This is a genomic window from Clostridium sp. CX1 (genome assembly GCF_025398335.1).
Taxonomy (GTDB): Bacteria; Bacillota; Clostridia; order Clostridiales; family Clostridiaceae; genus Clostridium_AM; species Clostridium_AM tanneri.
Map to the genome: position 1 here is coordinate 57,672 of NZ_JAODOO010000014.1, position 56,453 is coordinate 114,124.

General features: G+C 33.1%; 50 protein-coding genes, 2 other RNA genes and 1 pseudogene. 45 read left to right on the forward strand and 8 right to left on the reverse strand.

The features are described 5' to 3' along the window. The first annotated feature begins 558 nt into the window (after positions 1–558). The 11 genes and pseudogenes from N4T77_RS14945 to N4T77_RS14995 all read left to right on the forward strand — a co-directional run bounded on the left by N4T77_RS14945 (position 559) and on the right by N4T77_RS14995 (position 11,637). Positions 559–2,925: a Sau3AI family type II restriction endonuclease gene (locus N4T77_RS14945; RefSeq protein ID WP_261672632.1), complete on the forward strand. Its 2,367-nt coding sequence runs from the start codon at positions 559–561 to the stop codon at positions 2,923–2,925. Positions 2,926–3,059: 134 nt separating this feature from the next. Beyond that, positions 3,060–4,292, forward strand: a complete 1,233-nt coding sequence (gene dcm, locus N4T77_RS14950; RefSeq protein WP_261672633.1) for a DNA (cytosine-5-)-methyltransferase — start codon at positions 3,060–3,062, stop codon at positions 4,290–4,292. A gap of 175 nt (positions 4,293–4,467) precedes the next feature. After that, on the forward strand, positions 4,468–4,827 hold the full coding sequence (locus N4T77_RS14955) for a hypothetical protein (protein WP_261672634.1): 360 nt from the start codon (positions 4,468–4,470) through the stop codon (positions 4,825–4,827). A 48-nt stretch (positions 4,828–4,875) separates the two neighbouring features. After that, complete coding sequence (locus tag N4T77_RS14960) at positions 4,876–5,640, forward strand: hypothetical protein (protein ID WP_261672635.1); 765 nt, start codon at positions 4,876–4,878, stop codon at positions 5,638–5,640. 412 nt (positions 5,641–6,052) lie between these two features. Beyond that, positions 6,053–6,613, forward strand: a pseudogene (locus tag N4T77_RS14965) (DUF3578 domain-containing protein); the annotation flags it as partial. A 39-nt stretch (positions 6,614–6,652) separates the two neighbouring features. After that, on the forward strand, positions 6,653–7,675 hold the full coding sequence (locus N4T77_RS14970; RefSeq protein WP_261672678.1) for an McrB family protein: 1,023 nt from the start codon (positions 6,653–6,655) through the stop codon (positions 7,673–7,675). Positions 7,676–7,754: 79 nt separating this feature from the next. Further along, a complete protein-coding gene (locus N4T77_RS14975) occupies positions 7,755–10,142 on the forward strand; it encodes a restriction endonuclease-like protein (RefSeq protein WP_261672636.1) in 2,388 nt (795 codons plus the stop codon). A gap of 256 nt (positions 10,143–10,398) precedes the next feature. Further along, complete coding sequence (locus tag N4T77_RS14980) at positions 10,399–10,641, forward strand: Ada metal-binding domain-containing protein (protein WP_261672679.1); 243 nt, start codon at positions 10,399–10,401, stop codon at positions 10,639–10,641. A gap of 79 nt (positions 10,642–10,720) precedes the next feature. Continuing rightward, positions 10,721–10,945 (forward strand): DUF1659 domain-containing protein, encoded by a 225-nt coding sequence (locus N4T77_RS14985; protein WP_261672637.1) that lies wholly within the window; start codon positions 10,721–10,723, stop codon positions 10,943–10,945. 162 nt (positions 10,946–11,107) lie between these two features. Further along, positions 11,108–11,326 carry a DUF2922 domain-containing protein gene (locus N4T77_RS14990; RefSeq protein ID WP_261672638.1) on the forward strand — a complete coding sequence of 73 codons (219 nt, stop codon included), beginning with the start codon at positions 11,108–11,110 and terminating at the stop codon, positions 11,324–11,326. 167 nt (positions 11,327–11,493) lie between these two features. Then, positions 11,494–11,637, forward strand: coding sequence for a YvrJ family protein (locus N4T77_RS14995; RefSeq protein ID WP_261672639.1), 144 nt, complete (start codon positions 11,494–11,496; stop codon positions 11,635–11,637). A gap of 50 nt (positions 11,638–11,687) precedes the next feature. Here N4T77_RS14995 and N4T77_RS15000 read toward each other — a convergent pair whose 3' ends face one another. Next, the gene (locus N4T77_RS15000) at positions 11,688–12,329 is read right to left on the reverse strand and encodes a helix-turn-helix domain-containing protein (RefSeq protein WP_261672640.1); all 642 of its coding nucleotides are present in this window, start codon (positions 12,327–12,329) and stop codon (positions 11,688–11,690) included. Between the two features lie 352 nt (positions 12,330–12,681). On the opposite strand from N4T77_RS15000, the gene N4T77_RS15005 reads away from it, so the two are divergent. The 7 genes from N4T77_RS15005 to N4T77_RS15035 all read left to right on the forward strand — a co-directional run bounded on the left by N4T77_RS15005 (position 12,682) and on the right by N4T77_RS15035 (position 16,991). Then, positions 12,682–13,152, forward strand: coding sequence for a hypothetical protein (locus N4T77_RS15005; protein ID WP_261672641.1), 471 nt, complete (start codon positions 12,682–12,684; stop codon positions 13,150–13,152). A 333-nt stretch (positions 13,153–13,485) separates the two neighbouring features. Beyond that, positions 13,486–14,070, forward strand: coding sequence for a sigma-70 family RNA polymerase sigma factor (locus N4T77_RS15010; RefSeq protein ID WP_261672642.1), 585 nt, complete (start codon positions 13,486–13,488; stop codon positions 14,068–14,070). A 67-nt stretch (positions 14,071–14,137) separates the two neighbouring features. Continuing rightward, the gene (locus tag N4T77_RS15015; RefSeq protein ID WP_261672643.1) at positions 14,138–15,091 is read left to right on the forward strand and encodes a DnaD domain-containing protein; all 954 of its coding nucleotides are present in this window, start codon (positions 14,138–14,140) and stop codon (positions 15,089–15,091) included. After that, positions 14,973–15,797 carry an ATP-binding protein gene (locus N4T77_RS15020; RefSeq protein WP_261672680.1) on the forward strand — a complete coding sequence of 275 codons (825 nt, stop codon included), beginning with the start codon at positions 14,973–14,975 and terminating at the stop codon, positions 15,795–15,797. The genes N4T77_RS15015 and N4T77_RS15020 overlap by 119 nt, the downstream gene beginning before the upstream one ends. A 27-nt stretch (positions 15,798–15,824) precedes the next feature. Next, positions 15,825–16,118, forward strand: coding sequence for a WYL domain-containing protein (locus tag N4T77_RS15025; RefSeq protein ID WP_261672644.1), 294 nt, complete (start codon positions 15,825–15,827; stop codon positions 16,116–16,118). Between the two features lie 70 nt (positions 16,119–16,188). Then, a complete protein-coding gene (locus N4T77_RS15030) occupies positions 16,189–16,347 on the forward strand; it encodes a hypothetical protein (RefSeq protein ID WP_261672645.1) in 159 nt (52 codons plus the stop codon). A gap of 122 nt (positions 16,348–16,469) precedes the next feature. Continuing rightward, the gene (locus N4T77_RS15035) at positions 16,470–16,991 is read left to right on the forward strand and encodes a GNAT family N-acetyltransferase (RefSeq protein ID WP_261672646.1); all 522 of its coding nucleotides are present in this window, start codon (positions 16,470–16,472) and stop codon (positions 16,989–16,991) included. Between the two features lie 94 nt (positions 16,992–17,085). On the opposite strand, the gene ssrS is transcribed toward N4T77_RS15035, so the two are convergent. Continuing rightward, positions 17,086–17,277: non-coding RNA, 6S RNA (gene ssrS / locus N4T77_RS15040), on the reverse strand. A 13-nt stretch (positions 17,278–17,290) separates the two neighbouring features. Continuing rightward, an RNA gene (gene ffs, locus N4T77_RS15045) (signal recognition particle sRNA large type) lies at positions 17,291–17,556 on the reverse strand. A gap of 143 nt (positions 17,557–17,699) precedes the next feature. On the opposite strand from ffs, the gene N4T77_RS15050 reads away from it, so the two are divergent. The 4 genes from N4T77_RS15050 to N4T77_RS15065 all read left to right on the forward strand — a co-directional run bounded on the left by N4T77_RS15050 (position 17,700) and on the right by N4T77_RS15065 (position 22,039). Beyond that, positions 17,700–18,467: a DUF166 domain-containing protein gene (locus tag N4T77_RS15050; protein WP_261672647.1), complete on the forward strand. Its 768-nt coding sequence runs from the start codon at positions 17,700–17,702 to the stop codon at positions 18,465–18,467. Positions 18,468–18,587: 120 nt separating this feature from the next. Next, on the forward strand, positions 18,588–20,468 hold the full coding sequence (locus N4T77_RS15055; protein WP_261672648.1) for a nuclease-related domain-containing DEAD/DEAH box helicase: 1,881 nt from the start codon (positions 18,588–18,590) through the stop codon (positions 20,466–20,468). Positions 20,469–20,661: 193 nt separating this feature from the next. Next, positions 20,662–21,018, forward strand: coding sequence for a hypothetical protein (locus N4T77_RS15060; RefSeq protein WP_261672649.1), 357 nt, complete (start codon positions 20,662–20,664; stop codon positions 21,016–21,018). 16 nt (positions 21,019–21,034) lie between these two features. Continuing rightward, positions 21,035–22,039 carry a type II TA system antitoxin MqsA family protein gene (locus tag N4T77_RS15065; protein ID WP_261672650.1) on the forward strand — a complete coding sequence of 335 codons (1,005 nt, stop codon included), beginning with the start codon at positions 21,035–21,037 and terminating at the stop codon, positions 22,037–22,039. 75 nt (positions 22,040–22,114) lie between these two features. Here the strand turns inward: N4T77_RS15065 and N4T77_RS15070 are convergent, their stop codons facing one another. After that, positions 22,115–22,825, reverse strand: coding sequence for a carbonate dehydratase (locus N4T77_RS15070; RefSeq protein WP_261672651.1), 711 nt, complete (start codon positions 22,823–22,825; stop codon positions 22,115–22,117). A gap of 664 nt (positions 22,826–23,489) precedes the next feature. Here N4T77_RS15070 and N4T77_RS15075 point away from each other — a divergent pair. From N4T77_RS15075 to N4T77_RS15095, 5 genes are all read left to right on the forward strand, one after another. Then, positions 23,490–24,254 (forward strand): 5-oxoprolinase subunit PxpA, encoded by a 765-nt coding sequence (locus N4T77_RS15075; protein WP_261672652.1) that lies wholly within the window; start codon positions 23,490–23,492, stop codon positions 24,252–24,254. Positions 24,255–24,323: 69 nt separating this feature from the next. Then, on the forward strand, positions 24,324–25,034 hold the full coding sequence (locus N4T77_RS15080; RefSeq protein ID WP_261672653.1) for a DUF969 domain-containing protein: 711 nt from the start codon (positions 24,324–24,326) through the stop codon (positions 25,032–25,034). A gap of 1 nt (position 25,035) precedes the next feature. Further along, positions 25,036–25,989, forward strand: a complete 954-nt coding sequence (locus N4T77_RS15085) for a DUF979 domain-containing protein (protein WP_261672654.1) — start codon at positions 25,036–25,038, stop codon at positions 25,987–25,989. An 86-nt stretch (positions 25,990–26,075) separates the two neighbouring features. Further along, complete coding sequence (pxpB, locus tag N4T77_RS15090) at positions 26,076–26,813, forward strand: 5-oxoprolinase subunit PxpB (RefSeq protein ID WP_261672655.1); 738 nt, start codon at positions 26,076–26,078, stop codon at positions 26,811–26,813. Beyond that, positions 26,810–27,811: a biotin-dependent carboxyltransferase family protein gene (locus tag N4T77_RS15095; protein WP_315903173.1), complete on the forward strand. Its 1,002-nt coding sequence runs from the start codon at positions 26,810–26,812 to the stop codon at positions 27,809–27,811. Before pxpB ends, N4T77_RS15095 begins: the two co-directional genes overlap by 4 nt. A 153-nt stretch (positions 27,812–27,964) precedes the next feature. On the opposite strand, the gene N4T77_RS15100 is transcribed toward N4T77_RS15095, so the two are convergent. Continuing rightward, the gene (locus N4T77_RS15100) at positions 27,965–28,144 is read right to left on the reverse strand and encodes an H-type small acid-soluble spore protein (RefSeq protein ID WP_261672656.1); all 180 of its coding nucleotides are present in this window, start codon (positions 28,142–28,144) and stop codon (positions 27,965–27,967) included. A 72-nt stretch (positions 28,145–28,216) separates the two neighbouring features. Then, positions 28,217–28,756, reverse strand: coding sequence for a TetR/AcrR family transcriptional regulator (locus N4T77_RS15105; RefSeq protein ID WP_261672657.1), 540 nt, complete (start codon positions 28,754–28,756; stop codon positions 28,217–28,219). Positions 28,757–28,957: 201 nt separating this feature from the next. Between N4T77_RS15105 and ftsH the strand changes: the two genes are divergently transcribed. From ftsH to N4T77_RS15130, 5 genes are all read left to right on the forward strand, one after another. Continuing rightward, complete coding sequence (gene ftsH / locus N4T77_RS15110; protein ID WP_261672658.1) at positions 28,958–30,781, forward strand: ATP-dependent zinc metalloprotease FtsH; 1,824 nt, start codon at positions 28,958–28,960, stop codon at positions 30,779–30,781. Positions 30,782–30,929: 148 nt separating this feature from the next. Further along, positions 30,930–31,619, forward strand: a complete 690-nt coding sequence (locus N4T77_RS15115; RefSeq protein WP_261672659.1) for a LysM domain-containing protein — start codon at positions 30,930–30,932, stop codon at positions 31,617–31,619. 378 nt (positions 31,620–31,997) lie between these two features. Next, the gene (locus tag N4T77_RS15120; protein ID WP_261672660.1) at positions 31,998–32,606 is read left to right on the forward strand and encodes a TetR/AcrR family transcriptional regulator; all 609 of its coding nucleotides are present in this window, start codon (positions 31,998–32,000) and stop codon (positions 32,604–32,606) included. Between the two features lie 2 nt (positions 32,607–32,608). Then, positions 32,609–35,233 carry a phosphoenolpyruvate synthase gene (gene ppsA, locus N4T77_RS15125; protein WP_261672661.1) on the forward strand — a complete coding sequence of 875 codons (2,625 nt, stop codon included), beginning with the start codon at positions 32,609–32,611 and terminating at the stop codon, positions 35,231–35,233. A gap of 129 nt (positions 35,234–35,362) precedes the next feature. After that, positions 35,363–36,574, forward strand: a complete 1,212-nt coding sequence (locus tag N4T77_RS15130) for an MFS transporter (RefSeq protein WP_261672682.1) — start codon at positions 35,363–35,365, stop codon at positions 36,572–36,574. 29 nt (positions 36,575–36,603) lie between these two features. Here N4T77_RS15130 and N4T77_RS15135 read toward each other — a convergent pair whose 3' ends face one another. Continuing rightward, positions 36,604–37,317: a YjgB family protein gene (locus N4T77_RS15135; RefSeq protein ID WP_261672662.1), complete on the reverse strand. Its 714-nt coding sequence runs from the start codon at positions 37,315–37,317 to the stop codon at positions 36,604–36,606. A gap of 221 nt (positions 37,318–37,538) precedes the next feature. On the opposite strand from N4T77_RS15135, the gene N4T77_RS15140 reads away from it, so the two are divergent. The 6 genes from N4T77_RS15140 (at position 37,539) to rarD (ending at position 45,200) form a co-directional block, all read left to right on the forward strand. After that, the gene (locus N4T77_RS15140; protein ID WP_261672663.1) at positions 37,539–38,114 is read left to right on the forward strand and encodes a hypothetical protein; all 576 of its coding nucleotides are present in this window, start codon (positions 37,539–37,541) and stop codon (positions 38,112–38,114) included. A gap of 176 nt (positions 38,115–38,290) precedes the next feature. Continuing rightward, positions 38,291–40,762, forward strand: a complete 2,472-nt coding sequence (locus N4T77_RS15145) for a GxGYxYP domain-containing protein (RefSeq protein WP_396125141.1) — start codon at positions 38,291–38,293, stop codon at positions 40,760–40,762. A gap of 287 nt (positions 40,763–41,049) precedes the next feature. Then, a complete protein-coding gene (locus N4T77_RS15150; RefSeq protein WP_315903174.1) occupies positions 41,050–41,895 on the forward strand; it encodes a methyl-accepting chemotaxis protein in 846 nt (281 codons plus the stop codon). A gap of 406 nt (positions 41,896–42,301) precedes the next feature. Further along, entirely contained in the window at positions 42,302–43,402 is a 1,101-nt protein-coding gene (locus N4T77_RS15155) for a sorbosone dehydrogenase family protein (protein ID WP_261672664.1), read from the forward strand. 173 nt (positions 43,403–43,575) lie between these two features. Continuing rightward, positions 43,576–43,914 (forward strand): CGGC domain-containing protein, encoded by a 339-nt coding sequence (locus N4T77_RS15160; RefSeq protein ID WP_261672665.1) that lies wholly within the window; start codon positions 43,576–43,578, stop codon positions 43,912–43,914. A gap of 383 nt (positions 43,915–44,297) precedes the next feature. Further along, entirely contained in the window at positions 44,298–45,200 is a 903-nt protein-coding gene (gene rarD / locus N4T77_RS15165; RefSeq protein ID WP_261672666.1) for an EamA family transporter RarD, read from the forward strand. 114 nt (positions 45,201–45,314) lie between these two features. On the opposite strand, the gene N4T77_RS15170 is transcribed toward rarD, so the two are convergent. Further along, entirely contained in the window at positions 45,315–47,153 is a 1,839-nt protein-coding gene (locus N4T77_RS15170; protein WP_261672667.1) for a cell wall-binding repeat-containing protein, read from the reverse strand. 277 nt (positions 47,154–47,430) lie between these two features. Between N4T77_RS15170 and N4T77_RS15175 the strand changes: the two genes are divergently transcribed. From N4T77_RS15175 to mtnA, 7 genes are all read left to right on the forward strand, one after another. Further along, entirely contained in the window at positions 47,431–49,362 is a 1,932-nt protein-coding gene (locus tag N4T77_RS15175; protein ID WP_261672668.1) for a cell wall-binding repeat-containing protein, read from the forward strand. A gap of 58 nt (positions 49,363–49,420) precedes the next feature. Continuing rightward, positions 49,421–50,086 (forward strand): class II aldolase/adducin family protein, encoded by a 666-nt coding sequence (locus N4T77_RS15180; protein WP_315903175.1) that lies wholly within the window; start codon positions 49,421–49,423, stop codon positions 50,084–50,086. A gap of 178 nt (positions 50,087–50,264) precedes the next feature. Then, complete coding sequence (locus tag N4T77_RS15185) at positions 50,265–51,410, forward strand: sugar ABC transporter substrate-binding protein (protein ID WP_261672669.1); 1,146 nt, start codon at positions 50,265–50,267, stop codon at positions 51,408–51,410. A gap of 49 nt (positions 51,411–51,459) precedes the next feature. Next, the gene (locus N4T77_RS15190) at positions 51,460–52,995 is read left to right on the forward strand and encodes a sugar ABC transporter ATP-binding protein (protein ID WP_261672670.1); all 1,536 of its coding nucleotides are present in this window, start codon (positions 51,460–51,462) and stop codon (positions 52,993–52,995) included. Beyond that, entirely contained in the window at positions 52,976–53,992 is a 1,017-nt protein-coding gene (locus tag N4T77_RS15195; RefSeq protein WP_261672671.1) for an ABC transporter permease, read from the forward strand. The genes N4T77_RS15190 and N4T77_RS15195 overlap by 20 nt, the downstream gene beginning before the upstream one ends. A gap of 41 nt (positions 53,993–54,033) precedes the next feature. Beyond that, entirely contained in the window at positions 54,034–55,260 is a 1,227-nt protein-coding gene (mtnK, locus tag N4T77_RS15200; RefSeq protein ID WP_261672672.1) for an S-methyl-5-thioribose kinase, read from the forward strand. Between the two features lie 42 nt (positions 55,261–55,302). Continuing rightward, a complete protein-coding gene (gene mtnA / locus N4T77_RS15205) occupies positions 55,303–56,388 on the forward strand; it encodes an S-methyl-5-thioribose-1-phosphate isomerase (RefSeq protein WP_261672673.1) in 1,086 nt (361 codons plus the stop codon). Positions 56,389–56,453: the final 65 nt, after the last annotated feature.

Consider the following 56,453-nt stretch of genomic DNA (forward strand, 5'->3'; position numbering starts at 1 on the left):
CGTTAGGGGGATGTACAATTACGCAGAAACAAGGATATTTGCGTTAAAGTATAGGTTTTCCGTAATTATATATGTTGGTATATGAAAAGTTAAGGAAATACCGTGTAAGCACTTGATAAAGGGAAGAGCAAATATAACTATAAATTGCATATTGATAGAAAGAATTCATGTTCAAATAGTAGTAAGGTTAAAAAATAAATTCAGTTAATATAATGAAAATTAGGAATTTTTGTGCAAAGTTTTGTGTGTTAGCAAAATGCATAGTAAGGAAATAATGAAAGTGTTATAATTAATATGTATAATAAAGGGAATATATTTAATAAAGATTGCTAAGGTTACCTCCGTATTTTGTTACTAGAATAAATTCAACATAATTCTAAATATGCGAGAGTATGAGGTTACTGGTATTTGATATTTATAGAGATATCAATCTTTATTCTGAGTGATTGGCTAAAAGTTAGGTTGGCATATAGTATTTCATTATAATTTAAAAGTGGCTTTGAATTACTATTTACTTTAAGATAAAAATTTTACGTATGCTTGGAAAGTGGGATGTAAATGAAGTTTATAGATTTATTTTCAGGAATCGGAGGTTTTAGAATTGGTTTTGAAAAAGAAGGATTTGAATGCGTATTTTCATCAGAAATAGATGAAGAATGCAGGAAGGTATATGAAGCTAACTATGGCCATATTCCTTCTGGAGATATAAGAAATATTAATGTAAATGATATTCTGGAATTTGATATCTTATTGGCTTCCTTTGCTTGTGAAACTGTAACACCAATTGATTTTTGGGGAATTAAAAATATAGATGATAGAGTGATGGAAAAATTATTTGATATTATAAGCTTGAAAAGTCCTAAAATAGTGATTATAGAAAATACAGGAGCGTTAGGTATCTTTGATAACAACAAAATGATTAAGTCGATTTTAGAAAAGTTAAATGCAATAGACTATTATGTTGAATGGAAAGTTTTGAATGCAAGAGATTTTAAGTCTGCCGAAAATATAGAAAGATTATTCATAGTTGCTAAGAATAAGCACTATTATAAAGATACATTTAAATTAAATTTTCTGCAAGATATTCACTATAAAGCATGCTTAAGGGGATTTTTGGATAAAGGGTCAAATTTTAAGTATATTGATACGAAAGAATATGTTTTATTTGATGAAGAAATAAAATATGAATCTGGAGAAATATGCAAAGGGATTATGAAAAAATATCAAATTTGGGATAGCAAAGGGAAAATTTATTCTATTGATGGTATTTATCCATATATTTCATATAGGATGATAGATGGATATATATATATTCCGGAAGAGAATAGAGTAAGAGAATTAACCATTGATGAAATTTACAGAATTAAGGGATTTTCAGATAGCTTTAAAAAGAGTGAAAAACTTGGTGAAGCATATAATCAGATTATACAAGTGACGTGTATTCCTATAGCACAAGCTATTGCACGGAAGCTAAAAATAGAAGATGGGATTGAGGGGATTAAAATGGATTGTAATTATGATAGGAAAAATAAAAAATCAATAGAAGAATATGCACGAAGATTACTTAATAGCAGCTTAAATAAATTACATCTTGATACGGAAAATGGAAGGTTCAACAATGAAAAATCTAAAGGAAAATTTGGACAAACTATAGAAGAAGAGTACTTCGGATATAAAGTTAATAGTAGGCAAGAAGCTGACTTTGATGAAGTAGGAGTAGAGTTAAAAGTTTGTCCGCTTAGGACTATAAAACCAAAACCTACTTCCGATAGTTTAAGAGAAAAAATGGGATATTCAGCGAAGGAAAGAATAGTGCTTAGTATTATTGACTATTTTAAATTAAATGATGAAACCTGGGACAAGAATTCATTAATGAAGAAGTGTAAAGAGCTTCTTTTGATGTTTTATATGCATGAAAAAGATGTTGCTAAAGAAGATTTAATATTTAGGATTATCAGTTTATGGACTCCATCAGAGCAAGATTTAAATATTATTAAAAATGATTGGAATACAATTTCTACGAAAGTTAAGAATGGTAAAGCGCATGAAATTTCCGAAGGGGATACAATGTATTTGGGTGCGTGCACTAAAGGAAGTACTGCAGAAAAAAGCATGAGGAATCAACCTAATTCAAATCTTTTAGCACAACAGAGAGCTTTTTCATATAAGAGGTCATATGTAGATTATATAATAGAAGAATTACTGAGAAAAGAACTGTATAGACAATTTAAGCCAGCTAAGGTTTTAAGTAATAAAGATATGCTTTTTGATAAAAAAATTTATAATGTTTTTAATGTAATTTTAAATAAAAACCTTGAAGAAATTATAAATATGTATTCAATTAAGAGAGAGAGAAAAGCTAAGAATTTTATAAGACTTGTAATAGATGATGTTTGTAAAGTAGTTTTTGGAGATAAGCTTGATAACTTTGAAGAATTTAAAAAAGCTAACATTGAAATTAAGACCATTTTATTAAAACCTAATGGTATGCCAAAAGAATCTATGTCTTTTGAGCAAATAAATTATTGTGAAATAGTAAATGAAGACTGGGAAACATCAACTATAAAAGATAAGTTTGAAAATAAGAAACATTTATGGATAATATTTAAGAGCAAAATTAATTTTGAAAAGCAATCAGAGTTAAATTTAGATAATATCGTACTTTGTAAAGTTATGTTTTGGAACATGCCTATATTAGATTTAAATAATAGCATGTACAAGGTATGGGTTGACACCACAAATAAAATTAAAAATGGTGATTATAATAACTTTATAAAAATTAGTGATGGGGAAATTGCACACATAAGACCTAAGGGACAAGACGTAAATGACTTAGCACTTACACCACAAGGTACTATGGAAAGAAAAAAATGTTTTTGGTTGAATGCTAAGTATGTAAAAGAGCAAATTGAGAAAGAAATTTAGCCTGCTTTTTTATAATATAATAGTGAATTATGAATAAAAATTCTTTGAGAAATTTAATTTTTTTCAAATCGATCTTTCTTTTTTGGATAACATATAGTATAATCTATACGTTATGTATGAGGAGGTGAGATTAAATGGAATATACAATTTGTGAATTATTTGCTGGGGTTGGTGGGTTTAGAGTTGGTTTTGAAAAGAGTTATCCACATTGGAGAACGGTTTGGGCAAACCAGTGGGAACCTAGTAAAAAAGTTCAATATGCGTTTGAATGTTACAAGCACCATTTTCAAGCCTCTGGTGGAATAGATGACTTTAGCAATATAGATATTGCTAAAGTTCCGGCCAATCACATTCCAAATCACACAGTATTGGTTGGGGGATTCCCATGCCAAGATTATTCAGTAGCTAGTACTGGTGCTAAAGGAATACAAGGCAAAAAGGGTGTACTTTGGTGGGAGATTAAAAGGATTTTAGAAACTAAGAGACCGCCATTTGTGCTTTTAGAAAATGTTGATAGATTACTAAAATCACCTGCAGCACAGCGAGGACGTGATTTTGGAATCATAATAAACTGTCTTGGAAAATTAGGATACTCTGTTGAGTGGAGAGTTATAAATGCCGCAGAATATGGATTTCAGCAAAGAAGAAGACGTACATTCATTTTTGCAGTACATAATTCAACTAATTATTATGAAGAATTAGGAAGACAAGGTGTGTATGAAGAACTTCAATATTTAGGATTTTTCAGTTCTATATTTAATGTAGAAACTTTTCCACAAGAATCTATCAATAGTATAGATATAAAAGAAAAATATGATTTGGATACACTTAAGATTTCTAATAATTTCAAATTTGAATTTAAAAATTCTGGTATTTATAGAAATGGAGTAATATATACAATGGAAACTATTCCAAGAAATTTGTTAACAGAACATCAAATAACATTACAAGATATATTAGAAAAACATGTAGATAAAAAATACATTTTATCTGATGATGATTTAGAAAAATGGACTTATATGAAAGGGCCAAAAGCAATTGAAAGAACTTCTAAAGAAGGTCATAAATATATGTTCAGAGAAGGTGGGATAGCATTTCCGGATCCTATAGATAAACCAGCACGTACTATGTTGACAAGTGAGGCAAGCAAAAATAGAAGCACTCATGTTGTTTCTGACATTGCAACTGGAAAGTTAAGATTATTAACTCCGTTAGAATGTGAAAGAATAAATGGATTTCCAGATAATTGGACTGATACAGGAATGACAGAATCATTTAGGTATTTTTGCATGGGCAATGCATTAGTTGTAAATTTAATAGAGCATATGGGAAGAAAGTTGCAACAGATAGTAGAAGAGGAAGACTAAGAAAATAGTCTTTCTTTTTTCTATAATTAGAATTTATTTAAAGAACTATATTTCAATAATACCCGATTATAATTTAAAATATTCAGAACTATATAGACAAGCATTATTTATATGTTATAAAATTCAAATAGGATTATATTGGTATAATTATATGAGTTTTATAAGGAGAAAAGTAATGGCAGGATATATAATGAGTTTAAAAAAGCCTAAAAGCAAAAAAATATCTATAACGCAACCTTTAGAAGAGTGCATTAAGAAGGGGGTTTATTCTACTAAACTGAGTAAACCGGAAAATAATATATGGAAAATCCACCATGAAGCCACTATTGCTGATTATGCTACTATGAAAGAGGGGGACAATATATATTTTTTTATTAATAGAAAGATATATGGCATTGGAAGATTAAAGAATATTGAAAATGACTGCAAATTTAGTAATTATTTAGATTCATCTAAACCCATAAATAGTAGATATAAAGATATTAAAAATGAGTTATTAGTTGACTTTGGAGAGGAAAGTGTCGATAACAGATGAATTTGTATATTTGAACCTAATCCTTATTTTTTTATTCAAGGTGTAGACATGGATGATGTACTAGCTTATAATCCATTAAAATTTAAGATGCTGAGGGCATTTTCTAAATTATCTTTTATAAAAATAGACGATGAAGAGAATAAAGCTCTCAGAGATATTATATTAATGCATAATGAAAATTGTTTGAACATGCCTAATTCTAATGATATTTTTAGTTTTGACAATACTATTCATAATAAGATTATTAGTAAACTTAAGAAAAATAATTATAAATTAAATATGGTAGATATCCTTGATGCTTGTTCAAATTCTAATTTATTAGAGCATGAAATGGCTCTTGAATCAGGAACATTACACCAATTAGCAAATAATGATACTAATACTATAAATACATTTGGAGAATGGGATTATATAAGCCATCAAGTAATCGCATCACCATTTAAACCATTAGAATATGTGGATAAAATGGACATATTTGGCTATAAATATATACCAGGATTTCCAGGTACTATTTCTAAGTACTTACTTGTGGAATTAAAAAAAGGAGTAGCTTTAGTAGAGGATATAGAACAAGTTATGAAATATGTTGATTGGATTAACCAAGAATATTCTTTTGGAAATTATTCTATGATAAATGCATTTTTAGTTGCTAAAAGCATAAACAAATCGGTGATTGAAACTAGAGATTCGTTAGCTAGAAGAAATTACCTTATAGGAAGAAGACCAGCTAAGTCAGCTGTGTGGAGTAATCTAAAATTGGTAGAGTATAATTTTGATATAGCAACTAATTCGATAAAGTATACAATCATATAGAAATTAAAAGCATATAAATATATAAGTAAAGACGAAAAAGTTTTGTTATGAGTTAAAGAAGATTAATCTTATGATAATTTAGATTAGTTTCGTAACTATGGAAAAATAGGTAAGAAGATTTATTTTACAGTAAAAGAATTTAATGTATAAATAATTATAATACAAAATCAATAACCACCGATTCTATTGCATCGGTGGTTTCTATCATATCTTCCCTAAAAAATTAGCCTGTGGGACATAAGTAACATTTAATTTATATCCTCTACTATTTAATATCTATGCCTTTATCATTGCAAGTTCAGTATGTACACCAAGTACACTAGCTATATGATTAAATGAAAAAGATTTGAAGGAACTAAAGGAAATATTGGAAGAAAAATTAGAGCTGTACTATAAGGAGAGGATTTCTACTGTGGAGGATAACAAATTAAAAGAGCTTTTTCAATATATTATAAATAGCTATGTAAATGCTCGAAGAAGAGAAGAATTTAAAGGTCATAAATTAGGTGAGATAATAAGAAATCAAATTCCAACTTTCCTGAAAAAGTTAGATTTTATTGATAAAGATAAATATGAAATAAAAGGCTCCATCGGTTAAGGAAACTGGGCAAAGGTTCCTTGGATTGATATAATGAATAAATCCATCACTACCTCAACACAAAAAGGTGTATACGTTGTTTATTTATTTTCTGAGAATATGGATAAGGTATATTTGACATTAAATCAAGGTGTAACTGAGTACGTCAATAATTATAAAAGAGCAGCAAATGAGAAATTACAAGAAAATGCTGATAACATTAGGAAAATGATAGGTTTAGATAATAAAGATATAAAAAGGCCAATATCCTTAGGAGATGGAGATCTAGGAAAATCCTATGAAGCTGGATCTATTACAACAGTAGAATATGATGCAAATAATTTGTCAGATGATAGTATTTTGAAGGAAGATCTGTTATCAATAATGAGTTATTATGAATCGTATGTAAGTAGCATTAATACAGTGGATATAGATATGGAGAGAGAATTAAGTCATAGTGATATTATTAAGCACATACATAAATATATAATATCAAAAGGATACATCTTTAGCCCAGATTCAATCAAAAATTTCCACCTCTCCCTAAAAACAAAACCCTTCGTCATTCTAGCAGGTATCAGCGGTACAGGTAAATCAAAAATCGTAAGGCTATTTGCAGAAGCCATAGGAGCTACTACTAATAACGGCAGATTCAAAATGATTTCAGTGAAACCAGATTGGAATGACAGCACTGAGTTATTTGGCTACAAAAATATAAATGACGAATTTATTCCCGGGCAGCTTACAGAGATAATAAAAGAAGCTGCAGAAAATAATTCTATGCCTTATTTTGTCTGCATAGATGAAATGAACTTAGCTAGAGTTGAATACTACCTAAGTGAATACCTAAGCCTTATTGAAAGCAGAAGAGTGCAGGGAGGTAAGATTGTTACAGATAATATATTTAACAGCAACTTCATTAATAATGAGTATGGCAAATCATATATACCTGAAAACTTATATATAGTGGGAACAGTAAATATGGATGATACTACATTCCAATTCAGTAGAAAGGTACTAGACAGAGCTAATACCATAGAATTTTCAGAAGTGGATTTAAATCAGTTGTTTCTGGATAGCCAAGAAGTTGATGAAGTAACTGGTGAGAATGTGAATAACAGCTTCATCAAAACTAACTATTTAAACATAAATGATATAGAAGAAGAGTATAGAGAGTATGCAGTTTCCATCAATAATAATATAGTTAAAATAAATGATATACTTAAAAAGGCTAGAAAGCATTTTGCCTATAGGGTTAGAGACGAAATAATATTTTATATGGTAGAAAACAAGAAATTGGAACTTTTAAATGAAAATACGGCTTTTGACTGTCAAATAATGCAGAAGATACTGCCTGCCATAAGTGGAAGTGAAGTTATAATAAAAGATGTTTTAGTAGACTTATTTAACTTCTGTTTAGGAAAAGAAGCTGTATTATCAGATATTAATTATTTATAAGACGCTGAGAACTTCTTAAAAGATGCCATATATACTAAAAGTGCATCAAAAATATTAGACATGTTAAGAGGGTATAAATATGATGGCTTTGCAACGTACTGGTTCTAGTAAAACTCTTTTATATATTGAAACTACTGACTTTAAATTATATATAACAGGAAATTTATATAATAAAAAGTTTCAGTATATTAATGCAAATTTTAATTTAGAAGCTCATTTATTTGTAGATAGTGATATATATGATCCTCAGATCAAAACTTCCAATGATGAAGGGGAATTATTTGAAAATAGTGGAGCTGCCATGAGACCTTCCTTTTTTGAGGATGGCATATATCAGATTTTTATAGAAAACTATACAGAGGAAACTTTGGAACTGGACCATATAGATAAAGAAATTACAGAAGGTATAACATATATAGGAAACAATCTAATTGGAAGCTTCGGTTTCAATGGAGACATAGGCCATTCAACTTTTAAAGTCAAGAAGAATAATAAAGAGGTGCTAACTTTTACTATAGAGATATTTCCATCTAAGATGGATTACATGAAGGACTATAAGGAAATATTAAATGAAGTTAATGAAGAAATAGCCTCAATGGTATTTGATTTTTTAGGTAAAACCTTTCAAACTGCTGATTTAAAAGAAATTCCTAACCAAACTGGTATAGAATTCACAGGTATTCTTATGAAAATCTATGAACAGTTAGAAAAAGCTATAAAGAGAATTGAGAGCTACCCTAAGCACGGTGTTATAAATAGGGAAGAAACTAAAAGCGTAGATAGAGCTAAGAAGGTATCTAGAAATACCATAGATTATATAAGAAAACACAATAATAGTCTTATGAAATCTGCTAGGGGGATTATGGAAATTGAAGGAGAGAGGTATACTCCCACTAAGGTAGTTGAGATAAAAAAATCCACAACCTTTGATATATATGAGAATCAATATGTAAAGTTTATGCTTAAGAGCATTGTTATCAGGGTCAAACAGATAAAGAACAATATAGCTAATATGTACGGAGAAGAAAATGAGTATTTTAAAGCATTGACATTAGTTGAAAATAGGTTATTAAGACATCTTAATGGATTTTTTAAGAACATGTCAGATATCCAGGGTAGGAAAAGTATGTCTCTGGTATTTAAAATGTCTAGCGGTTATAAAGAGATCTACTATTATTATGTGATGCTGAAAAAAGGCCTAGACATAAGTGAAGGTCTTTATGAAATGACACCAAAGAAGCTGTGGAAGCTATACGAGATATGGTGTTATATGAAGCTTCACAGCATATTAAGTGAAATGGGCTTTGTAACTGTTAAAAATGGGATAATAGAAACAAAAGATAATGGCATAACATTATCTCTTACTCAAAATAAAGAAGCTAAGACCACATATATAAGCAGGAATGGAAGCAGTGTTGATTTATGGTACAACAAAGTTTATTCTAGGCTTCCAACCTCTACCCAGAGGCCAGATACTGTTCTTTGTCTTAGAAATAATCAAGATAAATCCAGGGTTTACATCTTTGATGCTAAATATAGGTTAAGCATAGATGATAAAAATATTATCGGACCAATGGAAGATGATATAAACGTAATGCATAGATATAGAGATGCCATAGTTAGTGAAATGGATGAAAGCATTCAGTTTAAGTATAATACCTTTGGCGCTTACGTTATGTTTCCCTATTCAAATGAAGAAGAGTTTAAAAGTCATAAATTTTACAAAAGTATAGAAAAAGTTAATATTGGTGCTTTTCCCATGCTTCCAGGCAGCACTAATCTAATAAAGAATCACCTTTATAAAATACTAAATGAATCTTATATCGAATCCCAAAGTAAGCTTCCTACTTACGAGGTGGAAGATGATTATTATAAATTTAAGAATACCAATGTGATGGTGGCTAATGTAAGTGATAGAGAGCATTTAAAGGTCTATATAAAAGATAAATTCTATCATATACCAGCTAAAGTGTTATCTAACGTTAGATTAGGTGTAGAATACATTGCCTTTTATCAATCGAAGAATTATTTTGGAGATAACTCAGGCGTATATTACTATGGGAAGATAAAAGAAATAGGAAGATATAAGAGAAAAGATTGTGCAGAGTTAGCCCTTAAAAAAGGCAGTGGGGAAGAAGAGTACTTAAGATTTGAATTAGATGAGATATTGCCCGTGGGACCAATATCTACAGTAGAATATGGCGTGGAACTAATAACTTATACTACTATGTATCTACTGAAGAATGCAGAAACTATCCATGAATTGAGTTTTAAAAGCAGAATTGAAATAAGGTTGTATAAGCTTTTAAAGGAAGTGAGTAATGCTAAAGGGTTGAGAATATTGAGACGTAAGGATCATTTTATGCTGGGGGATATAAAAATAGAGATTTTGAATTCTAAGAAGTTGAGGGTAGATGGAAAGCTAGTTGATATTGATAAAATACTGGAGTATTTTAGTAGGCAATAAGCTCTAAGTTAAGCTCTTGATCTTTGGCAACAAAAATAAAGCAGAAGATTTCAGGGATAGCACCTGGTTTTGCTTTATGAATCGCTTAACAGATGAACTTCCGCTATCAAAATTCAGTTACAAAATGTGTAAAATTAAGTATACGATGTTCAAGAAAACATTTTGAAAAAGGCATCAATAACTATAAAAAGAATATAAAACACTAGGTGAATTAATATGGGAGAAAGTAACTTTAGAAACAAAAACATATACACTTATAGACGTAAACAACAAATCATATGAAAGTGAAACAAAAGGAAAATTAGGAGGACACAAGCGTCTAAAAATCTATGGCAGACTAGACTGCCCATCTGCACTGCGCCACATAACAAATGGTAATTATGTAAAACATCGTGTGTTTTTTGCAGATGAAGAAACAGCAATTGCAGCTGGATATCGTCCCTGTGCTCGTTGTATGCCAAAAGAATATAGTGAATGGAAAAAGAATAAAGATAGATGATACCTAATAAAATTTATTAATTAATTTTGCCTATATCACCCCTAACTGTATATATACTAAGTGAAAGGGGTTGATAAATATGGCTGCAACAGCAACAAAGCTACAGACTACACTAATAGTAAAATATATAGATGGTGTAGATCCAAAGGGAAAGGAAATAATTAAAAGTCAGAGGTTTTCAAAGGTGAAAACCAATGCTGCAGAACAGGACCTTTTCGATGTGGCAAAAGAGGTAGAAAAGCTTATAGGGAAAACCTTAGATGAAATAATAAGAGAAGATGAAAGTGGCATTACAAATGTCTAAGGTTAAAGAGCAGAAAAGGTAGGGAACTGAAATTACAGGACTTCTTCTACTTTAGAAGGGGTCCAAGCTAGGAAACTAAATTATTTTTATGAACTATTCCGCCTACAAAGGTGAGAGGTTTTATGTCTATTACTATAAATTTTATTAAAAGGGGGAAAAACTATGGCTAAAACACTAGTTATGAATTTTTTAAATGAAGAAGGAAAGAAAACTGCTATAAGAGTTAACAACATAAGAGAAGATATCACAGATCTTGAGGTAAGTGCTGCTATGGACGTAATAATTCAAAAGAACATTTTTTCATCCACTGGTGGAGACTTAAAGTTTAAGGACTCTGCATCAATTACAGACAAAACTTCTTCAGAGTTATCTGTAAAATAGCGATGAACTACCACTACTTATATAAGCTAGTGGTGATCCAGTAAATACTGAAAATTAGAAAGTTAAAGAATGATAAGGCACAGGCTAATTTACAAAAACTAGAATTGGTTTTAAGTAAATCTACTGTGCTTTTTCTATACACTACATTAGTAAAGAAGGTGGGTTAAATGAGTAGTGAGTTGTTAAATCTTATAGCAAATGTTGGTTTTCCCATAGCGGTATCTATATATTTGCTAGTTAGGTTGGAAGCAAAGCTGGAAGTTTTAACAGTGAGTATAAATAATTTATCTAATGCTATTAAAAGTAATTAGATGAGAAAAAATTGGAGTTTCTTTGACTTTAAAAAAGAGGAAGTAATATGCTAATTTTCGCAGAGAACTTCCTCTTTTATTATTTCAAGGCTATTTAAATCAATTAACATTACATAAAGATTAGCATTAAGAGATTTGGGCTTATTATTAAGTACCACACTATATTCTTTTTGTGAAGTAACCACAACTGTTATTTTCTCATTTGTTTTAAAAGAATTAAGGGTAAGATGTCCTAAAAAATTCAAAAAAATATTCTTATTGACTGCCTCCATAAATGCTACATACCATCTGCGGTAGGAACCATCCTTAAAATCAACTATTAAGGTGAAAAGGCCTAAGTTCTTTCCAGGAGGAGTAATTGACTTTACATTTTCTAGTGAAAATAAATAGGGGGTAAGGGTTTGATGAAACTTTTTTTCTATACTTAGGTTTTTATTGCTGATCTCATCTTTGTTTTCTATGTCATTAATATGGCCAGCAGCTATCATAAAATCCTTATAGGTTACACCATTATGGGCTAGTTGAGATAGTTTAGCTATAGTGGCTGGTGAAGGAGGGGTATCTAGTAATTTACGTAATAATCGAGATATGTGGGCAGGACTTAAGCCAACTTCAGAAGCATATCTTGTTATTGACCTATCACCTCTTGCCTTTTCTAATAAATCTGCAAACTCTTGTTTATTAAAAGTCATATTACCACCTTACCTTTATTCCTTATATAAAAAGTTGTCAATTACATTATTATAATTAAATATCTACAATTATCTATAATTATCTATAATTGTAGATAATTATAATTTATTATATCAAGTACATTGCCTGTAGTCAAAGAATGTTCAAATTATAACCTAACCAAAAGTCATTTGTAATGAAATTATTTATAATATGGTATTGTTCTGCTAAAAACAGATTGCGTTGCATATAGTCAACAAAAACTTGATAAATAAGAAATAATAATATTGACTAAAATTAATAAAAATAATATAATATTATTGTAATAATATGACATATTTAATCTAATATGGGAGATACGGGAGGGAGTCAATGGAAATGAGAGAGTATATCATATATTTACTGGAGAACTATAATAAAATTTCTTGCGACATAAAACAATTGCAATTCGAGCTAGAAACCTTTCAGAATTTACTTCCAGAAGAAATGATTGAGTCAATGAACTTTTCATCAAATTTTGAGAGAAAAGCTCATTCCTGTTCATTGTCAGATAAAACCAGTACAATTGCTATCATATATGAAAAATTATCTCAAAGAGTAAATAAAGAAGCTGAGGAAGAAATCATAAAAAAAATAAAAGCCTCTAAGTATGAACTAGGAAAACTTGATTACTGTATTGGCAGATTAGATCCTAAAATCAAAGATGTTATAAAAGGATATTACTTAGATAAAAAATCCTGGGGACACTTAAAAGGTGAGTTGTTTATGAGTGATAGTGTACTAAATCGAAATAGAAAAAAAGGTATAGATAAACTTGCAGAAATGTACAGCATAGGGATTTAATTTGCCTGGTAAATATAGTGTTAAAAGTTATCAGGGAACTATTATACATAAAGTTTCGCTAGGGGTGGTATATCTACTCCTTTTTTTAAGTTAAAGGTGAGTAGAAAGGTAGTAAAAGGTTAGTAAGTAGATAGGATTTTAGTTGAAAATTGGTAGTACAACAGGAAAAAAACTATGTTATAATTAAAATGTAAATAGTTTACATAAATTTGAAATAAAGTAAAGAATGGTTAGTAAAAAACTTAAATATTATCTATAGCTTCTCAAAAATTTTGAGGGCTTTTTTTATTTTTAAGTTTTAGAAAAATTTTAGTTAATAAAATTGCTAAATAGATGGGGGGTTTTACAATTAGTGAAATGATGCTCATAGAAAAAATTCTTTTAGCTAAAACAGGAGACAAAAAAGCTATGGAAGATATAATAAAAAGCTATACTCCTTTTGTTATAAAGTCTGCAAGATGTACCTTTGTGAAAGGGTATGATATAGAAGACTTGATTCAAATTGGACAAGTAGCCATAATTAAAGCTGTGAATATGTTTGATGTGACTAAGAGTAGTGCCTTTACTGGATATGTTACCAATGCTATTGCTAGAAGCTTCTACGGTTTAATAAGGGACAACATAAAGGAAAACAGCTGCTGTAGCCTAAATAGTGCAAATGAGGATGGTAACCAATTTATAGTTGCTATACCTGCAGAGGAAAATATAGAAGAGGAACTTTTAAAAAAAGAAGAAAAGCTGCTGCTAAGAAAGGCTTTAGATAAGCTGCCAAAAGAGGATTTAGAGTTAATTAATTGGTTTTATTATGAAAATAAGACTTTGGAAAAATATGCAGAGTTTAAAGGTATATGTTACAGAACTGCTATAAATAGAAAAAGAAGAGTATTAAAAATACTAAGATTAAGTTTTGAAGATTAAAAGCTACTATAATTATTGATTTTTACAACAAAACCAATGTGATTGAAATAGTTTTGGGGGGATAAGATTGAACAGATCGCTTGTAGAGGACAATACGGTAATAATTTTCAATCCTAAATTAGCAAAGCTTATAGGGATGAATGAAGCTATAATTTTAAGCCAAATAAATTATTGGTTAGAAAAAAGTACTAATATTATTGAAGGCAGAAGGTGGGTATATAATACTTATGAAAATTGGCAGGAACAAATTTATGTTTTATCAGTAAGTAGTATAAGGAAGGCAATAAAAAATCTTGAGTCTATGGGTATTGTGATTTCAGCTAACTTTAATAAGTGCAAGATGGATAAAACAAAGTGGTATACTATAGATTTTGCTTTAATTCAGCAGTTGTATCATAAAGCTTATGGTAATTGTAATAACTCCAGTGTTACGAAAGAGCAGAAGGACTGCTTAAATTTAGTACAGGAAGAGTTAAGTTCTAACAAAGCAATACCAGAGATTACTACAGATAGTATAGAAGAAGAGGAAGAAGGGGTTAAGCAGCCTGAGAAAGCCAAGCCTAGAGGAGAAGATGAAAACAGAATTTTATCTAAAGGCAGAGAAGAGAACTCAGAAGCCTTTAAAAAAGTAGTTGACTACTACAGTGCTAATATAAGGTTTCCTGGTTCTTATGATTTAGAAAAAATACAGTTTCTCTGTGATGAGTTTAAGAATCCAGAGCTTATTATTCTTGCCATAAAAGAATCAGTGGAAAGCAACGTAAGAAATTTAAGGTATGTAGAAAAGATATTATATAACTGGCAGGATAAGGGGGTAAAAACTTTGAGGGAGGCGGAATTAGTTATTAACAACTATAAAAAGAGAAAGGGGGATAAGAAAAATGAAGGACTTAAAGGAATCAATGGGGAAAATAGAGGGGGTAATTCAAAGAGTCCGAAAACAAATAAGGGAAAATGGACAGGCTATAAACCACCAGAACCAAGAATCTTATCAGACACAAATGAAGATGAGCTTATCTAATCATTCTGATATTAACAAAGAGGAATGTCCAGCTTGTGGGGGAGCAGGTTTTGTTATAAAGAAAAGTTCCAAGTATCAAGATACTATAGTTTTTTGCCAGTGTAGAGAAATGGACAAAGCTCTTCTGATATGGAAAAATTCCGGGCTTCAAATGGAAAGGAATACATTGACCTTTGCTAATTATAAGCCCTATAATGAAGTCACAAAAAAAGCAAAAAACACTGCTATTGAGTACTTTAAGCAGTTTAATAGCATTAGAAACACTAGAAAAAACAGCATAGCTTTTCTAGGACAAGTTGGAAGCGGTAAATCGCACTTGACTGTGGCATTGGGAGTAAATCTCTTATCGAAGGGAATTAAGGTTGTTTATATGTCCTATAGAGATGAAATTTTAAAAATAAAACAAAATATCCTAGATGAAGATTACTATGCCCGTTTTATAGGAAGATACAAAAACTGTGAGGTACTATTGATTGATGATTTGTATAAGGGAAAAATAAATGAGTCAGATATTAACATAATCTTTGAAATAATTAATTATAGGTATATGAATAAATTGCCTATTATTATATCATCGGAATTTAATGCAGAAAGTCTTTTATCTTTTGATGAAGGAGTAGGCAGCAGAATTATTGAGATGTGTAAGAATTATATTGTGCAGATTGAAGGAAAGGAGAATAATTATAGAATATCAAGCTCCATGTGAAAATTATATTGGATTGGCAATAAGAATTTGCAACCCAACCTTGAAAAAATTAAAAAAGCACTGAATGATAGGAAACTTCTATCTTTTAATTATTCCAACCGTAATGGGCAAAAAAGTAGTCGGAAGGTTGAACCCTATCGGCTGGTGTTAAAAAAATCACGCTGGTATTCACAAGGCTACTGCGTTTCCAAGCAGGATTATCGTGTCTTTAAACTTTCTCGTATTTCAACCTTTGAAATTCTTGATGAAATATTTATCCTTGGAGAATTGATAAATATTAGTAATTCATTGCAACACAAAGCCTACTTGTTTGATACCTGATAAAGAGTGATTTCCTTTATTGTATGTATTTTGTTATAATTACGGTAAAGGTAAAGAAAGGTGAATCGGTATGTATGCTAAGAATATACACTACACAGAAGAAGATTTTGAAAATATTCAGGCTAATTATAATGGTAAAGCTGAATATAGTAACGGATATATTGTATTATCAGCTAATACTTCCATTCAACATAATAAAATAATATCAAGGCTAAATTTTAAGTTCTAGGATTGCCTCTTTGCTATAAAATAGGAAGTTGATTCGCTATTTTCCAAGGGTAAAAGATATTTTGTGAAAGATTATAAGGATAAGCTATTTGATATGGAGTATTAAATGGAAGGAGCATAAAAATGAATATAGTTATAAGACAAGAACAAGAAAAAGACATAAGCACTATTTACAGTGTAGTAAAATTAGCCTTTGAAAAGGTAGAACATTCTGACGGTGACGAGCAAAACCTGGTTAACCGTCTCAGAAACAGTGAAGCGTTCATTCCGGAACTTTCACTTGTGGCAGAGTTGGATGGCGAAATTGTGGGGCATATACTCTTTACAAAAATTAAAATTTGTGAAAATATTTCTCTGGCTCTTGGGCCTTTGTCTGTTGTTCCTGAGTTGCATGGCAAAGGGATTGGAGGAAAGCTTATTATAAAGGGACATGAAATTGCAAAAAACTTGGGGTTTGGTTCTGTAATTGTACTTGGACACCCGGCTTATTATCCTCGTTTTGGATATGTCCCTGCAAGTAATTGGGGCATAAAGGCTCCCTTTGAAGTGCCGGATGAGTGTTTTATGGCGATGGAGCTGATCGAGGGGAGCTTAAAAAGTGTAAGTGGTGTAGTTCAATATGCTAAAGAATTTTTTGAGAGGTAATCAGGAAAGCATATTTTTTCTAATGATAATTATGTAAAAATAATCTAAAAGCCAATGCCTAATAATACTAAGCATTGGCTGAAAATTTCTAAATATAAACTCCAAAATACCGGTGCTCCAATTTTGACACCTATCTCTCGATAGGTGGGTGTCCTCACAGATGTCTCAATCGCCTTCAATGCCATAAAAGGACTCACAAGAAGGTACATTTCCTCATCTAAATATTGGACTCCCGAAGTTTAAATGTAGGTTCAAAATAGGAGCTTAGCGAATATTTCAGAAAAAATAATCTATGTACATCGTGCACCCACCGTTGACAATTAGTCTACTAGCGTTACTAATCCAGTTAGCTCAAATCAGGTTTATCCACGGCACTCAGAAGTTATCACTTACCGCTGCTTCCTTCCGGACCTGACGGACTTCATGAGCTTCTGCTGCATGGGACCCAATTCTCAATACCACTTTGATCAGTCAGACCTAACAGATTAAAGTCTAAAGTGGGAATTCAATCCTGCTGTAGCGGATTGCAGGTTACAGGGCACCGCTGGCTCCCCATCTAGCACGAATTCTATCTTTAATTAAGTTATTTCCTCGTTGCTAGATTATAATAACATAACTAAAGTTCTTATTCAAGGGATATATGTTTGGTAATTTAAACCTAATATTCATATATTTTTATAACAGCTTTAATTGAAAGGAGAGTTTCTAATGAAGATTCTTATTATTTGTTCTAAAACTGGAAGTAAGTTTTCACAAACTGAAAATTCTATAAAAACAGATGGATTAGTTGCAAATGAGAGGATTATTCCACTGTTAAAGGAGCTTGGATACATAGACAATGTAGTTCAGATATTAGAACTTCCTAATACTTATCCAATCCTTATAGATGACCCCTTGGAGTATCTGCCAGATAAATTAGAAAAACATGATATAGCTATTGCCATAGGTATACATGAAGATATATTAATGGAGCTGCCTAGACTTATAAGTTTAAGCGAAGGAAAGGCGCTTTTGGTACCATTAGAAAGTAAGGACTGGCTGTCAAAGTGGGTGAGAGATAAAACCATAGAAGAATGCAAAAAGTATAAGCTTGAATATGCCTTCCCTAAGCCTTTTTGCGCCCTTGAATATGGTGAATTTAAAGTAGTAAACCAGTTTATAGAAAAGTTTAAGATAGGTAAGCCAAAGTACAGGCTGTATGTTGACAAAAACAACAAAATAACAAAGGCAGAGATTCTAATTACTACTCCCTGCGGCAATCTGTATAATATAGCAAAGAAACTAGAAGGTAGTATAATAGATACAGAAGCTAAGGATATAGCAGCTAGATACTGGCATGGTTTTTCTTGTCTTGGAGATGTTTATAGGGACGCTGAATTAGGTGATACTGTAGTGCATGTAGCAGGACACATACATTATAATGCTATAGATGAGGCTGAAATAGTAGAAGAGGTAGCAAGAATAGGGATACTATGAGCCATTAAGTAATCTAAAAGAGATTTTAAATATATGAAAACTAGTAATTAATGATTATATTTTAGTTTATATATAGTATAGAGTTATAAAATAAAATTGTATATATTTGAGGTGAGAAATATGCCAGGGGAAATTTTTGAGGGGTTTAATCCTAATGATCCAAGAACAGATGGTGAAACATATTTATTAAATGTATTTAGGAGCAGTCCACGTTTTCATGGGTGGGGAATATTTGAGCAGCCCCATATAAATTCTATGAAGCCAGATTTCATTTTACTTCATCCTGAACGTGGAATTATTATTATAGAGGTTAAGGACTGGAATTTGGATTTAGATGTTTATGAAAATGGTGGATATATTCGGGGAACAGATGGACAAGCACATAAAAAGAATCCAATTAATCAAGTAGAAAACTATAAAAAAAGTATTCTAAAAGCAGAATTGAATAATAGTGTTTATCTTGCTGAGAACTTTGAAAATTACTATGGTTGTATAGAAACTGTAGTATATTTTCATAGAGCATCTAAAGCACAGGTATTAGCTTTCTGTGGGTATGGAAATAAGTATACAAAAATTTGGACAATGGAAGATATTGAATACATTAAAAATGCACAAAACAAGTTAACAGCAATAAAACATACCTACGCATTGGCTATGGAGCATTCAAAATATAATAATAATGGTTTATTGCAGCAGTTAGTAGAAGAGTTAGCCAAGCATTTACAGTATTCAGACTATAATCATGAGCGTAAGCAACCCTATATTTTAAAGGGAGCACAAAAAGATTTGGCGGATCTTAATCCCGGAACTATTCGTAGATGGAGCGGCGTAGCAGGATCAGGAAAATCATTGATTTTAGCAGAAAAAGGTGTAAAAGCATTAAAGGAAAATAACCGTGTACTTATTTTAACCTTTAATATTACTTTACGTCATTATTTAAGAGATTTATGCAGCCAGCAATTTGGAACAGAGAAATACGATGGAGAACGGAAAAAATTACGAAGAGATTTGACCATTATACATTTCCATGAATTATTGAAAGTCATAATGACAGAACATGAAATTGAAGTAGACTTTGATGATAATAGAAAAGAGTTCACAGAAAGATGGATGGGTGCTATTAATGAATATTTAGCTAAAAATCCTAAAAAGGATCAATTTAATTACGATTATATATTAATTGATGAGGGACAAGATTTTAAAGGGGAATGGATTCGATTTATAAAACAATTTTTCACTGGGAAAGGGGAACTCTTTATTGTTTACGACAAAGCTCAAGATTTATTTGAGCACGGCGTGTGGATTGAGGACTCTGAGCAGATTAAGAATATTGGATTTAAGGGGAGACCGGGCAATTTAAAATATACATATCGTTTACCAGAGGGGATTGTCCAAAAAATACATGTAGTTCGTCAGCAATTACATATTGATGGAGAAGATATTTTAGTACCACGTGATAAACAACAGATTTCTTTATTACAAACAGCCTTCTGGTTTAACTATAGGGCCAATTATAATATTGAAAAATTGTATCAGCTTGAGCATCATATAAAAACTTTATGCCAAAGCAATGATTGGGAAGATATTACGATTCTCACAACTAATGAAAATACAGGTGCAGAAATTGTAGAGTATTTTGAGAATAAAGGTATTCGTACATCTCATGTATATGATTTACAGAGGCATAGAGATATTGAACGCCGACGCTCTGAAAAGTGGAGATTTCGTGGAGGTACTGGAAGGCTTAAAGTTAGTTCTTATCACAGCTATAAAGGATGGCAAACACCTAATGTTGTATTAGTTTTAGATTCACCTTCTACAAGGTATGTAAATGGGAAAATTTACTGCGATGTACCAAATTCTCAATCAATAAAAGATGCGGTATTTATTAGTATGTCCCGTGTTAAGGAAAAAGCAACAACAGGAGAGTACTCCTTCATTTGCCTTAATTACTTGCCAGAATATGACCACTTAATGTCATCCTTTGATAATCTATTCTAAAAGATATTATGTCAAATAAACTTATAATTAAGCGATATTATGCAAAAGGGATATCTTTTAAATAAATTAATGAAATATTGTTTATTAAATCTATGCGTATAAAATGTTATCATGTGATAACATTTTATTGAATTTGGTTATAATATACTATATACTTAGCATAAAGCATATTTTCAAGGAAGGACGGAGCTTAATGGCAGTTCAATCAACTATAGAAGAAATAAACAGCTTCCTTGTGGAGGTTAAATCACTTATAGCGGCCGGATATTATGATTTTATTCCTAGACCTAAAAACAATTTAACTAATCTCGGAATAAACTTAAAAATTGCATTAGATATAATATTAAACTTGACATATAAGAACTATTTTAATGGTCCCGAGCAGGATAATAATCCTAGATTCATAGGATTTATATGGGAATTTGGTAAGGATGAAGAACAGTACCAGATATACATAAAATTAAAAATAAAAGACACCAGTAGGGGAAAATTACTTTGCATTATGGGATTTCATAAAGCTGATTTTCCAATAAGATATTCATATAAGTAAGAGAGAGGTGTTCATCTTGAAAAAAGAATTGTTTTGCCATGTCTGTGATGATTATGAGGCTGTTGATATATTAAAAAGAAATGAGATATACAATGTTAAAGATGAAGAAGTAGAAATAGAAGCAGAGCTATGTATTTGTAAAACCTGTGGTGAAGAACTTTTTGACAAGGAATTAGATGAATTAAATATTGAAAGAGCCTTTGAAAAATATAGGAAAATGCATGGACTTTTATTACCTGTGGAAATTAAAGCTATTCGGGAAACCTATGGTTTAAGTCAAAGAGCTTTCTCCAAATTGTTAAAGTGGGGAGAAATTACGATGAATCGATATGAGATGGGTGCTATTCAAGACAAAGCTCATAATAACACACTCATACTTCTTAAAAATCCAAAGAATATGCTAGATATCTTGGACAATAATCCTAGTGTTTTGTCACCATCAAAAGAGAAGCTGCTTAGAGGAAAGATAGCTCAACTGCTATCAGAAAATGCTATATCTGAACTTGAGCATAATGTAGTAGAAAGTGTTAAACATAGAAACGACATTTATACCGGATTTAAATATCTAGATTATGAAAAATTTAAAAGTTTAGTAATATATTTTGCACTAAATGAGATAAAGCTTTTCAAGACTAAACTAATGAAACTGCTTTATTATACAGATAATATATACTTTAGAGAAAAAACAATTTCAATGACCGGCTTAGAATACGCACGTTTGCCTAGGGGGCCTGTTATCGAAAATAGGAATTTGCTACTAGGGCTTCTTGAAAAACAAGGTATTATTTCTATAGTTGAGGATGATGAAACAAACGGTGAATATATTATAGCTGAGGCAGATAGTTCAGATGTATATCTTGATGAAGATGAACTAGAAATAGCTGAAAAGATTAGCAATAAATTTAAACCTTTTAATTGCAGTGAGATTTCTGAGTATTCTCATAGAGAGAAAGGTTGGAAAGAGACCAACACCGGTTTTTTAATTTCATATGATTACGCAAAATATATAACTTTAGAATAGACTTAAAATCCACATAAAGTTTAAAAAAGACAAGTTAGTTAATGTAATTTTACATCTAACCGACTTGTCTTTTTTCTATACATCCTTCAGTAAATTATTAAAAGTACTACGATCACAACAAAGACCACAACTACATCTGATATCACCAAATTTTAGAGAGTAGGCTTGTGAAAGTTCCATATTTGATTTAACTACATTTTTAGCAAAATCCTCATCAGCTTCTGATACCTTATTTAGAGCATTAGCTTTCTCTTGAGTATCTATTACAGCTCCAACCGGAACGTAACTCTTAACAGGGATTCGTACTCCATTTGTTACTATAGCTCCCAAATCAATGTAACAGCCATCTTCCACAATAGAATTAAAAACAATAGCATTAAATCCCACAAAAGTATTACTTCCAACAATACATGGACCGTGAATTAGAGCTCCATGAGCAATACTAACTTCATTTCCTATATAGATAGAATGTTGTTTGTTATTTATTGTAAATTTTATGTTTTTTAAGCCATGAAGAATTACTCCATCTTGTATATTAGTTTTATTTCCAATATAAAATGGTGTACCTTCATCAGCTCTAATTGTCACATTGCATCCAATAAATACTTCTTTGTTTATTCGTACATCTCCAATAATACTGGAAAAAGGACCGATAAAAGCAGTTTCATCAATAGTAGGATATGTGCTAATAGGATTAAAAGAGGTAGGAGGGTTGCTTGTAACAAAATATGAATATACATTAGTTGGTCCTACAGGATTATATCTAATAATTTTATATTTACCCATCTTATATCTCCTAATAATTTATTACTCTATGTAATATTGTGAAGTCAGGTTATCAATATTCTTATTGGTTAAATAGCACTAATGTATTCTATGAAAAAATATTGATTATGTTACAGAATTTATCCGATGATTACCCATTCTAATACTTCCTCGCACGGTGTGAAAGTGATTCACAGAAAATCAAAGATTTTGGTTCTCTACTTTTCTCCAAGGGAAACATTAAAGCAGTTCCGTCCCTGGAATTGTGAAAGATTCACTGTATATGGAAGTGGACACTTGTTACCAACCACGCTGAGTCCATTTTCAATTTGGATTAGTCCATTATTATAAAATCAAATTTTATAAATATTGTTGGCATTACAGTGGTTTCGTAATATTAATTATAAAAATCAAAAAAGTATAAATAAACCAAAATTGACTGAATAGAGTGGATAATGAAATTTATTATTTATATCTTGAATTTATTGTAATTATTTATTTAAATATGATAAATAAAAGCATTATTATACTAATAATACGTTAATTATTTTAATAAACTATTGATTTTTTACCATAAAAGTGAATATAATGAATTTATGATTATATAGAATTGGAATGATGAGAAGTGAAATTGGAACGGTAGATAAAAGGAAAGTTATTTTCATGGGAAAGAGAGAGGGTTAAAGTGTATAAGGTAGATTTAAACTGTGATTTGGGAGAGAGTTTTGGTCCCTATAAAATAGGAATGGACGAGGATATATTGAAATTTATTACCTCCGCAAACATTGCCTGTGGATTTCATGCAGGAGATCCAGCGGTGATGAGGAAAACTGTAAAGCTTGCTCTGGAAAATAAAGCTGCAATAGGGGCACATCCAGGACTGCCTGATTTAGTTGGTTTTGGAAGAAGAAACATGAGTGTTTCACCCCAGGATGTCTATGATATGGTAGTTTATCAAGTTGGTGCTCTAAGTGCATTTGTCAAAGCAGAAGGGGGAAAAATGCAGCATGTAAAGCCTCACGGAGCACTATATAATATGGCCGCTAAGGATCAAGGATTATCTCAGGCAATAGCTAAGGCTATTTACAAGGTAGACTCACAGCTAATATTATTTGGTCTTTCAGGCAGTGAACTTATAAAGGCAGGGGAAGATATGGGACTTCGTACCGCTAGTGAAGTTTTTGCAGATAGAACTTACCAAAAGGATGGTTCTCTCACCCCAAGAACTAGAGAAGATGCTCTTATTACAAATAGTGAAGCTGCTATTTCACAGGTAATAAAGATGGTTATAGAAGGAAAAGTACATTGTCAGCAAGGTTTTGATATTCCAATAAAAGCAGATACTATTTGTATTCATGGAGATGGTGTACATGCTTTAACTTTTGCTCAAGAAATTAATAAGCAATTAAAAGCCTGTAATATTGACGTTAAAAACTTTGAAGAAAGTTAGTAAAGTAATTAATTTTAAATTCACATATAGTTATCAGAATATAATTTATTGTTTGAAAGGAGAAAAAATATGTTTACGTTAATTGGTGTTGTAATTGTTGTTGTTGGTTTCGCACTGCGCTTTAATCCTCTTTTAGTTGTAACTGTTGCTGGGGTTGCTACAGGATTTGCAGGGAACCTTCCTATAGCAAAGATTCTCACAATTTTTGGAGAATCTTTTGTGAAAAACAGATATTTATCATTATTCATCCTTACCCTACCTGTAATTGGATTATTGGAAAGAAGTGGTTTAAAGGAACAGTCCCAGGTACTAATTGGCAAGATAAAAGCAGCTACTTCTGGACGTATTTTGCTTTTGTATCTTTTTATAAGGGAGGCAACAGCTGCTTTAGGGCTGACAAGTTTTGGTGGACATGCACAGATGGTACGTCCTTTAGTGTCTCCAATGGCTGAAGCTGCAGCGGAAAACAAATTTGGTCAGTTGCCAGAGAAAACTCGTAATAAAATTAAAGCCTTTGCTGCATCTGCGGATAATGTTGGTGTATTCTTTGGAGAAGACATATTTATAGCTTTTGGGGCTATTTTACTTATAAAAGGTTTCTATGATCAAAATGGTATTAACTTAGAGCCTATACATATAGCACTTTGGGGTATTCCAACTGCTATTGCTGCCTTCTTAATTCATGGTACTAGGCTTATATTACTAGATAGAAAAATTAAAAAAGAAATAGAGGTCTATGAACTTGAAAATGAAAATAAGGAAGTAAAGGAGTTGAGCTAGCATGATTATAAGTCTTGAGTATATTTATTACATAGCGGGAATTTTCCTAGCTTTAATTACTGTTTTAACACTAAAGGATAAAAAGAATCCTAAACGAATTAGTTCTGCTACATTTTGGGGGCTCTATTCATTGACTTTCCTATTTGGAAAGGTTATTCCACCAATGTACATGGGAGTTATTGTAATATTAATAGCTGTTATTGCAGGAGCTAACGGCGTTGGAATAGGTTCTTTTAAAGAGTCAACTGAAAAACAGCGAAAAGAATCTGCTAGAAAACTTGGAAATTCATTATTTTTACCTGCACTTTTAATTCCTATTGTTACAATAGTAGGAACTTTGTGGGTGAAAAATATAAAAATAGGTGGATTATTTTTATTAGATAATAGTAACGTTACTATTGTTAGTTTAGGCTTGGCTTGCTTAGCTGCTTTATTTGTAGCTTTAATATTAACAAAGGAAAAGGGAATGCAGGCTATTAAAGAGAGTAGAAGATTAATAGATACTATAGGTTGGGCTGCTATTCTTCCCCAAATGTTAGCTGCATTAGGTGGACTTTTTACAGTAGCTGGAGTTGGTACAGCTGTTACGAAGCTAGTTAGTGGTGCTATTCCAGTGGATAACAAATTTTTAGTTGTGGTGGCTTATGCAGTGGGTATGGCTTTATTTACAATGGTTATGGGAAACGCCTTTGCAGCATTTCCTGTTATTACAGGAGGTATAGGTCTACCTTTAGTGGTACATATGCATGGAGGTAATCCAGCTGTCCTTGCTGCAATTGGAATGTTCTCTGGTTATTGTGGAACACTGATGACACCTATGGCCGCTAATTATAATATTGTACCGGCAGCATTACTAGATCTACCAGATAAAAATGGTGTTATTAAAGCACAAGTACCAACGGCTTTATTGTTATTAACAGTAAATATATTTTTAATGTACTTTCTTGTTTATTAAGAATTCTACTAAAGATTTTCATAGTGGTTAACAGCAGAAAAGTCATGTTCATGTGCCTGTTACCACTAATGCATAGAGGTGACAAGATGATGAAAAATGAATTAGGAGCTGAGATGTTTCCACTTGGTGAATCAGGAATTCTCATTGAATTTGGAAAAGAGATTCACCCAGATATACATAGAAAAATAAAAACATTAGCAAAATACCTTGATGAATATCCCTTTACGGGAATGATAGAATATGTGCTATCCTTTACAAGTATTACAGTGTTTTATAATCCAATTGAAGTTAGAAAGATAAAAAGAGATTCTGAAAAAGGTAAGCTTTCTTATGAAATTGTTGAAGGTATTTTAAAGGGGATTTTATCTAAACTTAATGATTCTGGAAACACTAGAGCTAGAGTGGTGGAGATACCAGTTTGTTATGGAGGGGACTTTGGACCGGATTTAGAATATGTGGCAGAATATAATAAAATTACTGTAGATGAGGTAATCAAGATACATTCAAGTGCTGAATACCTTGTTTATATGATAGGCTTTGCTCCTGGCTTTCCTTATTTAGGTGGAATGTCTGAAAAAATTGCAACGCCCAGAAGAAAGACTCCCCGTACTTTGATACCACCGGGAACTGTAGGAATTGCAGGTATGCAGACAGGCGTTTATCCTATAGGCACTCCAGGCGGTTGGCAGCTTATTGGAAGCACACCCTTAGAATTATTTAGACCTAATGAATGTCCTCCAAGCCTTCTTCAATCAGGGGATATTATAAGGTTTTGTCCAATTTCTTTCAGTGAATATGAGCAGTATAGGAGGGAGCAACAGTGAGCATAAGAGTTATTAGTCCAGGTCTTCTTACAACAGTTCAAGATTTAGGGAGATATGGATATCAGAAATATGGAGTTATAGTTAGTGGGGCTATGGATTCTTATTCTCTTAGAGCGGCGAATATTCTAGTAGGAAACAAAGAGGATGAAGGGGCACTGGAAATTACATTAATGGGTCCTTCTTTAAGTATAGAGAAAGGCACTCTTTTTTCTATTACAGGTGGGGATTTATCACCAACCATTAATGGAGAACCTGTTCCTATGTGGAGACCAGTTTATTTGAAGGAAAACAGTGTGCTGAAATTTGGGGCTTGTAAATCTGGTTGTCGTGCATATTTGGCTGTGGCAGGCGGTTTTAATCTTCCGGAAGTTATGGGAAGCAAAAGTACTTATCAAAGGGCAGAAATCGGTGGTTATAAAGGAAGGATGCTTAAAAAGGATGATTTACTACAGTTTGGCTATCCTTCAGAGGAAGCTTCTGATATTATAAAAAAGCTAATAGAAAAAAGTTCCTCTAATTCTTTTGCAGCAGCCAACTGGTATTTAGAAGGGGAACTTATAAAGAAGAATTTTGATTATATCACTGTTAGAGTTATGCAGGGCAGGGAATTTGATAAATTTACTTTAGACAGTAAAAATAAATTTTTTAATTCTGAGTTTAGTATTACAGCTCAGTCGGATAGAATGGGCTATCGTTTGTCTGGAACAACTTTAAATTTAGAAAAGCCTTTAGAAATGATTTCTGAAGCTGTTTCTCTTGGAACAATTCAGGTGCCACCAGATGGGAATCCAATTATACTTTTAGCAGATAGACAAACTACTGGAGGATATCCTAAGATCGGACAGGTAGCTTCTGTAGACATTTCAAGGATTGCACAGCTTAAGCCAGGAGATAAGATTATGTTTAAAGAAATCTCCCTAGGGGAAGCGGAAGAACTATATATTGAAAGGGAAAAATATATTACAAGTTTGAAAATAGGAATTAACTTAAGAATATGAATAAAAACTCCTTCACAATAAATTTAGTAGTAAATTTGCTGCGCTCATTAGGTAAATAAATTCTTTGAAATTTGTTTTGATGTGGATAAAGCATATTACAATAGATGGCAAGCCTTATGCTAAAGGATTAGAATAAGACTTGCCATTTATTGTTTAGTATTCTACTAGAGAATCTACAGGCACCTCTTGTAGTTTATCAGGCTGGTTAAGAGGATATATATAAGCCATTTTTTTGCCTTGGTTTACGTTTTGAATGTAAACTGGTGCTCCGTCATAAGTTACATTAGCCATATCTGGTGAAGAAACGATTTCATTTGCACGTTCTATATCCATATTAACAATCTCCTTTAGTGTTTTTTTATCAAGTATATCTTTTACACTAAATTAGTGAAATATTCTTTATTACTAATAACATTCCTTTGACAAATCAATGAGCTTTTCCATAAGTTTAGCTTTTGTCTCTTCTGGGAACACTTCTAAGCCTAAAAGATTAGAAAATGCTATGCCGTCACAGGCAAAACTTATTACTAGTGCCATAGTAGGATCTTTACATTCATTAATCTTATCAAACCACTCTTTACGTTTTTCTAGTACAGGATGAAGAAGATTTTGATTTGAGGCAACTGCAGCAAGGATACCGTACATAATGTTTATGTCAAGTTTGCACTGATTGAACTGTTCATAAATAAAAGGCATCAGCCAATTACAGGGAGAAGTATCGGATAGGGTTTTTTCTCTTTCAGAAACCTTGGATTGAAAGGAGTCAATATAATTCTCCACAAGTCCTTTGATTAATTTATCCTTGCTTGGATAATGATGGAGCAGTCCTCCTTTACTTACTCCAGCTTCTTTTGCAACTTCATCTAAGGTGAAACAATTTAAACCTTTTTCCGCAATAACTTTATTTGCTGCATCAAGAATTCTTTCTTTAGTTGAACTGTTCATAATATTAACTTCTCCTTTCAAAAAAATTAACAATTTTCCGTCTTTAATAAGGCTATAATTTATGTTATATTATAATCATTAATTAATACCGTCTGGACGGTATGTTAATCTTATCAAACTAAAAAATCCTTGTCAAGGAAGTTGGTGGGATAAAGTGGATAATATGGATAAAAGCAATAAATGAGTTTTAAGGAGGAAAGTATGTTTAAAAATAAAAAGCAATTAGCAAGTTTTTTTGTAGTCACTTTAATTATTACGTTAATGATAAATATGGCAATAACTTGGTACTCTAGATCTGCTTCAAAAGAAATAGACTATGGTACGTTTCTTACTATGATTCAAAATAAGAAGATAGAATCAGTAAAGATTGAAAATAATAGACTTTTAATAACTCCAAAAATTGATGAGAAATCTTCAGTTAGTGATAAGAAAATTTACTACACAGGAGCTTTAAATGATCCTGAGCTTGTAAACAGGCTTCAAGCTGCTGGAGTAAAATTCTCAACACCAGTTAAGGATGTACAGTCACCTATTATGACCTTTATACTTTCATGGATATTACCTTTTGCTATGTTCTATTTTCTAGGAACACTGATAACAAAATCTTTAGGCAAAAAAATGGGTGGCGGAGGTGCTATGTCTTTTGGAAAAAGTAATGCAAAGGTATATATTGAGAAAAAGACTGGTGTTACTTTTAATGATGTAGCTGGACAAGAAGAAGCAAAGGAATCACTAAATGAAATAGTAGATTTTCTTCATAAGCCATCAAAATATACTGAGATTGGAGCAAAGCTGCCTAAAGGAGCATTATTAGTGGGCCCACCAGGTACCGGTAAGACATTGCTTGCCAAAGCAGTAGCAGGAGAAGCCAATGTACCATTCTTTTCTTTATCCGGTTCAGGTTTTGTAGAGATGTTTGTAGGAGTTGGTGCTTCTAGAGTCAGAGATCTATTTCAACAAGCGGAGAAAAATGCTCCTTGTATCGTCTTCATCGATGAAATCGACGCAATAGGAAAAAGTCGTGATAGTCAGCTTGGTGGAAATGATGAACGTGAACAAACCTTAAATCAGCTTTTAGCGGAAATGGATGGATTTGATTCTTCAAAAGGTGTTGTAATACTTGCCGCAACTAATAGACCGGAGATACTAGATAAAGCTCTTTTAAGACCGGGAAGGTTTGATAGAAGAGTTATTGTGGATAAGCCTGACCTTAAAGGCAGAGAAGAAATACTTAAGGTTCACGGAAAGAATGTTAAGCTTGACAGTAGAGTGAATTTAGGAGAAATAGCATTAGCTACAGCAGGTGCTGTAGGAGCAGACCTTGCCAATATGGTAAACGAAGCGGCTTTAAGGGCTGTAAGAATGGGTAGAGATGAGGTTAGGCAAGATGACCTATTCGAAGCTGTGGAGACTGTTATTGCTGGTAAGGAAAAGAAAGACAGGATTATGACAGAGGAAGAAAAAAGCTTAGTTGCTTTCCATGAAGTAGGACACGCACTTGCAGCAGCACTACAAAAGGAAACACAACCGGTGCACAAGATTACCATCATTCCTAGGACAATGGGAGCGCTAGGTTATACAATGCAGATGCCAGATAAGGAAAAGTTTCTTCACTCTAAGGATGAGCTAGTGGAGCAAATAGTAGTTCTTTTAGCTGGTAGAGCGGCGGAGGAAGTTGTCTTTAACAAAATAACTACAGGAGCTTCAAATGATATTGAAAGAGCTACAGACCTTGCAAGAAAGATGGTAACTATGTATGGTATGTCAGACAAATTTGGTATGATGGGACTAGAATCTATTCAAAATACTTATCTAGATGGAAGAGCGGTTCAGACTTGTTCTACTGAAACTTCCACAGAAGTTGATAGAGAGGTTCTTCATATTATAGGTAGTTGTTATGAAAAGGCAGTAAATCTTTTAAAAGCTAACATGGAGGCACTTTGTAAGATTTCAGCTTATCTTATTCATAAAGAAACTATAATGGGTGATGAGTTTACGAATATATTAAAATCCATACCTAGATAAATATAAGAGGCCTCACAGAATGCACATGTATGCATCTTATGAGGCCTCTTTTTCTTCTTTGGATAAATTAGTGATGGCTTTATTACAATGTTTCTAAAGTATGGTAACAAGAGCTGATTTTATAACATAGGATGTATATAGAGAAATAATGAAAGGAAAAATTCACATGCTATATAATTATTATAGGCAATGTCCTGCAAATCATTATCCTTACATCATACAACCCGGTGATACTTTAAATATTATTGCATACAGACTGGAAGTTAGCGTTTCAAGAATAATCGCTGCAAATCCTGGAATAAATCCATATAATCTAAGAATAGGACAAATTCTATGCATACCGGCCTGTCCACCAAATCATGTTCCAAAAATAATTCAACCAGGGGATACCCTATATAAAATTGCACAAACATATAATGTTACAATTGATAGTATTTTAGAAGCAAATCCTGGTATTGATCCTAATTATCTTAGAGTAGGTCAGCGTATATGTATACCGTCAGCTTGTGCTTTAGAGTCTTCAAATTATAAGGAAACTATAGCAGCTATGCAGACAGACATTAATATGTTGAAGGAGGATAGTAGTGTTCAGAAAGCTGAGGAATCAAATTATGGAAGCTCAACGAGAACGACCCGTGCATTAAAAGTAACGGATGGAGAACTGCAGTTTGACGCTGCACCTGTAACTTTTTCTGAGAATTATAAAGGACACTATACAGTTGGAAGAAACTATCCTTATTATACTGATGCAGCAATGGGAGGTCAAAGAGGTATAACTGTGAAGGATAATTTCGGAGTATGGCATACTTTCGGGTACCGTGTGACTTTACCTGAGTAAAATATCGTAGATATATCGAAGGTTATATAAGAGTATAGTTTTACCATAGTTGCATGTACCAACCGCTGTACGAAACTGGAAAACTATAAATAAGCTTGGTGAATTAGCGAAAGCTATGGGAAATCTTTAGTATAGGATGATTAGCAATAAGATAAAATAATTTTATTGCAATCATCCTATGTTTTTTGAAGTAACTATCTAAAAAGCTCTATCCAATATCTTTGAACTATTTCGCCATTTCTTAATATATCTTTTCATTTCCATCAACTTTGAGGGTTAAAATTATTATTTAAAATACTATTGACCGAATCGGTTTATAGGAATATAATTAAATCAACATAAACCGATTCGGTTTACAAAACTTAAGAGGTGAGTTTTATGGAAAAATTTTTTAATTTACCTGAAGATAAACAAAAGACAATTATTGATGCCGCACTTAAGTCCTTTGGTACAAATGGATATAAAAAAACCTCAGTAAGCGATATTGCTGCTGAGGCGGGAATTTCAAAGGCAATGGTGTTTCATTACTTTGGTACAAAGAAAGCGCTATATCTTTATTTAATTGAGCTATGCGGCGACATTATTATGAAGGAAGTTTATGAAAAGTTTGATTATACCGTTACTGATTTCTTTGAAAGAATTAGGCTTTCATCTAATATTGAAATTTCAATTATGAAGCAGCATCCTGCCATGAGGTCTTTTTTAATAAGTGTGTATTTTGAAAGTGATGAGGAAGTAAAAGAGGACATAAAAACTCTTTTAGCAAAAGGAGAAGGCTTTAGAAATAAAATTGCTTTTGACGGAATGGACTACTCAAAATTTAAGGAAGGTATTGATCCAAAGCTGGTTATGAAAATGCTTCTTTGGCTTACTGATGGGTATATGAATCAAATGTCAAAGGAAACAGAAGTTGACTATGAGGCCTTTTTCAAGGAATTTGAGGAATGCATGGACTTACTTAGAAACAATTTCTATAGGGAGGAATAATTATGAGTTCATATGTGTTAGGCTTTCAACAGATTGATAAATCAAAGCTTCCAGTAGTTGGTGGTAAAGGTGCTAACCTTGGGGAACTATCTAAAATTGAGGGGATATCTGTTCCAGAGGGCTTTTGCATAACTACTGAAGCATATAAAAGAATTGTTGAGAACAATGAAGAATTTAATACATTAGTTGATAAATTATCTCTCTTAAAGGTGGATGATAGGAAAAAAGTCGGTGAACTTAGTAAAAAAATTCGTGAAAACATTGAAGAAATATCCATTTCAAAGGATATTGTAGAAGAAGTATCCAAATATCTTTCAAAGCTTGGTGAAAAAAATGCTTATGCCGTACGTTCAAGTGCTACAGCAGAGGATTTGCCACTGGCTTCCTTTGCAGGACAGCAGGATACCTATCTAAATATTATGGGAAAGGATGAGATACTCAAGCATATCAGAAAATGCTGGGCGTCACTGTACACAGACAGAGCAGTGATTTATCGCATACAGAACAACTTTGACCATCGTAAGGTCTATTTATCTGTGGTGATACAAAAGATGGTTTTCCCAGAGGCTTCAGGAATAATGTTTACTGCTGATCCTATTACTTCAAACAGAAAGGTTACATCCATTGATGCCAGTTTTGGTCTTGGTGAGGCTCTTGTATCTGGTTTAGTTAACCCGGACATCTATAAAGTCAGAGAAGGCAGGATACTAGACAAAAAGATATCAACTAAAAAACTAGCCATCTATGCACTGGAGAAGGGCGGCACAGAAGAAAGGGAGATTGAGGCTGGAAAACAGAATACACAGACCCTTTTGGATGAGAAAATTATACAGTTAGCTGGCATGGGCAGAAGGATTGAGGCCTACTTTGGTTGTCCACAAGACATAGAATGGTGCCTCTATGAAGATAACTTTTATATTGTTCAGAGCAGGCCTATCACTACACTTTATCCTATACCACCAGAAGCTAAAGATGGAAAGAATCATGTGTATATATCCTTTGGACACAGACAGATGATGACTGAGGCTATGAAACCATTAGGAATGTCCTTCTTCCAGACTTTATTCAAAGAGATGGTAAGCTCTACCATGAGTGAGATGGGTGGAAGGTTGTATATAGATGCATCTAGTGAGATTTCCTCGCCCCTTGGAAGAATAACTTTTATAAAAGGTCTTGATACGGTAGATGTTCTAATGAAGAATGCCTTAATTAATCTTACAAAACGAAAAGATTTTATTAAAACACTGCACAAAGGAAAAACAGCCATGGGTGATAAATCAATGTGGTTAAAGTGGATAAATCTTACCATAAAGGACTATAGAGCAAACGACCCCGCTATAGTTGAAGACCTAATGAGTACTAATAAGACTTTGTTGCTTGAACTAGAGCAAAGTATTATCAAGTTTTCTGGAGACGAATTGTTTGAGTTCATTAATAAAAGTTTAAAGCAAATAAAGAATACTATTTTTCATAGCTATGGAGTAGTTTTTGCGGGAACCTACGCCTCTTACTGGTTAAATAAAAATATTGAGAAATGGCTAGGTGAAAAGAATGTAGCAGACACCCTTGCTCAGTCTGTATCTAATAATGTCACATCTGAGATGGGCCTTGAGCTTTTGGATGTTGCTGATGTGGTAAGGCAGTATCCAGCAGTGATTGAATATTTTCAGCAGCCAAAGGAAGAGACTTTTTTTGAAGATTTGGCAAAGATAGAAGGTGGATTAGCTGTTACTGATTCAATTAAAGCATTTCTTAAGAAATATGGTATGCGCTGTTCTGCGGAAATTGATATAACTAGGACGAGATGGAATGAAAGACCAACAATACTTATTCCAGCTATCCTAAGTAATATTAAAGCCTTTGGGCCAAATGCACACAGCGTAAAATTTGAACAGGGACTTAAAGACGCAAAGCAAAAGGAGAAGGAAATCTTAGGTGGTCTAGAAAAATTGTCTGGTGGAAAAAGAAAAGCCAGGAAGGCAAAGAAAGCAATCAGTGTTTTACGTAATTATGCTGGTTATCGTGAATTCAACAAGTACATTCTCATATGGTTTGAATGGATCATAAAACAGGCATTTATGAGAGAAGCTGATGTTTTGGTTAAGAAAGGAATAATACCTAATAGAGAGGATGTTTACTATCTAACTTTTGATGAACTTAGGGATGTTGTTAAGACAAATATATTAGATTACAATATCATAACTAAAAGAAAAGAGGACTATGAAGTTTTCGAAAAGCTTACACCTCCTCGTGTAATAACCTCCGAGGGAGAGATTATACCTGGTGAGTATAATACTGATAATATACCTGAGGGTGCTTTAGCAGGAGTACCAGTTTCATCAGGTGTTGTTGAAGGACGAGCAAGGGTTGTTTTGAAAATGGAAGATGCCAATATAGAGGAAGGGGATATTTTGGTTACAACCTTTACTGACCCTAGTTGGACTCCACTCTTTGTATCAATTAAAGGCTTGGTTACTGAAGTAGGTGGTATGATGACCCATGGGGCCGTTGTTGCAAGAGAATACGGTCTGCCTGCAGTGGTAAGTGTTGAGAATGCTACAAAATTAATTAAAGGTGGACAGAGGATAAGGATTAATGGAAAAGAAGGATATGTAGAAATCCTATAATGGACAAGTTGAAAATATGCAATTATGAAAGAGCGACTGAGCCGAGTCGCTCTATAATGTTAAAAAGACTGGAGGCGGTAGGCTATGAAAAGGGATAAGAAAGCTTTGAATATGAATTTCATATTGCTTATGTTTGGAAGGATGATATCCGATACGGGAACTGGAATTCAAATGGTGATTATGCCCTTGTATATTATCGATTCGGGAGGATCCTCAGCTACTATGGGGTTGTTCTCTTTCCTATGTTTAGTGCCAGCTCTCCTAATCTACCCCTTTGCTGGAGTACTTGCAGACAGGCTTAATAGAAAAATCATCACAGTAGCAACTGACTTAGTCAGTGCAGCGGCAATAATGAGTTTGGCCCTTGGTGCATATTGGGGCAGGATGAGCCTGACTTTGCTGCTATGGATGCAGGTTGTAGTATCTCTTTTGTATGGCCTATTTGATCCAGCTACTAAAGGAATGCTGCCTCAATTGGTGGAGGAGGAAGAACTTACAAAAGCAAATTCTAATCTTGCAACGCTTAGGATCTTAGGTAGCATATTAGGTCCAGTAATTGGAGCCACATTGTATGCAAAAGTGGGAATTACAGTGGTATTCTTTATCAATGGAGTATCATTTTTGATGTCGGCAGGCAGCTCGCTGTTGATTAGGTATAAGCACACAAAACGAAAGTCAGACACTAATATGCCAGGATTTATAGCGGATTTCTCTGATGGCATTAAATTTATTATGGCTAACCCAGTAATCCTTAAACTGTGTATTTTTTTCCTAATAATATATGCCGTTATCCAGCCAATATTTTCAGTTATATTACCTCTGTTTTTTAGAACCCAGTTGGAATACTCAGACACACAATACGGTTATCTGCAGATGATAATTATACTAGGAGCACTGCTAGGTAGCGTTCTGATAAACCTGCTATTTAGTAAAGAGAAAGAGATAGCCAAATCACTTGTAAGTGGCAGCAGTTTGCTAATGTTTTCAATATTGGCTTTTTCATTTCTATTGTTTCCACATAGCTTATTTGTATTAGGGAGAGGCAGTATTTTGTACTTTAGCTTACTGTCTGGGGTTCTTGGACTGTTAAGCGTTGCTATTATGTTCATAAATGTTCCTGTACAGACCTTTATACAAAAAGCAACTCCCAACGAATACATGTCTCGAATGTTTTCTATTGTTGGAATGATTACAAAAGGTGGAATGCCTTTAGGTGCGCTAGTATATGGAATCATTCTTAACAGGGTGCCTGTACATTGGACCGTAATAACAGCCACCTTGCTCATTATGTTAGTTTTGGTTGCATTTATGATTCCAGTATTGAAGAAGCATGAACTTTAAATAGGCTGCTTTTCCTGCTGAAAATTAAATCACCATTCTCTTCCAGGATCATCTGCCATAAGGTTAACAGTTCCTTTTGGATATAACACAGAATAATGGCTCAATAAAGGGTTTGGTTTTTTGCTTGTAGGCTCTGGAAATACAAGCAGTATTTTAAAATTATTATTTACTACATAACCAATTATTTCTTCACCCTTTACTTTAACATCATAGGAAGGCTTACCGAAGACTTCTTTTACTTTAGAAAGGGATACTTTCTTTATTTTATCATCAAAGGACCTAATTTCGAATATTTGAGAGCCTTTATTAAACCCAAAAGCTAAATTATGCTTTGTATATGTGGCATAAGTTCCTTTAGCAGCAGAAACCCAATCTGATTTGTCAGGTTTTCCCCACTTTTTCTCTATATCATCAATAACAGTAGTCTTAGCCGGAAACTGGCAGTTAACAACTTTTCCTTCCTTAGCTAATTCCATAATATTTAATAAAATAGTTTTTGAAGAATCATCTTTAGTAGGGGATTCTTTAGAAGCATTATTGGAATTAGGGGATGAGGTATTAGTATCTGAAGCAGAGTCGCTAATATCGGGTGACTGATTAATATCCGTACCGTTATTATTAGGAGTGTTTCCTGTGGCATTTTCTGTTTGTTTAGTAAACTTAGAACATCCTGTCATTAGAGTAATAAATACAATAGATGCAATTATCAATTTTATAGAAAAACCTTTTTTCCATAAAAACATAATATAGCCCTCCTTGTGAACTTAATGTTAAAGATAACCAGCAACATTAATAGTATCACTTAATTAGACGAAAGTATAAGCGCTTTTGTTTCACAGAAATATTTTTTTGTTTTCAAAATTTGATCTTTGCTTATTCACTTAGAAGGAAGTAGCACTTATGGGAATGTCTCATATACTAATATGATGAGATTTATAATCACAGCAATATAAAGGAGTATTACATGTATAATAAGCAATTTTTCTCTTGTCCTTACTACAGGAATCAAGCTGCTTACCCTTTCTTTAATGCACAGTGGAGAGTTAATGCACAAAAGTTTGCAGCTGTTAGTGGTACCGTTACGAGAATTGAGGATTTTAACTTAGGTCAAGATGGTGCATCAGCAGGTTGCTATAAATTAATGTCGCTAGAAAGTAAGGATGTGGGTCCTGTAAATTTTGTGATATCCACGGAAACTTACTTTGTAGATCATAAAGTGGTTGATGTAGGAGACGAGGTAACTGGATTTTATGATGCAAATGCACCTGCCATTCTTATTTATCCTCCTCAATATCCTGCAATTGTTATAGCAAAAGACACAGAATATGAAAAAGTTGCGGTAGACTATTTTGATAATCAACTTATAAGCAGCGATGGAAACTTGAAACTAAATATAGCGCCATCTACTGAGATAATTCTCACAAATGACCAGCCCTTTAACAGATACCCTGGAAATAGAAATCTAATTGTTGTCTATGGACCTACAACCAAGAGCATACCTGCTCAAACTACTCCATATAAAATTATTGTTCTTTGCTAAATTAAGATATGCTAAGTGAAAAACTATCTTAATGCTGCTTATACACTTATCACAGACCAAATTCCTATAAAAGAGCAAAATAAAACCTTAAAGATATTCCGTATAGAAATGATTTTGATAACTTATAATAATTCTAGAAAATTTAAATTTCACTCTATACGGAAGAAGGGGTTAAATTGCACAAAAAACCGAAAGTAGTCAGGTCTATTTTATTCACACTGTTGTTAACCTTTATTTCATCTTTGCTATTATTAAATAAAGGTGTTCTAGCTGAAGATTCTAGCGGTAATACTGTAAATCTTGTGCTAGATGCAATAAATTACAACGACATACTACCAAAAAACTTTCGAAAGACTACAGACCTAAAAGTCTTAGAAAGTAAGAAGGATCTAAACTTAAAAGGATTAGATAAGTTGAATATTTCTGGAAGTCAACAATTTTCAGGAAACAATCTTCCTCTTTTAGTTAAGGCCATTGGAACTTCAATGCCTATAACTGTAATGGATTTAAGGCAGGAGTCCCATGGATTTATCAATGGATATGCAGTTAGCTGGGCTGATGCGAGAAACAATGCTAACGTAGGTTTAACAAAGGAACAGGTTCTATCAGATGAAGCTAATAAACTAAAAAGTATTAAATTAAATGAGCCTATTAGTTTTTATAATCATCCAAAGGTAACAATAACTCCAACAAAGGTTCAAGATGAAAAACAGCTTGTTACATCCAATTCTCTATCCTATAATAGAATAACCGTTAGAGATGGTGGAATACCTACAGATGACATGGTTGATTATTTCATTGAATCTGTAAAAACTCTACCTAAAGATTCTTGGTTACACTTCCATTGTAAGCAGGGCATAGGAAGAACTAGTACTTTTATGATTATGTATGATATGACTAGAAACTATAAAGAAGTTAATGCGGATAATATTATAAAAAGACAAATAGCATTGGCAAACTATAAAGAAAGCACTGAAGAATCTTTTTATAGTGATGAAAGAATGAATTTTTTACAAAAGTTTTATGAGTACTGCCAAAAAAATGGAGATTCCTTTAATGTAAAATGGAGCCAGTGGAAAAAGTCTTCCAGTACTAGCAGCACAGCGGCTTTTTCTGCTAGTCCTACCTTAGAAAATACTTCTAGCTATATAAAAAATTCAATAACTCCTACGTCTTTGTATGTTGTTTCTCAAGATTCAATGACACCTAGTGAAAGAACAATGGTAACTACCCTTCAAGGGGTAGTTAATAACCATTGTTCTTCTCAAATATATACACTTAATTCTTCCCAGCCTGATTATAAGATATGGCTTCAGGACTTAAAAGATAATTATAAGGTTTCTTATAAAATCCTTTCAGATCCCTGGGAATTACTAACCATATATAAAGATTACATAGATGGATATGTGCTTTATAGTAAAAAAGCACAAAAGGATCCCTCAATAAATAATGCCTGTTCTCTTGCTTCGTTAAATAAAGCTATAGCTATTGATGAATCTATAGAATCTAAAGTAAGGCAAAAGGGCATTACAAAAATTATTGGAGATTGTAGAAATACAGGTGAGAGTTGGGCTTATGATAACCTATGGAACAAAGGATTAAATCATTCACTGGTAATTCAGCTTTCTCCTGATAAAGCTAGTCCATTAAGAGATTATGCTGTAATGACAAAGTCCTTGGTATTTTATGAGGATAGTATAAAAGATACAGCTCTAAGAGATAGGATATTTTCTTCTATGAAGGATAATGCTATATGTTTAGGTTGGGGTCCCGATGAATTTACTAATGTAAGCACAGCATCGAAACATGGTGTAAGTGTAGTTGCTGCAGATTGGTCATATAACTTAACTACATTAAGTGCTTTTCCCTCATTACCTGTCACTAAAAAAACTTCATTAACAATTCCTAAAGAAGATAATGTTCATTATGTAACTTTCATCATGTCTGATGGAGATAATCAGCAGTGGAATCTTGGAATTAACTATGGTTCTTCTAAATGGTTTGGCTTTCCTAATAAAGATAAGCTCAATTTAGGATGGTCTATGAGTCCTTCTTTATATTACCTGTCTCCTACTGTTTTCAACCTATACTATAAAGCCATAAATACTAAAAAGACTAACAATAACTTTATTGTTTCACCTTCTGGAAATGGATATATGTATCCAAGTAAATTTAACAGTAATAAATTAAACAGTTATATTAATACATTAAATGATTATATGGAAAAATTGCAGGAAAAGTATGTAGCAATTATAGACGATTCAGCTTTTAATAAAATTGACCTTTGGGATAAGTTTACTGAAAAATCAAATATCCAAGGATTATTTTATCTGGATTACCACAGGCACGATAACTATCATGGAAAAATTTTATGGTCTAATAATAAGCCTTTAGTTTCCTGTAGGGATTTGCTTTGGAGTGGTATTCAAAATGAAGATGAATTAGTAAGAAAAATTAATGATAGGGTTAATTTAGGACAAATTGATGTTACTAGTCCGGAGGCTTATAGCTTTGTTTATGTTCATGTTTGGAGCAAAGGTGTTAGTAATGTAGAAGAAGTGGTAAAAAAGTTAGAACAAAATCCTACAGTAAGAGTAGTTACTCCTGAAATATTTATGAAATTGATAAAAGAGAATGTTAAGCACTAGGATTTCTGAAAGGAGTATCAATTCCATAACTTTAAAAAATTTTAAGCCAATGCTTAATAACACTAAGTATTGGCTTAAAATTTTTTAATTATGTTATACCAAAATTGGTGTTATTTATTGGCAAATGTTGTTCGTTAATTTATAATCATATATGGAGAAAATGTTAAAGGCAACAACAATATTGTCATTTATTTTTAAAGTATTAACAATTTGCGGGGTAATGGATATACTAAAACAAATATATGTTGCAAAAATAAAAAGTTTATAAGACTTAGGGGGGGCCTATCATGATTGAAAATGAAATATTAAGAAGGTACTGTGATGAAATTGCACCTGTGTTTATAGCAATGTTGCCTAGAGACAATCTAGTGTTCTGTATAACAGATGAAGAAACAGTTTGTATTTACGAATACCAAGGCAAAAACTCTGCTAATCAACAAGTAAAAGGCAAAGCTATGAGAGAAGTTATGCCGCCGTATATAGCTCAAAGTTTTGAAAAGGCACTGAAAGGAAATGTTATATCAGAGACAATAGACAAAAGCATAATGGGCATGTCATTTAGAAATTATATATCACCTATAAAAGATGGGGAAAAGGTGATAGGATTATGCATAATATGTCTTGTAGTTGAAAATGTAAATGTATTGCATAATATTAGTGATAATTTAGTATCTACATCAGAAGAAATAGTAGCAACATCAGAGGAAATAGCTAACTCAGCAAATGAATTGTCAAAATCTATAGAAGACCTAAGAGGATATAGTGACGATGTGACAGAACAAATAGGAAAGACTAATAATATTTTACAGTTCATAGAAGAAGTAGCATCCCAATCAAATTTATTAGGTTTAAATGCTGCTATTGAGGCGGCTCGTGCAGGGGAGCATGGTCGTGGTTTTTCTGTTGTAGCTGAAGAAATAAGAAAGATGGCAACTAACAGTAAATCATCTGTTACAAAAATAACGGATATACTGCAATCAATAAAGCAGCAAAACGATAGAATGTCTGATAAGATAAATGACATAACTGAATTATCCAGCCAGCAGGCAGCTTCAACAGAAGAAATAACAGCTTCAATGTCTAGTCTGACAAAGTCAGCTGAAGACTTAAATAATATAGCAAATACACTGTAGAATATATATTCAGTCAGTGTTAAATTGAAAGTTAAAAAAGTAATAATAGTAAATAAAAATTTTTGGAGATGTCTTAAAATGCACATATATGTATTTTGAGACATCTCCTTTTTTCATACCTAAAAACAAAGAATGCTGTCGCACTTAGAAATTTTCTAATTATGGGAGGGCCTAATTTTCATGAAATACCTATTAATAGGCCAGTAGCTCCTGTACATAAAAAAATCAAAAGGATATAGTGCCTGCTTGATTAGTAATAAAACAAGATAAGATGGTACGGTTAACCTCATATGTGAATAATATGGTAATTAGATAAATAATAAAGATAAGAAGTAACAAATTTAGTAACCTAAACCTGTAACTTTTTATTAAGCCATGTAATCATTGAAGTTTGGGGGATAACAGTATGAAAAAAACAATTTATAATATCTTCTCTAATATGATATTTCGTGGTCGTAATGAAGCTAATATCAAAGTAAAAGCAATTACATCAAGGCAATTTCCCTATAAAATTGAAGTTATCGCTGAAAATTTATATGTACCTTGGGCCTTAGCGATGAACTATGAAGGTAAGCTATATTTTACAGAGCGCTCTGGGGCAATTAGGATTATTGAAGGTGGCAAACTTTATCCGCAGCCACTGATAACATTTAGTGCACCCTTTGTAAGTCAGGGAGAAGGCGGCTTGATGGGCATTGCTCTAGATCCAAATTATTCACAAAACCATTATATGTATGTTATGCATTCATATGCAGAAGGTAATCGAATCTATAATCGAGTTGTCAGATTGATTGAAAGCAACAATAGAGCATCTATTGACCGAGTTCTTCTCGATAAAATTCCTGGGGGCCAAATTCACAATGGAGGAAGGCTAAAGATAGGTCCGGATCAGAAATTATATGTAACAACAGGAGATGCAGGGAATTCTGCATTGGCACAAAACCCAACAAGTACAGCTGGGAAAATACTGCGAATAGAATTAGACGGCAGGGTTCCTAAAGATAATCCAATTATTAATTCACCTGTTTATAGCCTAGGTCACCGAAACCCACAAGGTTTAGCCTGGAATTCAAAAAATGTCTTGTATGCATCGGAGCATGGACAGTCAGCACATGATGAGATAAACATAATACAACCAGGAGCCAATTATGGCTGGCCTCTCGTTCAAGGATCTGAAGACTCCAAGGAAGTTATTATACAAAAGCCCTTGATACACAGTGGAGAAGATACATGGGCACCCTCTGGTATTACCTTCGTAAATCAAGGACCATGGCAAGGAAAATTACTGGTTGCTACTTTGCGTGGACAGCAACTACTAGCTATCTCGTTGAATGAAAAAGGAACGGTAGTGAAGAAGGTAGAATCATGGCTCCGGAATGAGTATGGGCGTTTACGTGAGGTTATTCAAGGGAAAGATGGATCACTTTATCTGACAACAAGTAATAGGGATGGCAGAGGGAATCCTGATATAGCTGATGATAAAGTTATCCAGCTCATTCCGAAATAAAGCTATATTTATAGGACACATTCATTTATTTGAACAACAATAAAATCCGTTAAAGTATAGAAAAATAGTAGGTAGGCATTAGGAGTCCTTTTCTGTTTTTCGTGACCAGTGTCACGGCATTGGAAGCATTTTCATGATAGAATGAATGAAAAAAGAAAATGTGCGAGGAAACTATGAAAAAGAAAGTTGGAATTATAAACTGTTTTGAGGTATCTACAAGATGTTCCGGTTCTGGCTGCTTTAAGGCTTTTAATAATAAAGGAGATTCATTTGAAAATTATGATGGTGAAGCAGAATTAGTAAGTTTTGTGCATTGTAATGGTTGTAGTGAGGATTCAGTGGAGCAGGTGGTGGCAAGGGCACAAAGGATGAAAAAGGTTGGGGTAACCACAATACACTTATCATCCTGTGTAAGATCTAAATGCTCTTTTTATAAAGAATTTATAGACGCTTTATCAAAAGACTTTGAAGTCATTGGTTATACTCATGGCAGTGCAAAGAAAAAAACTTAGTTAGAAACTAAATGCCGAAGTTTTGGAATTTTTTTTGAGCTAAGCTAAAGAAGGCACAACTGCAGCAATTTCTATATTAGTCCCTTCAGTATAAATATAAACTGAAGGGACTTTTAGCAACTTGCAATAGTTGTGCTATAGGTTTTTTATGTGACATTACAATATAGGTATGCATAAATTATTCTATTAGATAATACATTTTAGAATAATATGGATGAAGCTGGGTGTTTAGCATATAATAATTATATAGCTGTATTGTACTTGGTTGGCATTATTTATATAATGGAAAAGGAAAGATGAAAGGTCCGCTGCTATAAATAAACAATAAGATAGTACAAGCATCTTTAAAAGCAAAAGATAAATAAAAAAGAGGAGGAAGATAAATGCATAACGAAAAGACTGCTGGTGTAATATATACAGCTGCTGCATATATATTGTGGGGTATTTTGCCTATATACTGGAAATTAATAGATAGCGTATTTCCAATAGAGATTTTATCTAACAGAATTCTATGGGCCTTTGTATTTACAGTTATAATTATTGCAGCAACGAAACAATGGGAAGAGTTAAAGCGTATAATAAAGGATAAGAAACAAATGTTTTACATATTTATTGCATCAATTCTTATCGCCTTTAACTGGGGGTTATATATTTGGGCTGTTAACTCAGGCAGGATTGTAGACGCCAGTCTAGGATATTATATTAATCCATTATTCTCAGTGGCTTTGGGAATGGTGTTTTTTAATGAAAAACTGACTTATTGGCAGAAGGCTGCTCTTTCTATTGCTGCTGCTGGTGTTATAATTAAAACTCTGCAATATGGTAGAATTCCGTGGATTTCTTTAGGACTAGCTGTTTCCTTTGGACTATACGGTGCAATGAAGAAATCTGTTAAGGCTAGCTCCATAGTTGGCTTAACTCTTGAAACAACTATGCTTACTCCCATTGCTGCAGCATATATAGCATCAAGGCATTTTAGTGGAGTAGGTGCTTTTGATAAGGGAGGCACGGTAGTAATCCTTTTACTTATAGGCTCTGGGGTAGTTACAGCTATTCCACTGCTGCTTTTTGCAAGTGGAGCAAAGAGACTACCTATGTCACTACTTGGCTTTATTCAATATATCTCACCAACAATTAGCTTGATTATTGGAGTTTTTCTCTATCATGAAGCTTTTACAGTAGTTGATATGATAAGCTTTGGTTTTATATGGGCAGCATTAGCTATATATTCTGTTCCACAAATGGGATTGATTAAAAAACATAAGAATGTAGAACCAGTTGGCTAAATGAATTTGGACTTAAACCGATAAGTATACTTAAAGCTAAAAGCCAATGCTTAACATACCAAGCATTGGCTTTTAGTCTGTCTAATTCTGTAAGTTAGATAGACAGTGAAATAGCTATTCTACTAATTCCTTTTGAGAACCATCAAGGTGCATTCTATAAAAAGAGTTAACAGTATAGGAGCTAGGATCCATTGTGTAATAATAAATCCATTCATCATCTACACTTATTCCAATTGCATTATCATCGCTTAATTTAATATTTTCAGAGCCATCTACCTTGATTTTGTATAAATGGCTGTCCTGCTTGTCTACATAGTAGACCCAGCCATTTGATATATTGTAGTACCAAGTTTCTATATTACCGATACTGGTCTTTTCACTACCATCAGTTCTCATTTTATATAATTTACTATTTGATGTGAAATAAACCCATTCACTGTCAATAATATAACTATGATTGTCAACATATTCATCACTTACCTTTGTCTTTCCGGACCCATCTAAGTTCATCTTATATAAAGTATTTAGTTCCGCTGTATTTTGATAATAAATATAGTTTCCTGATACAGCTGCAGAATAGATACTGTCTTTACCTAGAGCAACCTTATTGGAGCCATCTGTATTCATTCTAAATAAAGTACCATAATTATAGTTTGTAACATAATAAATTTTATCACCCACTACCGTTAAATAGCTGCAAATATCATCATTATTAAGTCTTGTTTCTTCTGTTCCGTTGACTCTTGTTTTATAAATACCATTTGGACCATCATGACTAGCATACCTGGAAAAATAAATCCAATCATCAACTACATTTATATACTTTCCAAATTTGTTACTTAGTTTTATTTTTGAAGTACCATCTTTTTTGTATGCATATATGCTGTCAGATTTTTCTCCAGCGTAGGATATACCAAATGAATAATAAAGCCAGTCTCCTTGTTCAGCTACTGATCCGCCATTTTTAATGTTACCGGAAGTATTTCCACGGGTTCTTAAGACATTTGAAACTCTTTCATCTGAAAGGGCTCCCCTTCCGCCTAATATTGTAGTCTGAGATATGGATGATGATTTTGAAGCTATAAAATTCTCAGTTGCCTGTCCAGAATAATCACTAACCATCACAACACAGGATGAATTCTTTGCAGCCAGCACTGAACCAGCTAAGGCATCAGGAAAATTTTCACCGTTAGCTATATAGATTTTATTAAAGTTCAGTTCACTTTCAAACTTCTTTAATACTGCAATATTAGTATCATATCTGCTGTCCCCATATAGTCTTTCAGCATTAGGGAGGGTATCAAAAATATTATCACTTACAACATCATTTCCGCCAATTACATAGGTTTTGGTGATATTCCCCTTATTTATGTATTTACTTATAGAATCAGGCAGCTTGTCTGTAGGAGTGAGTATTATAGGCATAGATTTTTGAGCTGCGATTGGTGCCATAGACATTGCATCAGGAAAGTTTTCACCATTGGCTACTGTTAATTCTCCCTTAAAATCAAGTTGTTCTGCAACCTTAAGTGAAGTTTCATACCTATCTTGTCCAAAAAGACGTGTGGTTTCAATATTTAGTTGAGAAAGTCTTTTTTCTACATCACTTGGTACAACACCAGTACCACCTATAATAAACATTTGCTTTACATTTAGTCTTCTTAACTCATCTTCAACTCTGTTGTCTAAAGTTGCACCAGGATTTAATAGTATAGGTGCATTATATTTTTTAGCAAGTGGAGCTGCACTAAGGGCGTCAGGAAAATTTTCGCCGTTAGCTAATACAGCATACTCTGAACCACCAGCCCATCCATTTTTAGAAATTTCAATGGCAGTATCATATCTGTCGCTACCCCAGATGCGCTGAGTGTTGTTTGATGCCAATGCTTTAGTTGACATAGAAAAGGTTATGCCAATAGTACATAGCACAAGTGCTAACTTGTTATTGAACATTTTATTTCCTCCAATGTTAGTAAATTTTTTAAAATATTGTTAACCTTATTATAATATAAAAAGGCATAACATAAAAAGATTTAATTAGGTGCAGGGTTGGTGTAATGGAACTGATATAAAGATAAGATTAAAATAAGCGCAAGATATTCTTTTTAAAACATCATGGCAAGTACTGATTTATTGCATGGCTTTGGAGGGTATTATCCCATTTGCATAGAATTAGTAATATTGGAATATTGTATAAAAGTACCTAAAGTTTGCAAGGGGGATATGTGCTATGTATAAAAAGACATCAGTTTTTATTTGCGGATTAATATTAACATTGGGGGTTTCTGCTACCTCAAATGTTAAAGCTGCTTCCGCTATAGAAACTAAAAGACTATGGGGAATTGACAGATATGTAACTTGTTCTGAGGTTGTAAAAGAAGGCTGGAAAACTTCAGATTATGCAGTAATAGTTAATGGGGAAAATTTTCCTGATGCTTTAAGTGCATCAACTTTAGCTAAAAAGTATAATGCACCTATTTTGCTTACACAGTCTAACTCACTGGATTCCAATTCGCTAGAAGAGTTAAAAAGGTTAAATGTTAAAGAGGTTTTTATAGTTGGTGGTGACTTTGTAGTAAGTACAGCTGTTGAAAATTATATAAATGACTTAGGAATACAGACTACAAGGTATAGTGGGCTGGATAGAAATGAAACCTCAGTAAAAGTAGCAGAACAGATAGGAACTGATAACGGAATTATTGTAGCTATTGACAGTGACTTTACAGATGCACTTTCGGCAGCTCCTATTGCAGCTAAATTAAATATGCCTATTATATTAGTTCCTAGAGATGAAGTTCCTGATTCTGTTAAAAGTTTTATTTCAGCCAACACTATTTCAAAAACCTATGTACTTGGCAGCAGCGACATAATCAGTGATGCTGTAGCTTCTAAATTTCCAAAGGTGCAAAGGATAGTTGGAGCAGATAAGTATGAAAGAAACATAAATATTATAAACACTTTTAAAGATAAAATAAGCTTAGACAATGGATGTGTGGCTTACTCTGAAAAGTTTGCTGATGCTTTAAGTGGCTCCGCTTTAGCCGCTCTAAATGGCAATCCTGTAATTCTAATAGGTGATAAGCCTACAGCAGTTACTAAAGAGTTCATAAAAGCCAATAACTTCATTAAATTAAACATCTTAGGAGGGGAAGCTGGAATTACCCAGTCAACTTTAGCTGACTTAACAGATTCTACCATAGGTGATGATGACAGTAGTACAACAAACAATAAAATTGTTTTTAAAGACCAGTATTTTGAAGAAGAAGTAAGACGTCTTGCAGGTAAATTTGGTATAGATCTTTACAAGGAGGATGTTAAGAACATTACAAGTCTAAAATATAACCTTGAAGTAAATACAGAGGATTATAAAAAAATAAGAGATATTACCGGTATTGAAAATTTAACTAATCTAGAAGAGCTGGAGCTTATTAATAATGAAGTAAATACAAGCAGTTTAAAAAATTTAACTAAACTAAAATCTCTTAACCTACTTAGTAATCAAATAAGTGACATAAGCTTTTTAGAAGGACTAACTAACTTAAATAACCTTGATTTAAGCTGTAACAAAATTACTGATATAAGTGCATTAAATGGATTAACTAATTTGAATAGGCTCAGCTTAGAATTTAATACAATTAACGATATAAGCACACTGAAAGGCTTGACTAATTTAAAAGAGCTTAAATTAAGCAGCAATAAAATTAATGACATAACTTCATTAAGGGGATTGTCTAATTTAGAATATCTTTACTTAAGTAACAATGACATTAGCGACATAAGTTCACTAAAAGAATTAACTAGTTTAAAGAGCATTGGACTAGGTACTAATAAAATTAGCGATATAAGCGGATTAAAGCAGTTAACCAATTTAAGTGCAATTGATTTAGATGAAAATAACATTAGTGACATAAATGCACTGAAAGGGCTGACTAAGTTATCCAACGTTTATTTGAACAACAATAAAATAAAGGATATAAGCCCATTAAAAGAATTGACTAATGTAACTGTTCTTGATTTGACAAACAATAACATTAGTGATGTAAGCCCATTAAAAGGATTAAATAATTTGACTAAGGTATATCTAAAAGGAAATCCAATTAGCGATTCTGACAAAGAAGCTTTAAAAAAAGCATTACCTTATTGCAGAATTATCTTTGAATAAACTGTAGGCTTTTTGCGTTAGGTAATAAAACCACAAAAACTATTATGAGGTGATATAAGTGATTATTGAAGGTGTTAGCTATCCTTCTGATTCTGAAGCTAAGAAAACACTAGTAGATATTGGTTTAAGAATATACCAAAAAGGCTTTGTAGCAGCAAATGATGGAAATATAAGCTGTAAAGTTGGTCCCAATACTATATGGATAACTCCTACCGGGGTTTCTAAAGGTTTTATGACTGAGGACATGATGATAAAGATGGATTTAGATGGAACAATAATTGAGGGAAAACTAAAACCATCTTCTGAATATAAAATGCATTTCCGTGTTTATGAAGAAAACCCAGATGTTATGGCAGTGGTGCATGCCCATCCGCCTATCGCCACTTCCTTTGCTATTGCAGGAATTAGTTTAGATAAGCCGATTCTTCCAGAGGCGATTGTTCAGCTTGGTTCAGTGCCAGTAGCTAAGTATGCAACTCCTGGCTCACAAGGAGTTCCAGATTCAATTGCACCTTACTGTAAAAGTCATAATGGTGTACTTTTAGCCAATCATGGTGCATTAAGCTGGGGTAAAGATATATATCAAGCTTTCTATAGAATGGAGTCAATCGAATATTATGCTGGCGTGCTTATGTATACAGGTTATGTTATTGGAAAGCAAAATGAATTGTCCGCTAGCGAAGTTGAAGAACTATTGGTTATCAAAGATAACTTAAATAATTAATGATTCAAAAAACTGTAGATGAATTTGTATAAAACTAATTTATCTACAGTTTTTTAGCCATTAAAGCTTAAGTAAAAGCATTATTGTTTCTGTAATATTATGTAGGGTATATTAATATACATTAAATTAGGTAAATAATGCATAAATAATGTATATAAGAAAAGGGGGATAAAATTCTATGAAAAAGCTATTAGCTTTGGTACTAACAGCGGTAATGTGTGCATCCTTATCTGCATGTGGCGGCACAAAAACTGCAGATACATCCTCATCAGATTCTGCGCCAAAGGCAGGGGACACAGCTTCCTATGCTAAGGCTCTAAAGGGCAAAAGAGTTGCAGTTGTTCGTAACCTTGCAGCAGGTGATCATACTCAACAATTTTTAGATGGCTGCGTATCAGAGGGTAAGGCACTTGGTTTTGCAGTTGATACCTTCGTAACAGATGGTGATGATGCCAAAGCTCAAGAAGTTACAGCTCAATGTATTCAAAAAGGATATGACGGAATTATAGTTTCCCATGCTCAACTATCCTATGCCTATAATATGTTAAAACCTGCCATAGATAAAGGAATGAAAGTAGTTACCTTCGATAGTATGCCATTTAAAGATGGTGATGCAAAAGGTCAATTACTTGAAGGTGTAACTTCAACAGCACAGGATGATAGTGCTTTAGCAAGCTTATCACTGGGATTTATGATGGAAGAGTTTGAAAAGAACGGTGGAAAGTATCCTATGAAAGTGTTAAAGACCTTTATGGGACCTGGAATACCTCCTCTAGATAGACGTAATGTTGTTTATACAAAATTAGAACAGGAAGGCAAAATTAAAACCGTAGAAGTTATTGCTCCATCAGATACAGCAAATGCTCGTGGTGATATGACTAACAAAACTGCTGCTATTTTACCTAAGTATCCAAAAGGATCTGTAGATGCTATTTGGGGCTGCTATGATGAGCTGGCAAAAGGTGTATTACAGGCATTAAACGATGCTAAGAGAACAGATATCCCTATGTATACAATTGATATATCCAATGATGATATTCAATTAATGCTTAAAAATAAAGAAGTATGGAAATCTACAGCTGCTGTTGACCCTAAATTAATTGGTATCGTTGACACTAGATTATTAGCTATGAAATTCTTAAATCTAGAAACTCCACAGTATTTTAACTTAAATGCAAATTTAGTTAAAACCACACAGTTATCTTCAGAGGTTAATATGACAAATCTTAAAACAGTTATTAATGGATGGGGAGATCCTAATTCAAAAGAAGGTGCGCTTAAAGAGACTTGGATAGACGAAGTAAAAAAAGCAAATGGTAACTAAATTGTAAAAGTGAAAACCATTACTTAATTTATATGTGAGGGTGAAGCAAATGGATAAAATTAAACTGGAAATGAAGGATGTTTCTATTGAATTTCCAGGAGTTAAAGCTTTGTCTAATGTTAACTTCAACCTTGAGGGAGGAACAATCCATGCACTGATTGGTGCCAATGGTGCAGGCAAGTCAACTTTAATGAAAGTACTAGCCGGTGCCAATTCAAATTATACAGGAGAGATTTTTATAGATGGGGGACCGGTTGAAATCCGATCCCCTAAAGATGCAAAGAATCTCGGTGTTGAGATTGTGTTCCAAGAGGTAGATACAGCTTTGATTCCCTATCTTACTGTTGCAGAGAATGTTATGTTTGATTCTATTGTAAACAAAATGGATAAAAAACATCTAGTTGATTGGAAAAAAATACGGGCAACAGCTAAAGAGACTTTAAAAAAGTTAAATGTGAACCTTGATGTTAGACGGTTAACTTCAGACTTGACCTTGTCAGAAAAACAGATGGTGCTTATTGCTAGGTGTGTAGTAGAAAAATGCAGAGTGTTGATTTTGGACGAGCCTACCGCTCCTTTATCCGATTCAGAAACAAAGGAACTTTTTAGAATTGTTCGTCAGTTAGCAAAAGAAGGTGTATCTGTAGTATTTATATCCCATAGAATTAGTGAATTGTTTGAGATCTGCGATTCAATCACCATAATGCGTGATGGTCAAGTGATTAGCAGTATGCCTATTACAGAAGAATTAGAGCAGAGTAAAGTAGTTGAGTTAATGCTGGGGCAAAAGCTTACAGACCAATATATAAAAAAGCAGGTTCAAATTGGGCCTGTATTATTAGAAGTGAAAAATCTTACAGAGGTAAATAATCTGGTTAAAAACATAAACTTAACAATCAATAAGGGAGAAATAGTTGGAATAGCAGGGTTAGTTGGCGCTGGAAAAACGGAGCTTTGTAAAACACTATTTGGTGCCTTAAAGCAAAAAAGCGGTACTGTAAAGTTAAATGGAAAAGAAGTTAGATATAAAGATCCTAGTGGAGCAGTAAAATGCGGCTTTGCCCTTGTACCGGAGGAAAGGCGAAAGGAAGGAGTATTAATTACTGATCCTATATATCGAAACATCAGCATTGCAGCCATAAAGAAATATGCTAAAGCTTTTTCTGTAGTTGATAAAAACAAGGAAAAAAAGGATGCCCGTACGATGATTAGCAATCTAGGAATTAAAACCCCATCGGAGAATCAAATAGTTGCATTACTGTCTGGAGGCAATCAGCAGAAGGTGGTCTTAGGAAAATGGCTGAATTCTCAGTCGGAAATTTATATTTTTGATGAGCCTACAAAGGGTATCGACGTGGGGGCAAAACGGGAAATGTATGAACTGATTGAAAGGTTGGCGGCACAGGGAAAAGGCATATTATATGCAACCTGTGAGTTTCAAGAAATACTATCCATCGCAGACAGAGTGTATGTAATGTTTGATGGGGAGATTATTAAGGAATTGGACAACATTTCAGATGCCGATGAGAAGGAGCTGTTATATTATTCAATGGGAGGACAATCAAATGAAAGAAGAAATAGTTGAAGATAAGAAGAAAAGCAAATCCTTGATGAAGTTTATTACTAAATGGGGTACTTTTATAACAATAATAATACTATTTATATTCTTTACCTTTGCCAACTGGAACAGTGCTAAAAATTCAAGTATTTTCTTAACCTATGATAATATGATAACCATTGTAAGAAGCATATCAATCACAGCCATAATTGCAATAGGCTTGACTTATTCATTAACTGTCAATGGAATGGACCTGTCAATTGGTGCTAATGCAAACTTTGCAGATTTCTTAGTTATGTCAATGTTTGTTTGGTACAGCATGAGTATAACCACCTCTATTATTCTTTCTATAGTAATTTGTCTAGTTATCGGATTAATTAACAGTTTTCTAATAGTAAAAATGAAGATACCAGATATGGTTGCAGCCCTATCTACAATGTTTATGTTTCAAGGGGTAGCAATGACCTATTCAAATGGCGGTGCTATTACTGAACGTATGATGATGAAAAGCGGCCAGGCTGCTTTAGGGTTGGTGCCACCTGCCTTTAGAGCTTTAGGTAAGGAGCCTTGGATTATTGTAATTATGTTTATAGTAGTGTTATTTGCACATTTCTTTTTAAACTATACCAAGTATGGAAGATATATGTACGCAGTTGGAGGAAATCCGGAAGCAGCAAGATTATCCGGTATTCCTGTTAATAAATATAGAATACTAGCATACTTATTGTCTGCAACCTTTGCAGCCCTTGGAGGTATATTGATTGCTGCAAGAGTTGGTACTGCTCAGGTTAACGCCGGTGCTGCTTATTTAATGCCTTCAGTTGCAGCAGCCTATATTGGTTTCTCCGTTGCCGGAGCTGGTAAGCCTAATGCATTAGGTACCTTGGCAGGGGCGGTACTAGTGGGTATGCTGGAAAATGGATTAATTATGATGTCCGTTCCATATTATGCTATGGATATTATAAAGGGTGCAGTACTGGCAATAGCTTTAGCACTTACTTATGCCACTAAGAAAGATAACTAGAAAAAAATTTAATATACCTAAGAAAGGAAAGGTGAAAGATTATGTCTCGATTTGATGCTTATTTTTTAATGAAAACTGAGGATGTAGGAGAATATGTTCAGGAAAAGCTTCATTATTTTGAGGATGATGCCAAATTAGAGGCTAAGGAGATAGGCGATGGCAATATAAATTATGTGTTCAGAGTAAAGGATACTAAATCCGGCAAATCCATTGTTGTAAAACAGGCAGCAGAACAGCTTAGAATATCAAAGGAAATGAAGCTTTCTACGGATAGGGGCAGAATAGAGGCAAAAATACTGCAGCTGCAGGAAAGCTATGCTCCAGGCCTTGTTCCCAAAGTATATCTTTATGATGAGGTAATGTGTGCAATTATTATGGAAGATATGGTTGGATATACTATGATGCGTACTGGATTAGTAAACCACGAAATATATCCAAAGTTTGCAGAAGATATAACAACCTTTATGGTAAATACCTTGCTGCCTACAACAGACGTGGTTATGAACCATAAAGAAAAGAAGGAATTAGTTAAGGAATTTATTAATCCTGACCTTTGTGAGATTACGGAGGATCTAGTATATAGTGAACCATATATTGATTACAATCATAGAAATAATGTATTCCCGCCGGTGGCAGAGTTCGTTCAAAGGGAATTGTATGAAGATAAAAAGCTTCACCTTGAAGCAGCTAAACTAAAATTTGATTTTATGAATAATGCTCAAGCTTTAATTCATGGAGATTTACACACAGGCTCTATATTTATAAATAAGGAACATACCTTTATCTTTGATCCTGAGTTTGCCTTCTTTGGACCTATAGGATATGACGTAGGCAATGTTATTGCTAATATGTTCTTTACTTGGTGTAATGGAGATGCAACTATTGATAACAAAGAGGAAAAGGAAAAATTCTGCCGCTGGGTTCTTGATACTATAGAAGAGATTGTAGATAAGTTTATAGCTAAGTTTAGAGCAAAATTTGAAGAGAGCGTAACGGAAATAATGGCTAAAAGAGAGGGCTTCCTGGATTGGTATTTAGACACTGTTTTAGCAGACACTGCAGGGGTTGCAGGCCTTGAATCTATAAGAAGAACTGTAGGTATGGCAAATGTTAAGGATATTACTACCATTCCGGATGAAGGTAAGAGAGCTAGGGCAGAGAAAATGGTAATTACCTTGGCTAAAAATTATATAATTAATAGAGATAAATTCAAAACTGGAGCGGATTACAGAAGGGCTATTAATGAAGTTATTGAAATGTATAGATAAAAGCCTTGCTGCTATAACTTATATAAAGGAAGGAATAATAATATGGATAAGGAAAAACTAATTACAGAGTACGATACAGTGGCTTTAGATGATGAAAATAATGCCTTAGTCATTATTGATCAAACAAAGCTTCCTGGAAAAACAGAAATACTAAAACTTACAGATATAAAAGATATATGGGATGCTATCTATTTACTTAAAGTTAGAGGAGCACCGGCTATAGGTGTTGCTGCTGCCATTGGTGTATACCTTGCCGCTGAGAAGGTTGATACAAGTGATTATGATAATTTCTATAAACAGTTTAGTGAAGCAAAAAGTTATCTAGCATCTTCAAGGCCCACAGCAGTTAACTTATTTTGGGCACTGGACCGTATGGATAAGGTTGTAAAAGGAAATAAAGACAAGTCTATTTCAGAAATTAAACAATTACTTCATGATGAAGCAGTTGCCATAAGAGAAGAAGATATTTGGGTATGTAAGCAGATTGGAGAGTTTGGACTAACCCTTGTTAAACCTGGTGATGGTATCTTAACCCACTGTAACGCAGGACAATTAGCTACAGTCAAATATGGAACTGCAACTGCACCTATGTATTTAGGTCATGAAAGAGGGTATAATTTCAAGATTTTTGCTGATGAGACAAGACCTCTTCTTCAGGGAGCAAGACTTACTGCCTATGAATTAAGTGAATCTGGACTTGATGTTACTTTGATATGTGATAACATGTCTGCTACAGTAATGAAAAATGGCTGGGTTAACGCCATATTTGTAGGCTGTGACCGTGTAGCTGCTAACGGAGATGCCGCTAATAAAATTGGAACCTCAGTAGTAGCTACCGTTGCAAAAAGATATAACATACCTTTCTATGTTTGTGCTCCAACCTCTACTATTGATATGAATACAAAGACTGGCGCTGATATTAAGATAGAAGAAAGACCAGCGGAAGAAGTTACAGAAATGTGGTACAAAGAGCCAATGGCTCCAAAGGGAGTTAAGGTATTTAATCCAGCCTTTGATGTTACTGATAATGATTTGATTTCAGGTATTGTAACTGAATATGGAATAGCTACACCGCCATATGCAGAAACATTAAAGGAGATATTTGAAAAAAAGAAAAATCAAAGATAGTTTTTTAATAAAAGTCCAAAAGGGGCTGTCGCATTAGCATAAAAAAATATGCTAACGCGGCAGCG

Coding starts and splice junctions, on each gene's coding strand:
- N4T77_RS14945 (WP_261672632.1), top strand. CDS start 559: ATGAAGTTTATAGATTTATTTTCAGGAATCGGAGGTTTTAGAATTGGT.
- dcm (WP_261672633.1), top strand. CDS start 3,060: ATGGAATATACAATTTGTGAATTATTTGCTGGGGTTGGTGGGTTTAGA.
- N4T77_RS14955 (WP_261672634.1), top strand. CDS start 4,468: ATGGCAGGATATATAATGAGTTTAAAAAAGCCTAAAAGCAAAAAAATA.
- N4T77_RS14960 (WP_261672635.1), top strand. CDS start 4,876: ATGGATGATGTACTAGCTTATAATCCATTAAAATTTAAGATGCTGAGG.
- N4T77_RS14970 (WP_261672678.1), top strand. CDS start 6,653: ATGGAGAGAGAATTAAGTCATAGTGATATTATTAAGCACATACATAAA.
- N4T77_RS14975 (WP_261672636.1), top strand. CDS start 7,755: ATGATGGCTTTGCAACGTACTGGTTCTAGTAAAACTCTTTTATATATT.
- N4T77_RS14985 (WP_261672637.1), top strand. CDS start 10,721: ATGGCTGCAACAGCAACAAAGCTACAGACTACACTAATAGTAAAATAT.
- N4T77_RS14990 (WP_261672638.1), top strand. CDS start 11,108: ATGGCTAAAACACTAGTTATGAATTTTTTAAATGAAGAAGGAAAGAAA.
- N4T77_RS14995 (WP_261672639.1), top strand. CDS start 11,494: ATGAGTAGTGAGTTGTTAAATCTTATAGCAAATGTTGGTTTTCCCATA.
- N4T77_RS15000 (WP_261672640.1), bottom strand. CDS start 12,329: ATGACTTTTAATAAACAAGAGTTTGCAGATTTATTAGAAAAGGCAAGA.
- N4T77_RS15005 (WP_261672641.1), top strand. CDS start 12,682: ATGGAAATGAGAGAGTATATCATATATTTACTGGAGAACTATAATAAA.
- N4T77_RS15010 (WP_261672642.1), top strand. CDS start 13,486: ATGGGGGGTTTTACAATTAGTGAAATGATGCTCATAGAAAAAATTCTT.
- N4T77_RS15020 (WP_261672680.1), top strand. CDS start 14,973: ATGGGGAAAATAGAGGGGGTAATTCAAAGAGTCCGAAAACAAATAAGG.
- N4T77_RS15030 (WP_261672645.1), top strand. CDS start 16,189: ATGTATGCTAAGAATATACACTACACAGAAGAAGATTTTGAAAATATT.
- N4T77_RS15035 (WP_261672646.1), top strand. CDS start 16,470: ATGAATATAGTTATAAGACAAGAACAAGAAAAAGACATAAGCACTATT.
- N4T77_RS15050 (WP_261672647.1), top strand. CDS start 17,700: ATGAAGATTCTTATTATTTGTTCTAAAACTGGAAGTAAGTTTTCACAA.
- N4T77_RS15055 (WP_261672648.1), top strand. CDS start 18,588: ATGCCAGGGGAAATTTTTGAGGGGTTTAATCCTAATGATCCAAGAACA.
- N4T77_RS15060 (WP_261672649.1), top strand. CDS start 20,662: ATGGCAGTTCAATCAACTATAGAAGAAATAAACAGCTTCCTTGTGGAG.
- N4T77_RS15070 (WP_261672651.1), bottom strand. CDS start 22,825: ATGGGTAAATATAAAATTATTAGATATAATCCTGTAGGACCAACTAAT.
- N4T77_RS15080 (WP_261672653.1), top strand. CDS start 24,324: ATGTTTACGTTAATTGGTGTTGTAATTGTTGTTGTTGGTTTCGCACTG.
- N4T77_RS15085 (WP_261672654.1), top strand. CDS start 25,036: ATGATTATAAGTCTTGAGTATATTTATTACATAGCGGGAATTTTCCTA.
- pxpB (WP_261672655.1), top strand. CDS start 26,076: ATGATGAAAAATGAATTAGGAGCTGAGATGTTTCCACTTGGTGAATCA.
- N4T77_RS15100 (WP_261672656.1), bottom strand. CDS start 28,144: ATGGATATAGAACGTGCAAATGAAATCGTTTCTTCACCAGATATGGCT.
- N4T77_RS15105 (WP_261672657.1), bottom strand. CDS start 28,756: ATGAACAGTTCAACTAAAGAAAGAATTCTTGATGCAGCAAATAAAGTT.
- ftsH (WP_261672658.1), top strand. CDS start 28,958: ATGTTTAAAAATAAAAAGCAATTAGCAAGTTTTTTTGTAGTCACTTTA.
- N4T77_RS15115 (WP_261672659.1), top strand. CDS start 30,930: ATGAAAGGAAAAATTCACATGCTATATAATTATTATAGGCAATGTCCT.
- N4T77_RS15120 (WP_261672660.1), top strand. CDS start 31,998: ATGGAAAAATTTTTTAATTTACCTGAAGATAAACAAAAGACAATTATT.
- ppsA (WP_261672661.1), top strand. CDS start 32,609: ATGAGTTCATATGTGTTAGGCTTTCAACAGATTGATAAATCAAAGCTT.
- N4T77_RS15130 (WP_261672682.1), top strand. CDS start 35,363: ATGTTTGGAAGGATGATATCCGATACGGGAACTGGAATTCAAATGGTG.
- N4T77_RS15135 (WP_261672662.1), bottom strand. CDS start 37,317: ATGTTTTTATGGAAAAAAGGTTTTTCTATAAAATTGATAATTGCATCT.
- N4T77_RS15140 (WP_261672663.1), top strand. CDS start 37,539: ATGTATAATAAGCAATTTTTCTCTTGTCCTTACTACAGGAATCAAGCT.
- N4T77_RS15150 (WP_315903174.1), top strand. CDS start 41,050: ATGATTGAAAATGAAATATTAAGAAGGTACTGTGATGAAATTGCACCT.
- N4T77_RS15155 (WP_261672664.1), top strand. CDS start 42,302: ATGAAAAAAACAATTTATAATATCTTCTCTAATATGATATTTCGTGGT.
- N4T77_RS15160 (WP_261672665.1), top strand. CDS start 43,576: ATGAAAAAGAAAGTTGGAATTATAAACTGTTTTGAGGTATCTACAAGA.
- rarD (WP_261672666.1), top strand. CDS start 44,298: ATGCATAACGAAAAGACTGCTGGTGTAATATATACAGCTGCTGCATAT.
- N4T77_RS15170 (WP_261672667.1), bottom strand. CDS start 47,153: ATGTTCAATAACAAGTTAGCACTTGTGCTATGTACTATTGGCATAACC.
- N4T77_RS15175 (WP_261672668.1), top strand. CDS start 47,431: ATGTATAAAAAGACATCAGTTTTTATTTGCGGATTAATATTAACATTG.
- N4T77_RS15185 (WP_261672669.1), top strand. CDS start 50,265: ATGAAAAAGCTATTAGCTTTGGTACTAACAGCGGTAATGTGTGCATCC.
- N4T77_RS15190 (WP_261672670.1), top strand. CDS start 51,460: ATGGATAAAATTAAACTGGAAATGAAGGATGTTTCTATTGAATTTCCA.
- N4T77_RS15195 (WP_261672671.1), top strand. CDS start 52,976: ATGAAAGAAGAAATAGTTGAAGATAAGAAGAAAAGCAAATCCTTGATG.
- mtnK (WP_261672672.1), top strand. CDS start 54,034: ATGTCTCGATTTGATGCTTATTTTTTAATGAAAACTGAGGATGTAGGA.
- mtnA (WP_261672673.1), top strand. CDS start 55,303: ATGGATAAGGAAAAACTAATTACAGAGTACGATACAGTGGCTTTAGAT.